Below are 55,714 nucleotides of genomic sequence, written 5' to 3' on the forward strand. Positions count from 1 at the left end.
GCTTGGTATCGCAAATATGGTCCCAATCGCCTTTTCGGCAGCAGGAAATCAAAAAGGGACGTCGTCCGGGGTGGCACTCAGCATGGTAACGCTCATGGGCTATTCGGGTATTCTTGTCGCTCCATCGGCCATAGGTTTTGTCGGCGGCAGAACCGGATTCGGGCCAGTCTATATGGTACTCGCCGGGTTGCTCATCGTCGTGTTTCTGATGTCCAATTTGGCAAAGAGCGCAGATGTAGACCGATCCTAAAAACCGGTTTTCCGTCCGGAATTGCGTAAAAACAAAGAGTTAGAGCAATTCTGTGATTCGACGAAAAGCGGAATTGTTCGAGAGACGACTAAGCGCGGCGGGCGACAATGGCGGGCTTTTTGCGTTGCATGAGAAAATCGCTCACGCGTTTGCCCGGCTTGTGAGACTTCAGACCGACGCTCATTTCCGGCGTCAATTCGCCGGTCAGATCGAGCGTAGCGTGTTCGCCGACAGCATCGAAATTTTCCTCCAGCCAATCGCCTGCGGCTGCTCGGCCAAGATCGCGCAAATATTCAAGGAACGCCCATTCGGCGTTGATCTTGGACGACGAAGACAGGCCCTCCAGCGCTTCGTCGGCGTCGATGCGGTGCATTCGAATGTTGCGGTATTCGCCATGCTCCAGCCTCCCGGCTTTAATTAGCGAGTTGACGAATGCAATCGAACGGAACTCGCGTAGAAGGGCAGCGTTGAAGGTAATCTCATCGATACGGTCGGTTATTTCGCGTGCCGTCTTGGGGGTGCCGCGTCTTTCGATTGGATTGATCTGGATCAAGAGGACGTCTTCACTCTCGCTCGAATAGAAGAACGGGTATAGCGCCGGATTGCCGCCATAGCCGCCATCCCAATAGGGTTCGCCATCAATTTCCACTGCCTGAAAAATATAGGGAAGGCAGGCTGAGGCCATGACCACGTCTGCATTGAGTTCCGATTGCGAGAAGACACGCAGGCGCCCGCTTTCTACATTGGTCGCGGAAACGAAGAGCTTGAACTGAGAACAGGCCCGTACCCGTTTGAAATCGATTTCCTTTTCGACCACGTCCCGTAGGGGGTTGAGATTGAACGGATTGAACTCGTAGGGGGAAAATAGTCGCGAAAACTGTTCAAACAAGTTGTAGCCGAGGCCATGTTCAACTGACCAGTTACCGAAGAACCGATCCCATGGCGTGCGCTGGACCGGGCTGAACTGGCCTGTTCGCCCCACGGCGCGCCAGAACTCGTGCAACTTCGCCCGCGCGCCTTCAGCGCCATTGTGTGACCACCCGTCGGCGAGGGCTACGGCATTCATTGCACCTGCACTGGTGCCGGATATGCCTTCGATTGTCAGTCGGCCATCCTCGAGGATACGGTCGAGAACACCCCAAGTGAAGGCACCGTGCGAACCACCGCCTTGCAGGGCGATGTTGATTGTCTTCGATTTTACGTTCATCACTGCGCTGTCCAGCCACCATCGACGGATATGGAGGTTCCGGTGATCTGCGCGGCGGCGTCGCTGGCGAGGAACACGACGGTTGCGCCAATCTGGTCCACAGTCGCAAACTCCTTGGTCGCCTGTTTGTCGAGCATGACCTCGCGGATAACGGTCTCACGATCCATATCATGCGCTTTCATCTGATCGGGAATCTGCGCCTCGACGAGGGGCGTCAGGACGTAGCCGGGGCAGATAGCATTGCTCGTGATGTGTTTTTCCGCAACTTCGAGCGCTACAGTCTTGGTAAAGCCAAGCACGCCATGCTTAGCCGCGACATAGGCTGATTTGAATGGCGAAGCCCTCAGCCCGTGAGCTGACGCGATGTTGATGATGCGCCCCCAACCAGCCCGTTTCATGTGGGGAAGGGCAGCAGCAGTCGTATGAAATACTGATGTCAGATTGATGGCGATGATAGCGTCCCACTTTTCCGTTGGGAACTCATCCACAGGCGCAACGAACTGAATTCCGGCATTGTTGACCAGGACATCGACACTGCCAAAGGTTTGGGCGGCCTTTTCAATCAGGGTCCGGCACTCGGTACCGTTCGACATGTCTGCCTTGATATAGGCTACCTCTACGCCGTACTTCTCGGCAATTTCCCTGGCAAGTGCATGATCTTCGGGCCGGTCAGTGAATGAGTTGATCACAACATTGTATCCTGCTGCAGCAAGAGCATGCGCGGAACCGAGCCCGATGCCGGAATTCGAGCCTGTAACGACTGCGGTCTTTTTGGCCATGGTTATTTCCTTTGATTGATCAACCGTGCGTGCAGAAGGCCGACAGAATATATTGCATTGCAGCAAAATTGCTAGATGTGCAGTATGAACACTTTGTCATACAAGCTCTGCAGTGCAGGCGTAGCCCCTCCTTGGTAAGTACGGAGTTGACAAATGGCGATAGCTGCGCCACCTGAACAGCATATCTGGAGCTTGCCGATGTCAGACTACTACTCGCAACCTTTTGGCCGTCGCTCGTCAGTCGGTGTCGATGTGGGCGGCGTCATGGTGGGTGGCGGCGCGCCGGTTGTCGTTCAATCGATGACCAATACTGATACCGCCGATGTGGATGGTACTGTGGCGCAGGTGGCCGCTCTGTCCAGGGCGGGTTCGCAGATCGTCCGCATTACAGTTGACCGTGATGAATCGGCTGCAGCCGTACCGAAGATTCGTGAACGTCTCGACCGGCTGGGTCTCTCGGTCCCGCTGGTGGGTGATTTCCACTACATCGGCCACAAACTTCTTGCCGACCATCCGGCTTGCGCTGAAGCGCTGGCAAAATACCGTATCAATCCTGGCAATGTTGGATTCAAGGACAAAAAGGATGCACAGTTCGGCGCCATCATCGAAATGGCAATCCGCCATGACAAGCCGGTTCGCATCGGTGTAAACTGGGGCTCGCTCGATCAGGAATTGCTGACTGCCCTGATGGACCAGAATCATGCTGCTGGCGCACCCCTGACGGCGGAGGCCGTAACGCGGGAAGCGATTGTGCAGTCTGCACTCATTTCATCGCAACTTGCTGAAGAGATTGGCCTGCCGCGTTCGAAAATCATTCTCTCCGCAAAAGTAAGCCAGGTTCAGGACCTGATTGCGGTTTATGCCGAACTTGCGCGACGCTGTGACCACGCGTTGCATCTTGGGCTGACCGAAGCTGGCATGGGCACCAAGGGCATCGTGGCTTCTTCGGCTGCAATGGGCATCCTGCTGCAGCAAGGAATAGGAGACACGATTCGCATTTCTCTTACGCCTGAACCGGGCGGCGATCGCACTCGCGAAGTCCAGGTGGCGCAGGAACTCTTGCAAACCATGGGCTTTCGGCAATTTATCCCGATAGTCGCCGCATGTCCTGGATGCGGCCGCACGACGTCGACAGTATTCCAGGAATTGGCGCAATCGATTCAGAGCGATATCCGCACCAACATGCCGATCTGGCGTGAGAAATATCCGGGCGTTGAAGCGCTGAACGTTGCTGTCATGGGCTGCATCGTCAATGGACCGGGCGAGTCCAAAATGGCCGATATAGGCATTTCGTTGCCGGGAACCGGTGAAACACCGTCCGCACCCGTATTTGTTGACGGCAAGAAAGTTGCTACCTTGCGCGGCGCCGGTATCGCTCAGGAATTCCAGAAAATGGTGGCAGATTACATCGAGAACCGCTTCGGCCTCGGCGCGGGTTCGCACGCGGCAGAATAGTTCCTAGCTCTGCCTTTCGGCAATAAAGCGCGCCGCGTCCTTAAGCAGTGCTGCTTTCTCACCAAAGGGGGCAAGAAGCTCTTCCGCCTGCGCGACCAGACCGACCAACTGGCGCTGGGTCCACTCAATGCCATGCATGGAGACAAGTGTGGCCTTGCCGGCGGCCGCATCCTTCCCGGTCGCTTTGCCCATATGGGCGGCATCGGCGGTGACATCGAGCAGATCATCGGCAAGCTGGTAGGCAAGGCCAATGGCCGAGCCATACTCCGCCAGTCGCTCGCGGTCCTCGGAGTTGGAGCGGCCAACGATAGCACCGGCCTCGCAGGCAAAACGGATCAGTGCCCCGGTCTTCATTGCCTGCAAGCGGATAATGCCCTGCTCGTCTGGTTTGACCTTTTCCGCCTCAAGATCGAGCGCCTGGCCACCTACCATGCCGCCAACTCCTGCTGCGCGGGCGAGCGTAGCGACGAGCGCTACTCTAGCTTCAGCATCAAGCTCGGTTTCCTCGCTGGCAATCAATTCGAACGCGTAGGTCAGGAGGCCATCTCCAGCAAGGATGGCAGTTGCTTCATCAAATTTCCGATGCACTGTCGGTTGACCGCGCCGCAAATCATCATTGTCCATGGCCGGCAGATCGTCGTGGACGAGAGAATAGCTGTGAATGCATTCGAGCGCCGCAGCAACGCGCAAAGCGGCAAGATTATCCGCTTTAAAAAGGGCGGCGCTTTCCATGACCAGAAACGGTCGAAGGCGCTTGCCGCCATTCAACACGCTGTGGCGTATCGCGGCCATCAATCGGGACGGCCGGCTGATCTCGCCGGTTTGCGGGCTATCCGACAGCAAATTGCCAAGCAGCGCTTCAACCGAAGCTGCGCGCTGCTGTAAGGTAATCTGGAACAATGAGAAATCCCGATCAGTCATCATACTCAGCCAATTGCCGATAAATCGACTTCCGGTCAATGGCCTCTTGGCAAGCGCGGTTGCATTTCTGCAGTGGTCCCAGTGTCCGGCTCAGAAAATCGTAGAAAGAATTCCCTTCTGGTGCTCTTTGCTTTATGTCCGACAGGAATATTCAAATGGAAGATATGTGTGGCAAGGCTTCTCGTCAGAAACAAGCGGGGCAGAGGTTATCTGGTCAATCCTGGACGTTCGCCCGTCGGGCGCGCCATGCGTTACCTGATTCTGGCGGGAATCATATTGATCATGTTGCCGATTATCCTGCTCAGTCTCTACCGATTGCCCTTCATTCATCCGATTTCTACATTGATGATGAAAGATATCGTGACGTTCTCTGGTTATGATCGACGCTGGGTGCCACTCGACCAGATATCTCCATCTCTCGTCAATTCGGTGATGATGTCCGAGGATGCGAGGTTTTGTTTTCACAACGGCGTGGACTGGGATGCATTGAATTCCGTCGTTTCGGATACGATTGACGGCGAACAGACGCGTGGCGCATCGACGATTCCGATGCAGACAGCCAAAAACCTGTTCCTGTGGACAAGTCGCTCATTCATCCGCAAAGGACTGGAAGTACCTCTGGCCGTGCTGACAGATCTTATTCTGCCCAAGCAGCGGTTGCTGGAAATCTACCTGAACATCGCTGAATGGGGGCCCGGCATTTATGGTATTGAAGCCGCGGCTCAATATCATTTCAAGACAAGCGCAGCAAAGCTTTCACCGCGTCAGGCCGCCTATCTGGCGGTGACGTTGCCTAATCCGATCGTGCGCAACCCTGCGCGGCCCGGCCGCGGCATGCAAACATTAGCACGAGTCAACGAACGCAGAGCGCGTGGGGCCGGAGCCTATGTCGGATGCGTGAACTAGACGAATCTGCCAATAAAAGCTTCGGCGACAAAAAATATGCGAGTCCTGCTGGTCAAAAGCCCTCAGGACGTGTATAGCCCCACCGAACTTTCCGGAATTTTGTCCATTGCGACAGGCTCAATCGGGCCAGTGCCGGATTTTGACTGATTACTGGAGCTGGAACAATGGCTGTACCTAAACGAAAAACTTCTCCGTCGAAGCGCGGCATGCGCCGTTCCGCCGACGCGCTGAAGGCACCGACTTACGTCGAAGACAAGAATTCAGGCGAACTGCGCCGTCCGCATCACGTCGATCTGAAGACCGGCATGTACCGTGGCCGTCAGGTTCTGACACCGAAGGAAGGCTAATTCTCTTCCGAATTCGCACTAAAAAGACCGGCCGCTGTGCCGGTCTTTTTGTTTGTGCGCAGCACTTGTGCTATTTCAGCTCGATCTCGATAAAAGCATATTCGCCATCATTGGCGTTAACGACATCGTGCTCGACGCCCTCAGTCCGGAAATAGGGAACGCCCTTTTTCATTTCCGCAAATGATTCACCGGCCTTCGTCACCAGCTTGACCCGTCCGTCCATCAGCGGGACGACGACATAATCACGCGCGTGCCTGTGCCAACCCGTGTTCTCTCCGACAGCAAAACGATATTCCGTAACGACGACGCGCTCATTGTCGATGAATACCGTTGCTTTGGCCGCTCCCATACCGAGTACTCCGCCGTTAATGTTAGCTCTATCCCCAGCGATTATTTATCAAGGGAGTCGAGTTTGCGCTGCATAGCGGCAATCTGCTCCTTCAACTCATCGAGCCCCGTATCTTTTGCGGGCTTCTCGGGCGCGGGCGCATCATCGGGCTCAGAAGGAGCGGTGGTCTTGTTCAAGGGAAAAGGTGTGAACATGCGCATGGCATGCTGCAGCATTTCCGTGTTGCGACGCACCTGCTCTTCGACCAGTTTGAGTGGGGCGCTAACATTCATCATGTCCATCGGCGTCTTGCCGAATGCCGCCGTCAGTTGCTCGCGCATGCGCTCCTGCTCCTTTGCAAAGGCTGACATGGACTGTTCAAGGAACGTTGGAAGCACAACCTGCATCTGATCGCCATAATAGGCAATCAATTGGCGCAAGAACGGGATAGGCAGCATGTTCTGCCCGTCCTTGTTTTCGAGCTCGAAAATAATCTGGGTCAGAACCGAGTGAGTAATGTCCTCGCCAGTCTTTGCATCCTGAACCGTAAAGTCCTCGTTGCGCTTTACCATCTCGGCCAGGTCTTCCAACGTCACGTAAGTACTTGTTCCGGTGTTGTAGAGACGCCGGTTGGCGTATTTTTTTATGACGATGTCCCCGGTTTTCGCTGCCATTACTCAACTCCCCAAAACTTCGTTTCCTCCGCCGAATTTGCGTGCCGGCTTACGGATAGACTTGAGAGGATAGGGGCAAAGCGCGTCAATTCAAAGCGATTTGTGCATTGCATTCAACGCAGTGCATTGTATCCAATGCTGCAGTGCGACGAGCGATATTTGCGTCTGATACTTAAATGGGCCTTGTCAAACTGTTGAAGGCAGCTAATTCTGACCGATATATGCTTTATGAATTCAGAATGACAAATATGAGGAAACGTTATGACCCAATCCATCGTCATCGCAAGTGCCGCCCGTACCCCTGTTGGATCGTTCAACGGTGCATTTGCCAATGTTCCGGCACATGAACTGGGCGCTGCCGTCATCAAGGAAGTTCTGAGCCGCGCTGGGGTCGACGGGGCGGACGTCGATGAGGTGATCATGGGGCAGGTGCTCGGTGCTGGCGAAGGCCAAAACCCGGCGAGACAGGCAGCGATGGCCGCCGGTATTCCGCAGGAAGCGACTGCCTGGGGCCTGAACCAGGTTTGCGGTTCCGGATTGCGCGCGGTTGCTCTGGGTATGCAACAGATTGCCATGGGTGATGCCACTATCGTCGTTGCCGGAGGTCAGGAATCAATGTCCTTGTCACCGCATTGCGCGCATCTTCGCAGTGGTACCAAGATGGGCGACATGAAGCTGATCGATACGATGATCAAGGATGGTTTGACAGATGCCTTCCACGGTTATCACATGGGTATTACAGCCGAAAACATCGCCACCAAGTGGCAGTTGACCCGCGAGGAACAGGACAAGTTCGCGCTTGGTTCACAGAACAAAGCCGAGGCAGCTCAAAAGGCTGGCAAGTTCAAGGATGAAATCGTGCCGTTTACGGTCAAAACGCGCAAAGGCGACGTGGTGGTTGCCGACGATGAATATATCCGCCATGGAGCAACACTAGACTCACTGGCGAAATTGCGTCCGGCTTTCGACAAGGACGGGACTGTGACTGCAGGCAATGCATCGGGTCTCAATGATGGGGCCGCCGCGGTTGTGCTGATGAGCGAGGAAGAAGCCAAGCGTCGCGGCATCAAGCCTCTGGCAAGAATCGCGTCCTGGGCAACTGCTGGTGTCGATCCATCCATCATGGGAACGGGACCGATCCCGGCCTCGCGCAAAGCCCTTGAAAAGGCGGGTTGGACAGCCGAAGACCTTGATCTTGTTGAGGCAAACGAAGCTTTTGCGGCGCAGGCGTGCGCCGTCAACAAGGATCTCGGATTCAACCCCGACATAGTCAACGTGAATGGTGGCGCAATTGCCATCGGCCATCCAATTGGCGCCTCCGGTGCTCGTGTTCTCAACACATTGCTGTTCGAGTTGAAGCGTCGCAACGGCACAAAGGGCCTCGCTACGCTTTGCATCGGCGGCGGCATGGGTGTCGCGCTTTGTGTAGAGCGCATCAAGGACTAACAAGGCTTCAACCGGCTCAATATTATTGGGCCGGCTTTTATATCGATGGCCGCTGTTGCAGCCAACAACCCGTTTCATGTTTTCATTGTCGCACTGCGTTATACGAGATCAGTTTCAGGGAGGGATGGATAAATGACAAAAACAGCAATCGTAACAGGTGGAACGCGCGGCATAGGCGCAGCAATATGCGTCGCCTTGAAAGCCGCAGGCTACAAGGTGGCGGCTAACTACGCTGGCAATGATGAGGCCGCCAAAGAATTCGGAAAAAAAACCGGAATCGCAACCTATAAGTGGGATGTTTCCAATTATGAGGAATGCGCAGCAGGTATTGCAAGGATCGAAGCAGAACTCGGTCCCGTCGCGGTGCTGGTGAACAACGCCGGCATCACGCGTGATGCGATGTTCCATAAGATGACGCCGGGCCAATGGAGCGACGTAATCAATACCAATCTTACTGGCCTGTTCAACATGACCCATCCAGTGTGGAGCGGTATGCGCGACCGCAAATTCGGCCGGGTGATCAACATTTCTTCGATCAACGGACAAAAGGGCCAGGCGGGCCAAGCCAACTACTCGGCTTCAAAGGCGGGGGATATCGGCTTCACAAAGGCTTTGGCTCAAGAGGGGGCGCGCGCCGGCATTACGGTCAATGCCATCTGCCCTGGCTACATAGGCACTGAGATGGTGCGGGCAATTGATGAGAAGGTGCTCAATGAGCGGATAATTCCGCAAATTCCCGTCGGACGCCTTGGCGAACCGGAAGAAGTAGCGCGCTGCGTGGTGTTCCTGGCATCTGACGATGCGGGTTTCATCACCGGGTCTACAATCACGGCCAATGGTGGACAATATTCGACCTGAACATAATGGAAGATGCGTAGCGCCAACATGGTGTTCTTCCGCCGGATGGGTGCCCTGAATCTTGTCCTATAAAGCTCGTGAATCGTTCCGAGTTGTGCGGTTTCTGTTGCAGCAGCATCAAATATGTGTGGTGAACAAAACGGAAATCTCGCGAGGCGCCGATTCCATTTGGCTTGACCGGTATGGCAACGATAGTTGTCGGAGCAAACTTGCATGGATCAGCTAACCATAAGAAATCATTGGTCTTTAGTGCTGATAAACTCGGTCACAATTATGAGTTGACATGCGCCGCTGTCAGAAATGCAACCTGGCGAGGCCTATTTTCAATGATTCAGCATGTAGTGCGATTTAGTGCCGGAGAAGCTAGATATGGCCGTGAACAAATCAGGAATCACATCCTAGAGCCGTTTCGTAGCTGATTCGTTCGCCTCGCGTTCTATTTCGTTACGGTACACTCCGTGAATCGGTTCGCGATTGTTTATCTGGATTGCCCCGCCTACCTTTCTGTCGGACGCTTAAAATGCTAATCGAAAATGCATGCCCGGCTTTCACTGTCTTGGTGGCCGGTATTGGATTGTAATTGATGAACCTCATGCCCAACCTCGAACTTCCCCTGGTCTTAACCGGCCGCGATGTTACAGCCGTTCTGGGGCCTACGAACACAGGGAAGACCCATCTAGCGATCGAGCGGATGCTTGCCCATCACACCGGAATGATCGGCTTGCCACTTCGTCTGCTTGCCCGGGAGGTTTATCATCGCGTGGCAGACAGGGTCGGGCTGGCAAATGTCGCGCTGATTACCGGTGAGGAAAAGATCAATCCACCTGGGGCCCGTTATTCGGTCTGCACGGTTGAAGCGATGCCCCGTCAAACCGATGTGGATTTTGTCGCCATCGATGAAGTGCAGCTCGCCAACGATCTTGAACGCGGCCATATTTTCACCGATCGCATTCTACATCTGCGTGGTCGACAGGAAACGTTGTTGCTTGGCGCAGCAACGATGCGCGGAATACTGGAGAAGCTCTTGCGCGGCGTTTCTGTTGTCACTAGGCCGCGGCTTTCAAATCTCGCCTATGCAGGTTCCAAGAAAATAACCCGCCTGCCGCCCCGATCCGCGATAGTGGCCTTCGCCGCCGAGGAGGTTTACTCCATCGCAGAATTGATACGGCGTCAAAGTGGTGGCGCCGCGGTGGTCATGGGTGCTCTCAGCCCGCGCACGCGTAACGCGCAGGTCGATCTCTATCAGTCCGGTGATGTCGATTATTTGGTCGCTACAGACGCAATTGGCATGGGCCTCAATCTCGATGTCGATCATGTGGCCTTCGCTCAGGACCGCAAATTCGATGGGTACCAATTTCGTAACCTCTCACCCGGCGAGATCGGGCAGATAGCTGGCCGCGCCGGCAGGCATTTGCGCGACGGTACGTTTGGAGTGACGGGCCAGGTGTCAGGGTTCTCGGAGGAACTGGTACAGAGAGTGGAATCCCATTCCTTCGACGCTATCAAGATTCTGCAGTGGCGCACGGCTCGCTTTGACTATTCCAGCCTGGACGCGCTGAAGAGATCCATCGATACGCCCGCTCCTATCGAAGGATTGACGCGAGCTCTCCCCGCAGTGGACCAGCAGGCGCTGGAATATTTGTCCAACGATCCGGATGTCGCGCCACTGGCCAACACACCTGAACGTGTGGCTCTTTTGTGGGATGCTTGCGCTCTGCCCGACTATCGCAAGATCGCGCCAGCGCAGCATGCCGACATTATCGCATCGATCTATACCGACCTCGCGGATAAGGGCCATGTGAACGAAAATTACATGGCCGAAGAGGTTCGCCGCGCCGATTCCACGGATGGCGATATCGATGCGCTTTCACGGCGGATCGCCCAGATCAGAACCTGGACTTTTGTGTCTCACAGGCCTGGATGGCTTGCAGATCAGGCACATTGGCAAGAAAAGACGCGTGAAATTGAGGACAGACTATCAGATGCACTGCATGAAAGGTTGACGAAACGCTTCGTAGACCGCAGGACAAGCGTGCTTATGAGGCGCCTGAGAGAGAATACAATGCTAGAAGCCGAAATTAGCCCTGCCGGGGACGTTGTTGTCGAGGGGCATCATGTTGGACGTTTGGATGGGTTCCGTTTCACTACGGACGCCCAAGTTGATGGAACGGACGCGAAGGCCGTCAAGGCTGCAGCGCAAAAAGCGCTTGCGACTGAATTCGAAAATCGCGTCGAGCGGTTCTCCGCTTCGGCCAATGGCGATTTCGCCCTCGGCTCGGACGGGACCTTGCGATGGATCGGCGCGCCGGTTGCCTCGGTTGTCTCAGGTGAGCAAGCGCTGAAGCCTCGTGCTGTTCTGCTTGCCGACGAGCAATTGACAGGTCCCGCGCGCGACAAAGTCGCGGCGCGCGTCGATCGCTTTCTCGCTCATCACATCGACACGATCCTCAAGCCACTTGTTGACCTTGCCAATGCCGATGCGCTTGTTGGTATCACCAAGGGCCTTGCTTTCCAGCTTGTCGAGAATTTCGGCGTCCTTCAGCGCCGTGATGTGGCGGAAGACGTCCGTGGTCTCGATCAGGATTCACGGGCTGCTCTCCGCCGTCTTGGGGTCCGCTTTGGCGCTTACAATGTATTCCTGCCGGCACTGCTCAAGCCTGCACCGGCCGGTCTGCTGACACTTTTGTGGGCACTTAAGGAAGACGCCAAGGATCGCCCCGGCTACGGAGATGTGGTGCAGGTCCTATCTGCTGGACGCACATCTGTGGTTACAGACCCGAGCTTTGATCCAGCCTTCTATCGACTTGGAGGCTACCGACTCCTGGGCCGGCGCGCAGTGCGAATCGACATTCTTGAGCGCCTCGCCGATCTTATCCGACCTGCACTTGGCTGGAAGCCAGGAACCGGCACACGGCCGGATGGCGCGTATGATGGAACTCGCTTTGTGGTGACTCCGTCAATGATGTCGATCCTCGGCGCTACCGCCGACGATATGGAGGAAATTCTCAAAAGCCTCGGCTATCGTCCTGAATCGGTCGAAGCAGCAATTGTTGCTGCCAAGCTGACAGAACTTGATACCGTGCCAGTGCCTGCCGACCTAGTGGCCGTAGTTGCTGCTACGTCGGGCCCAGCGGTTGCTGAAGACGAGAACGTTACATCCACGGAAGCAGCCGTTGATTCCACCGAACCGTCTGCCACCGTAGAGGCTCAGCCGGAACCGGTCGCAGAAGTCAGCGCGTCCGCTGACGAACCTGCCCCGACTATTGCGCAAACTGTGGCGGAGGAAGCACCGAAGCCCATTCTGCTTTGGCGCCAGGCGCGTTTTGACAGCCGCAACAATCGCGGGCACCAGGAGAAACGCGAACATCATCGCGGAGGGCAGGCGCGCAGTGTCCGAGGCGAACAACGTCCCGCTCAGAATGAACGCGATGCAAATCAGCAGAACGAACAGGGTGCGCGCAAGGAACAATTCCGCGGCAAAGGCAAGTCCAACGGCAAGGATCGCTTTAAGCAAGGCGATAATGGAAAGTCCGCTGGCAAGCCACCGCTCCACAAGCGCCCGGAACGTGAAGAGCGTCCGGTCAAGATCGACATGGATTCTCCCTTTGCCAAGCTGCTGGCACTGAAGGAACAAATGAAGAAATAGGGATGGTGGGCACGTCCTCAAATCACGACAGCGCAAGGCAGCGCATTGACAAATGGCTGTTCTTCGCCCGAGTGGTCAAATCCCGTGCCCTCGCGGCCAAGCTCGTCTCTGGCGGAAGTGTTCGGTCCAACAAAGACAAGATCGATCAGCCATCGCACGGCGTGAAACCCGGGGATGTGCTTACGATCACTCTCGATCGGCGTATTCTCATTTACAAGGTGGTCTCTGGTGGAACGCGCCGAGGCCCGGCCGAAGAAGCGCGAACATTGTACGAGGACATCTCGCCGCCACCTCCACCCAAGGACGGCATCACTGCTCTCGACGGATTACCCAAGCGCGATGCGGGCAGCGGACGCCCGACAAAACGCGAACGCCGGCAGGTTGACCGGTTGATGCAGAGCGACGACGACAATTCAGGGGAATGATGTTAAATTTCGAATATTGGCCATCGTGTCGAAATACTCTCTACCAGAGGCTCGTAAGCTAAAATATTATTCCACGAAGCGCGTCAGTATGGGATAGGCGTTGCTTGTCGATTGCGTGTCGCAGTGCCATGAATGGCGCCGTGAACGCCGATGTCCCTAGCTTTAAGGGAATCCCGACCGCGTTCTGGTGCCGCAGCCGTTTTTCCCCTCTTGTCAGCCCGGCATCGAATCGTTACCTCAACGGCTGACACGTGGTGTCTTCAGGAGCCAGTAAATGACTTATGTTGTGACCGACAATTGCATCCGCTGCAAATATATGGATTGCGTTGAGGTCTGTCCTGTCGATTGTTTCTACGAAGGCGATAACATGCTCGTCATACATCCGGACGAGTGCATCGATTGTGGCGTTTGCGAACCTGAATGCCCTGCGGAAGCTATCAAACCCGATACCGAGCCGGGCCTGGACAACTGGCTGCAGATCAATGCTGAATACGCCGAGAAATGGCCTAATATCTCGCAGAAACGCGATGCTCCTGCCGATGCCAAGGATATGGATGGTATCGAAGGCAAGTTTGAGAAATTCTTTTCGCCAGAGCCTGGCGAGGGCGACTGATATTTTATTCGAGTTTAGAAATAAATAACCGATTTTTATCGCAGGGCGTATCTTGAAATATCGCGCCTTTTGCGCAGGCGCAGCAAAAAGTTGATTCTAATCACTTTTCGTGATAGTGTAACGGCATATGTTGATCATTGGACGTCAAATTTCGTGGCGCTAAAGCATAAATCACCAATCGGCTAGATTTATTTCGGACTCTGCAGTTCAGGGCGTGTTGTTTGTTTGCCCATCAATCTGTTTTGTCCGGATTGCTTTTGCGTGACAATTGGCGGCCGACAAACCGGGTTCCGGTTTCCAGTGATTGGTTTGACCGGTGCGTTTTGCCGGGCGCAGCAAGGAGTAGTTAAGCGCATGACAGCAGTTCAGCAGAAAAAGACCGCCCAGCGTATCGGATTTAAGACGGGCGAGTTTATTGTATATCCGGCCCACGGCGTAGGACAAATTGTCAATATCGAGGAACAGGAAGTTGCGGGCCACAAGCTTGAGCTGTTCGTTATTGATTTTCAGAAAGACAAAATGCGCTTGAAGGTACCGGTCGCCAAGGCAACAGCTATCGGTATGCGTAAACTTTCAGAGACAGACTATGTGGATCGTGCGTTGAAGGTTGTCCAGGGGCGCGCTCGCATCAAGCGGACCATGTGGTCTCGCCGTGCCCAGGAATATGATGCGAAGATCAATTCCGGCGACCTGATTTCGATTTCGGAAGTCGTGCGGGACCTTTTCCGGGCTGACAACCAGCCGGAACAGTCATATTCAGAACGTCAGCTTTATGAAGCAGCGCTCGATCGCATGGCTCGCGAGATCTCCGCCGTCAACAAGATGTCGGAAACAGAAGCTGTGCGTCTTATCGAGGTTAATCTCGCCAAGGGACCGAAGCGTGGTGCCAAGGCTGAAGAGACCGAGGTTGAAGCAGACGTCGTTGTTGAAGACGAGCAGGAAGAAGCCGCATAAAGATGGTTTCATCCGACGCATAAGAGAAAAGCCCGGCATTTGCCGGGCTTTTTTATTCGCTGATGATCTTGACCTTGTCGCCGGCGGACACCGCGCCGCCGGGCGGCAGTGCATTGATCAGGCGGAAGAGGTCGAGCTTTCGATCGGTGCCCATGATCTGGTTGGAGAGGCTGACCAGCGTATCGCCGGGCTTGACTGTGACGACCCGGATGCGCAGGGGCTTGGTATTTGCTTTCTCCTCCGGTGTAAGCAGGTGGAAGCTCCGGATGACCGTCTGCGAAGCCGGCATCAGCGTGGTGCTTCCCGTTGGAGCAGCTGTCAGAAAGCGGTAAATCCGATTGCCGGCATTGACGACGAATATATCGAACTCCCAACGATCCGCTCGGGCTTTCGCGCTCGCCGCGGGCATTCCGTTGAACGTCACTGCCTGAACGCTGGCATCGTCAAGACCCGTAACCCAGCCGCTGCGCATGTAATCCGTCATCGACGGATTGCCTGAAACCTGCGTTCCGTCGAAGCGTATTGCCACCTCGCCCGGTCCCGTCGCCATGACCGCGTCTGCGCTGTTGTCGATAGTGAAACCCTCGGGAACGGTGAAGCTTACACCGAGCAGCGGATGAACGAAGTTGCGTCCACGAACGTAACCTTCCTCGGGGGTGTCGCCATAGAGGATGCCGTCGATGCCCTGTAGGAACGAGTCGCGGTCTGTCGTGCCTACACCCGGTGCGCCGATACGACGGGCATGCCCGCGCGCGAGTTCGATGCGCTGCGGCGCTGAAGGGTGGCTTGCAAGAAAGTCGAGGCTCGCATCGGTCGCGCCCGAGACACTGCGGAAATCCGCATAGGACGCCATGGATTGCAGGAAGCGGGCCGCTGCGAAGGGATCATAGCCAGCTTCACCAATCATCTTGATGCCAATGGCATCCGCCTGAAGTTCCTGATTGCGCGAAAATTGCGCCATGCGCAGCTTTCCGCGGATCAGCGCTTCGCGTCCAGCACTATCGTCTTGCAAGACTTCCGAAACAACGCGACCGGCAATCTGTGCTTCCTGCTCGCGCTGCTGGCGTTCAATACCATGATTGGCGATCACATGACCCATCTCATGGGCGATGACTGCTGCGAGTTCCGCACTGTCATTGGCTAAAGCAAGAAGGCCGCGCGTTACATAGAGATATCCGCCGGGAAGGGCGAACGCATTGATGTTGGGCGAGTTGAGGATGGTGATGCGGTAGGTGTGCGTCGGATTGTCGGAAACCGTAGTCAGGTTGCCGACGACTTTGGCGACCATGCGTTCAAGCTTGGCATCCTTGTATTCACCGCCATAGGTCGCAAGAATGCGAGGATGTTGCTCGGCGCTGAGCTTTGCCAGCCTGTCGTTCTTGGTGACATTGTCGACTGTCACCGGATTTGACGAAGGCCCTAACGCGTCGTCCTTGGTGACATTGAGAACCTGGCACCCCGACAGGAAGGCAAGCAGCAGCGTTGCCGACGCGAGATTCCTGCGGCGAGCGGCTGGAAGCCATCCGTTGTAGTTGGGGGAATCGTGCGAAGCCAGAATCATGTCCTCATTGTCGTCGCGCGCGGGCAGACGCGTGTTTTCGTGCCCTTGCTAGCCCGACAAGCAGCTGTGAGCAAGAATTTCATTGTGTTCTTGAATGTGGCAACGCGTCGAAAATATGTCAAAGCGCAGAGTCTTCTGCACCGAGATATTTCCGCAACAGCGTTGGCGCCTTGGTTGAGAGCAGGTCTGCCGCCGGTCCCGAAGCAACGACTTTCCCGTTGTCGAGGAAAACCAGCAAAGATTGCAGACGCAAAGCATCGCCGGGATGATGCGTCACCATGACCACGGTCATACCGGTTTCTTCCTGCAGATCACCGACAAGGTCGAGCATCGCATGTCGCAAAGCGGGACCAAGAGAGGCGAAAGCCTCATCGAGCAAGAGTACCGGCCGGTTCCGTACCAGCGCTCGCGCTATCGCCACCCGCTGGCGCTCGCCGCCGGATAAGGCTTCCGGCTTTCGATGCTCCTTGCCTGAGAGACCAACCTTAGCGATTGCCTCCGCAACAGCCACCCTGTCAGTTTCGTCCAATCTGAGGTTGGGCTTTCGGCCCAGCCCGACATTGGCGGTGACGTCAAGATGCGCGAAGAGATTATTGTCCTGGAAGACCATCGAAACGGGCCGTTCGGATGGCGCGGCATGGGTTACGTCCGCACCCGCAATTACAATCCGACCGGATTTAGCCGTTTCAAATCCAGCGATGAGATTGAGCAGGGTGGATTTTCCCGCACCGCTTGGACCTATGATCGCAGTGATGGTCGACGGTTCGATGATGAGGTCGAAATGCATCGCCATGTCATCATAGTCGAAGTCGACCGCATCGAGGCGGATCGCCGCGCCATCCGTGGTTGGGGCCTCGGTTCGGGAACGCTCAGCCAATGTTTGCGACCTCTCTTTTTGCCAGAGTGCCTGCACCTCTGTCAGCTGCGATCATCAGGAGCAAACACAGCACACCGAGGATCAATGCCAGGCCCGCCGCGTCCTGTGTACGATAGCTCCCCATGCGTTGCAGCAGCAAATAGGGCAGAGTCTGGGTGGAATTGTTGCCAAAGAGAGCGATCGTTCCAAGGTCGCCGAGCGACAGGGCCATCGCAAAAGCGAAAGCGACGCTCGACGGCCGCTTCAGAACAGGCCAGTCGATAAGACGAAGCCGGCTCCATCCGGTAATGCCCAATTGCGCGCACAGCCGGTTGTGGCGGCTAGCCGCTGTATCCCATGTCGGGCGCAGTATGCGAAATGCAAAAGGGATAGCCATCGCCCCGTTGACGCTCACGACCATAAAGGGTGCAAGACTGAAGGGATCGACAAAATGGCGTGAGAGAATAAACCAGCCGGAGCCGATAACGATCGGCGGGATGACCATGATAAGACTTGCACCGCGATCGAGCGAGCGCTCAAACAGTTTTGGCGAGGCGTAGCCACGCCGGCTTGCAAGATACTCGCGGGCCACCACCAACGCTAGTGAAATGATCAGTGACAGCGCAGCCGCACTTGCTCCGAGCACGATGCTCGTCAAGATTGCGCGCCAAACAAGGCTCTCACCCAGAAGCCGGAGAAGATCGGCCGCCAGCCCCGAAACGACTGTTCCGGCTATCGGCAGCGCGACGAAAAGCAGACCGACGATTATCGTGGCTCCGTCCAGAAGGCGTGTCCCCAACGTTGTCTGGTCAAAACGGCGCGTCGTCGTGCGTAGGCTGAACCCTTCCTCGGTCGGGCGGCCGCTTAGGCTAAGAACCGATAGAACTGCAATGGTCAGGCATAATTGCAAAAGCGTTAGCGAAACCGCGCGGGCAATATCGAAATCGAAATGCAGCGATTGATAGATCGCAACCTCAAGCGTCGTCGCACGCGGTCCGCCGCCGAGCGTCAGGACGATGGTGAACGATGTAATACAGAGCATGAAAATCAGCCCCGCGATTCCGGAAATGTTCCGCAGGATCACCGGCCATTCGATCAACCGGAACCGCGCCCATTTGCCCATGCCGAGTTGGGAAGAGAGTTTCCAATAGTCTTCCGGAATAGAGTCCATGTTTGACAGGAGGAGTCGTGTTGCCAGGGGCAAATTGAAAAACACGTGTGCGAGGAGGATGCCGGTTAGACCGTAAATATTGGGAATGACGTCCAGCCCCAGCCAGCTGAACAATGCAGCAAGCAGACCATTGCGCCCATAAATACTGGTGATACCGAGCACGGCGACAAGGGCCGGCAGCGCGAGCGGTAAAGCGAAGAGCCGCAAGATCAATGTACGTCCCGGGAAGTCAGGATGCGCGTGCAGGGCGCGAGCGAGCGGGATGGCAAGCCCCACCGAGAGCAGCATGGAGAGCAGCGCCTGCAGCAGTGTGAAGCGGGCAATGCGCCACAGATAGCTGTCGAAGGCCGCAAAGCCTTCCGCGCTGCCACGCAGTGCCTCGACTGCGAGGCTTATGCATGCGCCGCCCGCAAGCACCGCAAGGAAGGCGAGGGCGAGAGCCCCCGCCAATGGCTTCAACGAGATCAACGTGTTACAGGCTCATGGCCGACAGCCACTCATCGATCCAGGCTTTGCGGTTCTTGGCGACTTCCTCCGGTGAAAAGATCAATGTTTTCGCCGGCTTTACCAGGGCATCAAAGGCAGCGTTGAGCGGTCCGCTCGTCTTCGCCGCGGGAAACATCCAGTTGCTTTCTGGAATGGTATCCTGGAATGCCGTGCTTGTCATGAAAGTCAGAAACTGTGCCGAAAGCGGGTTTTTTGCGCCATTCACAGTTTGCGCGGCCACTTCGACCTGCAGGTAATGGCCCTCTTCGAATGCAGCGGCCTTGTAACGATCGGTCTTTTCGGCAATGACGTGATAAGCAGGCGAGGTCGTATAGGAAAGCACTAGCGGTGCTTCACCCTTGATGAACAGGCCATAGGCTTCGGACCAGCCCGGCGTCACGGTCAACACCCGATCCTTCAGTTTGGCCCAGGCTTCGCCGGCCTTGTCGCCATAGACGGACTTCACCCAGAGCAACAGGCCGAGCCCGGGTGTGGACGTCCGGGGGTCCTCGATGACGATTTTCTGGCTTGCATCACCCTCGACCAGTTGCTTGAGGCTGGTAGGCGGATTCTTGAGCTTTTCCGTATCGTAGATCACTGCAAAATAGCCGTAGTCGTAGGGAACGAAAGTATCGTCCTTGTAGCCACCCGGAATGTTGATCGAACTTGTGTCGATTGCGTGCGGGGCGAAGAGGCCTGTTTCCTTCGCCTCATAGGTCAGATTTGTGTCGAGGCCAAGCACGACATCGGCTTTGGTTGAAGCACCTTCAAGTCTCAGACGGTTGAGCAGAGCGACGCCGTCCGTAACCGCGACGAAGTCCACAGTGCAATTGCATTGCTTTTGGAAGGCTTCCTTGACTTTCGGCCCCGGACCCCATTCGGCAGTGAAGCTTTCATAGGTATAGACCGTCAGTTTGCCATCGGCTTTCGCCGGTCCGGCAAGGGCAAGGGCGAAAATGCCCGCGACAGTTGCAGATTTAAGAATAATCTCGAATGGCCGCATCGGCGCCTCCTAGAGTTGAAATTCAAAAGGATTGGTGCGCCGGCTTTATTGCCGCGTCTAATCCCTCCGCCGGTACAAGCCGGATCAGGTTCCGCGGGTTGGCAGGATTTCTCCTTGAGCCTCTCAGCCGATCCTTTTCGGATTGGCACCCCGTTAGAGCATTGCAAAGATTAGAGATAAAGCTTTTGCCGTGCAAGCAATATGCCTTGGCCGTTCAGGGGTATGGTTCCCCCTTGCCACGCCCTCATCCCGAGTCTGGCTATTGTTTGCATGCTGGGAAGACGGGCGGTCGTCGAAGCGCGTCTTTGTAGAATAATAATGCGATCCGAAGACCGCCCGTCCGGCGTCTTTTGATCCCGTCCGTTCCGCTTGGGAGGCTTGACGTTGGGTGAATTGCTTCGCCCGCTGCCGAAAGCCCCTTTCGAAGTGCTCGTCCAGCACACGCCAGTCGTAGTACCGGCAGGGGAACCCTTGGACAGAACTTCCCCGGACAGCGGGTCCGTTACCCGCCATCGGAGGCGCCGATCCTCTCCCCACTTCGAACGGCTCCGGAAGCAGTTCCCCGTGGAGAGGACGGGGATAGAATAAGTCAGGTTTGGAGGTGTTGGATAAACAGCCATGATTATTTTTTGGAATAACGGAAGTTATAAGAAGAACCCCTCCCTGCTGCTACGCAGCTTCCCTCCCACAAGGGGGAGGGTAACAGCGCCTTATTCTGCAGCTCCGCCTATTTGCCGTATGCAGCGGATGACAGTTGCGACGGTCTTACCCTCCCCCTTGTGGGAGGGACGGAGCGAAGCAGCAGGGAGGGGTCTTTCTTAGCCAAGTACAGCTATCCCCCCACCTGCCCGCATGCTATGGGCGATCCATGAGCAAATTTGTTATCCTTCTTGGTGGAGCCGTTCATGTTACCAATCGTCTCCTGCGTCTTGTAGCCGGGGCGCGGGTGCTCGCTGCCGATGGAGGAATCGCCCATGCAGCGCCGCTCGGGCTCGAACCGGAACTTTGGCTTGGCGATTTCGATTCGACCTCGGCGGAGCTCGCAGCACAGTATGCCAAGGTTCCGCGAATGGAATTTCCGTCGGAAAAGGACATGACCGACGGCGAACTCGCCCTGAACGAAGCCTACCGGCTGGGTGCGACTGAAGTTATTCTCTGCGGGGCTTTTGGCGGCGAGCGTACCGATCACGCACTGCTGCATTTGACCATGGCAACGCGGTATGCAGCCGAAGGGAGGAAGCTTGTTCTCTCTAGCGGATATGAAGAGGCACATCCTCTGGTGGCAGGCTCGTATGACTTCGATTTTGTCGATGGAACCCTTTTCAGCATTGTTGCATTTTCGCAATTAAGCGGGCTTTTTATCCATGGTGCGCGCTGGCCGCTTGAAAATGTGGAACTTTTTTTCGGTTCATCGCTTACAGTGTCGAATGCCGTGCGTGGGAATCTCCACGTGTCACTTCATTCGGGTAAAGCGATCCTTATCGCTGCGCCGCAAATCGCCTGACGCTTGTCAAATAAAAGCGGAAAGTGTAATTGTCGGCAGCCAGCATTGGGGACGCAAGCTGATGAGTTTGGTTTTAAAACGGAGAGGTCTTCCATGTTGAAAAGTTTATCCACGATTGCAGTCGCAGGGCTTTTGGCGCTCTCGGTTGCCGGTTGTACGACCAGTGATCAGCGCGTCGCCGGTTATGGCCTTGGCGGTGCCGCAATAGGCGCATTGGCAGGTGGTGCAATAAATGGTGGAAAAGGCGCTCTCGCAGGTGCCGCGATCGGTGGTGCCGGTGGTGCTCTGGTAGGTGCTGCAACGAATAACAACAACGGTAGCCGCTATTGCACGTACGAAAATCGCTATGGCGAACGCTATCGCGCGCCGTGCCGCCGCTATTAATTTGCATTAAGCTAGAAAAGAGACAGGCCGGAAATTCCGGCCTGTTTGTTTTCGAGACCAACAATCTTCGGCCAACGCTCAGCGATCTTTCTTCTGCCGCATTATCTACGCAGAGTCTGGCTCGTATTATTTCGATGTGAGAGGATTTTAAGATGACAATTCGTTTAACTGCAATTGCGGTTTCGGCCCTTCTGGCTTTGTCTGTGGCCGGTTGCGCGACGAGTGAGCAAAATCAACGTGCCGGGACGGGCGCTTTGATCGGCGGTGGCGTTGGTGCGCTGGCTGGCCAGGCACTTGGACATGATACGAAGAGCACCGTCGTTGGTGCAGCAGGCGGCGCACTTCTTGGTGCAGCCATCGGAACCGCAACGACCCCGAGAGGACAAAGCGGCAACTATTGCCGTTACCAGCGGCGTGACGGATCCATCTACGAGGCCCCCTGCGAAGGCAATGGCGGTGGTGGTTACTGATCGTAACCGCTCGACCTAGAGCTTTTGTGTAGGTACAACAGGCCGGAAATTCCGGCCTGTTGTGCTTTATGGCATTTGACAGCGGCAAAAATCTCGCCGACAAGCACGGCGACCTTCGATCGTGGCTTCATTTTCCAGAACTGTAAACTTGTATGGCTCCCCCTCTTCTCCGTCTTGACCAGATAGCGCTGACTTTTGGTGGCACGCCGCTTTTGAGCGACGCGGCCATTTCCGTCAGCGAAAACGATCGCATTGCGCTGGTCGGCCGCAATGGATCGGGTAAATCGACGCTGCTGAAAATTGCCGCCGGATTTATTGCGCCGACCGACGGTGAAGTGTTCAAGCATCCGGGCGTCACCGTGCGCTATCTGGCGCAGGCTCCCGACATGGAAGGCTTTGCCACCGTACGCGCCTATGTCGAAGCGGGCCTTGGGCCGGCTGACGATCTTTACCGCGTCAGCTATCTGCTCGAACATCTTGGCCTCACTGGCGAGGAAGAGCCGGACAATCTTTCCGGTGGCGAAACACGCCGTGCTGCGCTGGCCAAGGTGCTGGCGCCGCAACCCGACATTCTATTGCTCGACGAGCCGACCAACCATCTGGATCTCACAACCATCGAGTGGCTGGAAGACGAGTTGCGCCAGATACGTTCCGCGATCGTGGTTATTTCCCATGACAGGCGCTTTTTGGAAAATGTCAGCCGTTCGACCATCTGGCTGGATCGCGGCGTGACAAAGCGTCTTGACCAGGGCTTCGGCTCTTTCGAGGAATGGCGTGACAAGGTTCTCGAAGAGGAAGAGCGCGACCTGCACAAGCTCGGGCGGCAGATCGTGCGGGAAGAGCATTGGCTGCGCTATGGCGTGACGGCCCGGCGCAAGCGCAATATGCGGCGGCTTGGCGATCTGCAATCCATGCGCAGCGAATTCCGTAATCATCGCGGCGCGCAAGGCAAGGCCGTGCTGAAAGCCAGCGATGCAAGAGAGTCCGGCAAGCTTGTCATAGAGGCGGAACATCTCGTCAAGGCCTATGGCGACCGGGTGCTGGTCAATGATTTTTCAACGCGGATACAGCGCGGAAATTGTGTGGGATTCGTCGGGCCCAACGGTGCAGGCAAGACGACACTGCTGTCGATGCTGACCGGGGTGCTTGCCCCGGATATCGGCTTCGTCAAGCTAGGCACCAATCTTGAGATCGCCATCCTCGACCAGAAGCGCGACAGTCTCAATCTTGAGCAGACGCTGTCGGACTACCTGACCGACGGGCGCGGCGAGAATGTCATCGTCAACGGCGAGCAACGTCACGTCGCATCCTATATGAAGGACTTTCTGTTCCAGCCAGAGCAGTTGCGCACGCCCATTCGCGAGCTCTCCGGTGGTGAGAGAGCGCGGCTCATGCTGGCGCGGGTTCTGGCACGCCCTGCCAATCTTCTGGTGCTCGATGAGCCAACCAATGATCTCGACATGGAAACGCTCGATCTGTTGCAGGAACTGGTAGCCGGCTTCGCGGGTACCGTCCTCCTTGTCAGCCATGATCGCGATTTTCTCGACCGGACGGTGACGTCGGTGATCGCTCCGGAGGGCAATGGCCGCTGGCTCGAATATGCCGGCGGCTATACGGACATGCTGGCGCAGCGCAAGGAAGCTGCGTTGGCGACGCGCAAGGAATTGAAAGCTGCAAAGCCCGCCGCTGGTTCGGTAGAAAAGGCGCTACCGGCGCAGCGCGAAGAAAAGCGCAAGCTTTCCTACAAGCAGAAGTTCGCGCTGGAAACTTTACCGGGAAAGATTGAAGCGCTGCACGTTGATATTGCAACGCTGGAGAAAAAGCTGGCAGATCCGCAACTTTTCGCCAAGGATGCGGCGCTGTTCAACAAGACCGTCGATGAAATCGGAAAGAAGCGCCACAGCCTCGAAACGTACGAGCACGAATGGCTGGAGCTCGAAATGCTGCGGGAAGAAATCGAAGGCTAATTCGCTTTTGGCGCGAGCTTGGTTGCAAGCGTCTCGATACGGGTCGTGACCTCGGACAACACGCCGGTGATTGCAGCGTCGTTATCGTCCGCCTTGGCCAGGGCCTCGTCGCGGCTCTTGCGCAGCGCTTCCGCCTCGTTTTCGAGACCCTTGACCCGCATCTGCAATTCGCTGAGCTCATCCATGACCATGATGCCGGCCATGACAGTCAAGCGCAGATCTCCAATTTCGCCAAAAGACGATTTGAGATGGGTGACGTAGCGGTCAAAGCGCTCGGCAAGACCTGTCAGGTGCTGTTCCTGGCCTTCGTCGCAGGCCATTCTGTAGGCTTTGCCGTCGATCGTAACTGTTACCGTGGCCATGGTATGTTCTTCCCGGGTTAACTCTTTGTTTTGTCGCATTTCCCGACGGAAAACCGTTTCACACTTTTCCTGGAAATGCTTAGCGATCAAGGACGGTGCGGATGGACTCCATCGCAGCCACGAGACGGCGCGAAACTTCCTTGTTTGCCGCTTCCAGGCGCTCGGCCCGCCCTTCCGACGCATCGAGTTCCTGGGCCAGCTTGCGCCGGTCCATGTTCATGCGCTGCACTTCTTCTTCAGCCTCGGCAAAATCGCCTTCATGCTCCAGACGTGCGTCGACCGCATCCTCAAGGGACGCCAAAGCTTTTGCCAGTCTATCAAGAACCTGTTTGAGGGTGGCTTCCGATGCCATTTCAACGCTTCCCCATGTGTCAATCTTTTTAAACGAATCGCAAAAAGAAGAACAGCTTATCTTGGAGAGTCTAAGGGTTACATCAACGCCACGTCAATCAATCCGCGCCGTCATGGCCCAGTCATGCACCGATAATAATCTCGTGCGACGAATGACCCGTTTGTCGGCGAGGCCATTTTGCCTTAGGTTTAATTGACTCCCTGAAGACACCTGCTATTTGTCGCGTGCCTTTTGGATATTGTCTTTCCGGCATCCAGAGACGGCACTCCTTTCCTCTTCGAAAGACGGTGAACATGACCAATTCTGAGAAATCCAACCAAATGGCCAATGCAATCCGCTTCCTTTCAGCGGACGCGGTGGAAAAAGCCAATTCCGGCCATCCCGGCCTTCCCATGGGCGCAGCCGATATTGCGACCGTGCTTTTCACCCGCTTCCTCAAGTTCGATCCGAAAGCGCCGCATTGGCCCGACCGTGATCGTTTCGTGCTTTCGGCCGGCCATGGCTCGATGCTGCTCTATTCGCTTCTGTATCTGACGGGCTACGAAGACATTACCATCGAGCAGATCGAGAACTTCCGCCAGCTCGGATCGCGTACGGCCGGTCATCCGGAATATGGCCATGCCGCCGGTATTGAAACCACGACAGGTCCTCTTGGACAAGGTTTGGGCAACTCCGTGGGCATGGCGCTTTCCGAACGCATCATGAATGCGCATTTCGGCGACGATCTGGTCGACCACCATACCTATGTCATCGTTGGCGATGGCTGTTTGATGGAAGGCATCAGCCAGGAGGCGATCGCGCTTGCCGGCCATCTCAAGCTGAACAAGTTGATCGTTTTCTGGGATCACAACAATATTTCGATCGACGGCCCGGTTACCCTCGCCGACAACACCGATCAATGTGCCCGCGTCGAAGCTTCTGGCTGGAATTCCATCAGCGTCGACGGTCACGATCAGGATGCGATTGCTGCTGCAATCGAGAAGGCACACAAGTCCGATAAGCCGACATTCATTGCATGCAAGACGACCATCGGTTTTGGTGCGCCGACGAAGGCTGGTACCAATAAGGTTCATGGGTCGCCGCTTGGCGCCGAGGAACTTGCCGGCGCGCGCAAGGCGCTGGGCTGGACGGCGGAGCCTTTTGTCGTCCCTGCCGACATTCTCAATGATTGGCGTGCCGCGGGTCAGCGTTCTGCGAAGGAACACAAGGCTTGGGATGAGCGCTTGGCCAAAGTCGATTCGACTATCCGTTCCGAGTGGGATCGCCGTTTGAGTGGTGATTTGCCGGATAATTTCGAAGCAACTATTTCGGCCTACAAAAAGAAGCTTTCCGAAGACAAGCCCAAGGTTGCGACCCGCAAGGCTTCCGAGATGGCCCTCGAAGTCATCAACGGGATTGTGCCGGAAACAATTGGCGGTTCCGCAGATCTGACAGGCTCCAACAATACCAAGACCAGCCAGACCAGCAACATCACCCCTGAAGATTACGGTCAGCGCTATGTGCATTATGGCATTCGCGAGCATGGGATGGCTGCAGCGATGAACGGTATCTCGTTGCACGGCGGCCTCATTCCCTATTCGGGTACGTTCCTGACGTTCTCCGATTACGCGCGCGGCGCCATGCGACTTTCCAGTCTGATGGGCATTCGCGTCGTCTACGTGATGACACATGATTCAATTGGTCTTGGTGAAGACGGGCCGACACACCAGCCGGTCGAGCATCTTGCCGCACTGCGTGCCATTCCCAATAATTACGTTTTCCGCCCGGCCGACGTCGTCGAAACGGCGGAATGCTGGGAATTGGCACTCAAGTCACGCAAGACACCCTCGACAATCGCTTTGACCCGCCAGAATCTTCCGACGGTGCGGACCGAATATATCGCGGAGAATATGTGCGCCTATGGTGCCTATGAGCTCGCAGCGGCAAGCGGCAAGGCCGAAGTCACCATCTTTGCGACAGGTTCGGAAGTCGAAATAGCTCTCAATGCCCGCACGCAGCTGGAAAAAGACGGCCATCCGACGCGTGTCGTTTCCGTTCCCTGCTTTGAACTTTTTGAACAGACGAGCGACGAGTACAAGCGCAAAATCCTCGGCGATGCGCCGGTAAAGATTGCTGTCGAAGCTGCCATCCGCATGGGCTGGGACAGGTTCATCGGTATCGATGGCATCTTTGTCGGGATGACCGGCTTTGGTGCCAGCGGCCCGATCGAAGCACTGTACGAGCATTTCGGTATCACCGCGGACCAAATCGTCGCAGCGGCGGAAGCGAAGTTGAAATAATCCAGACCATTCCTGCATAATCCATTCAAGGGCCCCAAAACCCAGGGAGACATACAAATGACAGTTCGCGTTGCAATCAACGGATTTGGCCGCATCGGCCGCAACGTTCTTCGCGCCATTGTGGAATCCGGCCGCACCGATATCGAGGTCGTTGCGATCAATGATCTCGGCCCGGTCGAGACCAATGCCCATCTGATGCGCTATGACAGCGTCCACGGCCGTTTCCCCGGAACCGTGACGGTCGATGGCGACACGATCGATGTGGGCCGCGGACCGATCAAGGTTACTGCCGTACGCAATCCTGTCGAATTGCCGTGGAAAGAGCTCGACGTTGATATCGCGCTCGAATGCACCGGTATCTTCACCGCGCGCGACAAGGCCGCTGCTCATCTTGAAGCCGGTGCAAAGCGGGTCATCGTTTCGGCGCCTGCCGATGGTGCCGACCTGACCGTCGTCTTCGGCGTCAATGACCACAAACTGACGAAAGACCATATGGTCATTTCGAATGCGTCCTGCACGACGAATTGCCTTGCGCCGGTAGCCTATGTTCTCAACGAAGCCGTCGGCATCGATCATGGATTCATGACCACGATCCACAGCTACACCGGCGACCAGCCGACGCTCGATACGATGCACAAGGATCTCTATCGCGGCCGTGCTGCAGCCCTGTCGATGATCCCGACCTCAACCGGTGCGGCCAAGGCCGTGGGCCTCGTTCTTCCAGAACTCAATGGCAAGCTGGACGGTACTTCAATACGCGTTCCGACCCCGAATGTTTCGGTTGTGGATTTCAAGTTCGTCGCCAAGAAGCCGACGACGGTTGCGGAGATCAATGATGCCGTCAAATCGGCTGCCAATGGCAAGCTCAAGGGTATCCTTGGCTATACAGACGAGCCGAATGTTTCGATCGACTTCAATCACGACCCGCATTCTTCTGTGTTCCACATAAGCCAGACCAAGGTGCTGGAGGGCACATTCGTGCGCGTGCTCTCTTGGTACGACAACGAGTGGGGCTTCTCGAACCGGATGGCTGATACGGCTGTGGCTTTCGGCAAGGTCATCTGAGACCTTCGTAAATCCATCCTGATGGCCATCTGATGCGATTTTCTGCGCTTCCGGTGCTCATGGACCTAAATGTCCACTGCGCTCCGGTTCTCGCAAACCGCACCAGCTGACCCATCAGGTTGAATTTCTCACGAGGTCTCCCGGAGATCCAATTTCGGTGGCGGGGCGTGATAGGCTGTTGTCCATCTGGCCTGCTAACCATGCGTACCATTTCAAATGAGGGTAGGACGATGACTGTTTTCAAGACGCTAGATGATGCCGATGCCTCTGGAAAACGCGTGCTTGTGCGCGTTGATCTGAATGTCCCCGTAGCAAATGGCGAAGTAACCGATGCCACCCGCATCGAGCGGGTTGCGCCGACCATTCTTGAACTGTCGAAAAAGGGCGCGAAAGTCATCCTGCTGGCTCATTTCGGCCGCCCGAAGGATGGTCCTACGCCGGAATTCTCGCTGAAGCCAATAGCGTTGGCGGTGTCGAAGGTCATTGGTCACAGCGTTCAATTTGCCGAAGACAGCGTTGGCGACAAGGCTGCGGAAGCGGTTGCCACCCTCAAAAATGGTGACATTCTGCTCCTGGAAAACACCCGCTTCCACAAGGGCGAGGAAAAGAACGATCAGGCTTATGTGGAAGCGCTGGCCGCGCTCGGCGATATCTACGTGAATGACGCATTCTCGGCTGCCCACCGTGCCCATGCATCAACTGAGGGGCTTGCGCGCGCGCTTCCCGCCTATGCGGGACGCACGATGGAGGCAGAACTTCGGGCGCTGGAGAAGGGCTTGGGCAATCCAAAACGCCCGGTCGTTGCCATTGTCGGCGGCGCCAAGGTATCTTCCAAGCTCGACCTTCTCGGCAACCTCGTTCAAAAGGTCGATGCACTGGTAATTGGTGGCGGCATGGCCAACACGTTTCTCGCTGCGCAGGGCGTGAATGTGGGGAAATCCCTGTGCGAGCACGATCTAGCCGCGACAGCGCGGGAAATCATGGCCAAGGCGAATGCCGCCAATTGCACCATCATCCTGCCTGTCGATGCCATCGTCGCATGGCATTTTGAGGCTAATGCACCGTTCCATGCCTATGGTCTCGACGCCATTCCAGATGACGGCATGATTCTCGACGTCGGCCCGCAGTCGATCGAGCGCATCAAGGGCGCCATCGACGATGCTTCCACACTGGTGTGGAATGGGCCACTCGGCGCCTTCGAACTGCATCCGTTCGATCATGCAACGGTTGCCGCTGCACGTCATGTGGCCGCGCGGACGAAGGCAGGGCACCTCGTGTCAGTCGCCGGCGGAGGTGATACCGTCGCTGCTCTCAATCATGCTGGCGTCGCAGACCATTTCAGCTATGTTTCGACTGCGGGAGGGGCATTTCTCGAATGGATGGAGGGCAAACCTCTGCCTGGTGTGGATGCTCTGAAAAAACACTAGATATCTATCCTTCTCGAGGATCCGTCGCCCGCTACGATTAATGAACAACAGAAAATGTTATCTCTCTAAATCGGTTGAAAAAATTTCAATCGTTTCAATAAGTTGGTGTATAGTTCCGTTTGTCATTTGCTTCTGCTATGGCCCACGATGTGGGAAAATGGAGTGATATAACTGATGAGCGAACGCCTGGAAGATATCGCGATTGCAATGGTTGCCGACGGCAAGGGTCTGCTTGCTGCTGATGAAAGTACAGGAACAATCAAGAAGCGGTTCGACACGATCGGGCTGGAATCGACTGCCGATAGCCGGCGGGATTATCGCGAAATGCTGTTTCGTTCCAATGAAGCGATGAAGGATTATATCTCCGGGGTCATTCTTTACGACGAGACCATTCGGCAAAGTGCCAAGGACGGAACGCCGTTCGTCAAACTTCTTCAAGCTGATGGCTGCATTCCCGGCATCAAGGTCGATGCGGGTGCGAAGCCACTTGCCGGTTTCACCGATGAGACGATCACTGAAGGTCTCGACGGACTGCGCGAACGGCTTGGCGAATATTACAAGCTTGGTGCGCGTTTCGCCAAATGGCGCGGTGTGATCGGTATCGCCGACGGTATCCCAACCTGGGGCGCGGTCAAACAGAACGCACAGGCACTGGCGCGCTATGCCGCGCTTTGCCAGGAGGCCGGTATCGTGCCGATCGTCGAGCCGGAAGTGCTGATGGATGGCAAGCCTGCCACGCATTCCATCGAACGCTGCTATGAAGTCACGGAATGGGTTCTGAAGACGGTTTTCGATGAGCTCTATGATGCGCGCGTTGTGCTGGAAGGCATGATCCTGAAGCCAAACATGGTCATCGACGGCAAGAATGCCCGCAAGGCTTCGGTCGAGCAGGTAGCCGAACAAACCGTGCGGCTGTTGAAATCAACCGTCCCGGCGGCAGTTCCAGGCATCACATTCCTTTCTGGTGGCCAGAATGACGAGGAAGCCACCGCGCATCTTTCGGCGATGAATGCCAATTACACGCTGCCATGGAAGCTCTCATTCTCCTATGGCCGCGCACTGCAGGCAGCTGCCTTGAGCGCCTGGAATGGTAAACCCGAGAACGTTGCAGCGGGCCAGCGCGCCTTTACCCACCGCGCGAAGATGAACAGTCTTGCCGCAACGGGCGGCTGGAAAAAAGACCTCGAGAAAGCAGCTTAAGCGTTTTTTATCCAAAAACGTATCTGATGGAGCCCGGGCTGGACAATCAGCCCGGGTTTTTTGCGCACCATTTGCCGGCCGGGATTTATAACGGAAACATTTATGCGTGGAAATCCAATGTGTTATTGTAGCATTTATGCATTCAGGCGAATGCATAAATGGCAAGGGAGGTATTTGCCTGCTAATGAAACCTTCGCCGTTCCATCCGCTGGTCAGCTGGCTGCTCTACCCTGTTTACGCTTGGCAGGGCACGAGCGTGCGGCGGAAAACAGAGCGTATGCTGCCGCCAAGCAACCTGCCCATAGGTGAGATAGCTGGCAAGGACCCGGCAATCAGGCTGCTCGTGATTGGCGATTCGTCCGCAGCCGGTGTTGGTGTAACCGATGCATGGCAGGGCCTTTGCGTGCGGCTTGCGGTGCATCTGCAGGGGCGAACCGGGCGCAAGATCATCTGGCGCACCGCGGGCTTCAATTCGGCGACGTCCGGCCAATTGCGCGATCACGTCGTGCCCAATCTCGAGCGTGGCATGTGGACCCATATCGTGCTGACGACCGGCACCAACGACGCCAAGAATTTCCATTCACTGCCGCGCTTCAAGCGCGAGTTTGGCGGACTGCTCTACGCGCTCAAGGCGAAGTGGCCGGAAGCGCATATCGTCTGGTCGAAGGTCATCGATTTTCGCGATGTTCCGGCCATGCCGCCTCTGCTCGGCCGCATCCTTGAAGCAAGGGCGAGTGCAATCAACAGACTGGGAGAACGGCTTTGCCGCGAGCGCATGGCAATACCTGCGGCGCGTCTGCCGATAGAGGGACCGGAAGGCTTTTCCAGCGACGGCTTCCATGCATCGGCGCTTGGATATGATGCCTGGGCGAAACATCTCGTGCCCTATATTCTCAACCTGCCAGGCATGGAAAGCGATCCGGTGGATAATCAATAGCCTGCATGTCCGAGCAGGACGAGCGCGAACATCGCAAGAATGGCACCGGCGGCTATCTTCCAGAAATCACCGCGTTTTTTCAATCCCGGCCAGCCCAACGGTTTGATGATGTGCAACGCCATCATCAGGATCAGCACCAGAGGCAGGATTTTGGTCATGGAGGCATTTTACCCGCGCGGATGATCGGTGGGCCGAGGAGTGGGCGATCCATGTGCGATTGTCAATTCCACCTTTGACTCTGCGTGGCACATTAGGGATGCTCTGAGCCGGGAGGATACGCATGACATCGCGATACAAAGAAATCTATCAGGAATGGCAGTCTGACCCGGAGGCATTTTGGGCTCATGCCGCCGTGGCGATCGATTGGATCCGGCCATGGGAAAAGGTGTTCGATGCCGATGACGGGCCCTATGGCCGCTGGTATGTGGGTGCTGAGTGCAACACTTGCTACAACGCCGTAGATCGCCATGTGGCGCAGGGGCGCGGCGATCAGCTTGCACTCATCCACGACAGCGCAGTGACCGGGACCCAGCGCAAGATCACCTATGCGGAGCTTTTGAGCGATATCAATGCGCTGGCAGCAGTTCTGACAGACAAGGGAGTCAAAAAGGGCGACCGCGTCATCATCTACATGGCCATGGTGCCGGAGGCCGTTGTCGCGATGCTTGCCTGCGCTCGCATTGGGGCTGTGCATTCCGTGGTCTTTGGTGGCTTCGCCGCGCATGAGCTTGCTACGCGCATCGAGGACGCTAAACCGGTGATGATCATAGCGACTTCCTGCGGCCTCGAACCGGGGCGGGTCGTCGCCTATAAGCCCATGCTCGACAAGGCTATGGAGCAGGCTAAACATAAGGTCAGCGCCTGCCTGATCCTCGTTCGCCCGCAGCAGCCGCACGAGATGGTCGAGGGACGCGATTTCGATTATGCGAAGGCGGTTGACGCTGCAGCGGGACGTGAAGTGCCATGCGCCGCGCTGAAGGCGACGGACCCGCTATATATTCTGTACACTTCCGGTACGACCGGCCAGCCCAAGGGCGTCGTGCGCGACAATGGCGGGCATCTGGTGGCGCTTGCCTGGTCCATGGGCGCGATCTATGACACAAGGCCGGGCGACGTGTTCTGGGCGGCTTCAGACATAGGCTGGGCCGTGGGCCATTCCTATATCGCGTATGCGCCTCTGTTCATCGGGGCAACGAGCATCGTCTATGAGGGCAAGCCGGTTGGAACGCCGGATGCGGGTACGTTCTGGCGCATTATCTCCGAGCACAAAGTCAGGGTGCTGTTCACGGCGCCGACGGCCTTTCGGGCCATCAAGAAGGAAGATCCTAAAGGCGAGTTCATCGGCAAGCATGATATCTCGTCGCTGAAATACTTGTTCCTGGCCGGGGAGCGCGCCGACACGGACACGATCAAATGGGCGGAGGAAAAACTCGGCGTTCCAGTCATCGATCATTGGTGGCAGACAGAGAGCGGCTGGCCGATGGCCGCCAATCCAGCCGGGCTCGGAATGCTGCCGGTCAAATACGGTTCGCCGACAGTGCCGATGCCGGGATATGACGTGCAGGTGCTTGACGATGCAGGGCATCCGGTGAAACGCGGCGAACTCGGTAATATCGTTGTCAAGCTGCCGTTGCCGCCCGCATGCCTGCCGACGTTGTGGAATGCCGACCAGCGTTTTCGCGAGGCTTACACCACCGAATTTCCCGGTTACTACAAGACTGCCGACGCCGGGATCATCGATGAAGAGGGCTATGTCTACATCATGAGCCGTACCGACGACATCATCAATGTTGCCGGGCATCGCCTTTCCACCGGCGCGATGGAGGAGGTGCTTTCAAGCCACCCGGACGTCGCCGAATGTGCTGTGATCGGCATTGCCGATCATTTGAAAGGGCAGGTGCCTTGCGGCTTCATCGTGCTCAAATCCGGTGTGACGCGGGACGAGACCGAGATCGAACAGGATTGCGTCGCACTGATTCGGGACAAGATCGGTCCGATAGCGGCTTTCAAGACGGCACTGACGGCAAAGCGCCTGCCTAAAACGCGCTCCGGCAAGATTTTGCGGGGCACGATGCAGAAGATTGCCGATCAGGAGTCGTGGAATATGCCGGCCACGATCGATGATCCCGCGATCCTTGAGGAGATCAAGTTGGTGCTCAATGCACGCGGGATCGGTGTCAAAAATTAATCCGCACTCATGACACCCTACTGACAGAAGGTTGTCAGGAGGGGTGTGCGATAGTGTCTCCGTAGTCAAAAGGAGACAGGGATATGACTTACGTTGATTTTGGCATTACCCGCACAGTAAAGCGTCTGCTTTCGGATTTCACTGCGTATCGTGAAGAAATGCGTACGGAGCGTCATATCAGTACGCTTCCCGAGCATATCCTGAAGGATATTGGCTGGCCGGATGCCTATGCCGAACGTCTCGCACGTCGAGGCTCCATGAAAGAAAAGGAGGCTGGCACGGAAAGTGCCAGCTCCGACCTCGCTCCATGGCAGCTTGGATGGCCGAAGGCTCGCCGGCCGAGAAAAGTCAGCAAATCGGGTTATTTCGGACTAGAATGCTGAGATAATCGGCAAAATGGGAGCGAAAGATATGGAGCAGAAAAAGACGATCGGGTTCGTTTTCGTCGATAAATTCGCCGATTGGGAATTTGGATTGCTTTCAGGATCGGCGGTCGACTGGTTTAGCGCACGTACCGTAGCGCTGTCACCGTCGACCGGTCCGGTCAAATCCATTGGCGGCCTCAGACTGGTGCCGGATCGCGGTGTCGCGCCCGAAGAAAATGCCGACCTCGATGCGGTTGCAGTCATCGGTGCAGAGACCTGGCCGAGCGAGGATGCTCCTGACATTGCGCCGTTATTGAGCGCCACACTGGCACGCGGCGGCATCGTTGGCGGCATTTGCGGCGGGACGTTGGCTTTGGCTCGCGCTGGGCTTTTTGAAGGGCGAAAACATACGAGCAATGGCGCCGGCTGGATACAGTCAAAGATAAGCGACTACTCGGGATCTTCGCTTTACCAGGATGTTCCCCATGCGGTGCGGGACGCGCACATTGTCAGCGCTCCAGGATCTGCACCCGGCACATTCACGACCAATTTCCTCGAAGCTCTTTACCCTGAAAAGGCCGGGCAGGTTGCGGAGATGCGCGAATTCATCGCCAGAGAGTATAGGACCGACAATGCGCAGGGCTGACCGCCTTTTCCAGATTGTGCAGAAGCTGCGCGGCGGGCGCCTGGTAACCGCACGTCAGCTTGCCGAAAAGCTCGAGGTATCCGAGCGCACGATCTACCGTGACATCGCTGATCTGCAATCGACCGGCGTGCCGATTGATGGCGAGGCCGGCGTCGGCTACATCCTGCGCGAGGGTTTCGATCTGCCGCCACTGATGTTTACGCGCGATGAAGTTGTGGCGCTCGTTGCTGGTGCGCGGTTGATTACGGCCTGGGGTGGTGCATCCATGGCCCGCGCCGCGGAGGAAGCCATTATCAAGATAGGCGCCGTTCTGCCCAAAGAAGAGCGCCCGCGCATTACGAATACCCATGTTCATTCGACCAGCTATAACATCAGTGACAACGACCGGGCACTCATCGACCTTGCGGAGAACGCCGCTGAACAATGCCGTATCCTTTCGATCACTTATACTGATCTCGACGGCAACGAGAGTGCCCGTGACATCCGGCCGCTCGGTCTATGGTTCTGGGGCAAAGTGTGGACACTGATCAGCTGGTGCGAACTGCGCAATGATTTTCGTACGTTCCGCATTGACCGGATCGCCAAGGTCGAGAAGATCGACAGAATTTTCCGCCAGGAGCGCGGCAAGACGCTGGCGGATTTCTACCGCCGTGTAGAGCTGAGCGAAACACCCGATACCAAGGCTCGTGTTTCATGAAAAAAGCCCGGCAATGCCGGGCTTTTTCAATTGTTTTGCTTTTGTGAAGTCTATTCTTCGTCGTCGTTTTCCTGGTGGCCCTTGAGGGACGACAGCTTGGCGAATACCTTGTCGGCGTCGAGCTCCTGGTCCTCTTCGCGGACCGTTGGCTGAATGTCGAGGTTTTCGGTTGCCGATGCAGGGAGCAGCGTATCGCCACCCTCGCCTGGCTGCTGTACCGGCCGTCCGCGGGATGAACGTTCCACCTCGATGTCGAGATCGATCTGCGAGGACAGGCCGAGGGTGACCGGATCCATCGGCTGAAGGTTGTTTGAATTCCAGTGCGTACGGTTGCGGATCTGTTCGATGGTGGATTTCGTCGTACCGATCAGGCGCGAAATCTGCGCGTCCTTCAATTCCGGGTGGTTGCGAACCAGCCAGAGAATGGCATTCGGGCGATCCTGGCGCTTCGATAGCGGTGTATAGCGCGGACCCTTGCGCTTGGTTTCCGGAACGCGAACCTTCGGCTCGAGAATTTTCAGCTTGTAGTTGGGATCAGCCTCGCCCTTGGCAATTTCCTCGCGCGACAACTGACCAGTGATCAATGGATCAAGACCCTTGATGCCCTGGGCGGATTCGCCATCCGCAATTGCCTTCACTTCGAGCGGATGCAGCTTGCAGAATGCAGCGATCTGATCGAAGGACAGCGCAGTATTGTCGACAAGCCAGACGGCCGTTGCCTTTGGCATTAGAAGCTGGGTGGCCATAGATATAGTCCTCTCGTTCGTCCGCTCCGGGGGCGCGGGACGTGGGTTCAACCACAATTTCCGGGAATTCGGCGCCTATATAGCGTTATTTTGTTCGATGAGCAAGAATCGGTTTCGATCACAAACGGGTACAACCGGGCGTTTCATCAAACTGTCACGAAACTGTCATTCCGTTGCAATGCGGCTAGGCGAACCATCCCCCAACAAAAACAGGAGGTTTACCAAACATGTCGCGCAAATCGCTCTATCTTGGTCTCTGGACTGCCCTGGCGGCGTCCGTTGCCATTCCCGCCGCTGCCGAACCGATTTTCAATCGAATCGCGAGTTTCCCGGTGGCGGACAATCTGCCGAAGGATGCAGACAAGTCGAAGCCGACATCGTCGGAAATCATCACTGCATCGGAAGATGGTAAGACGCTGATCTATTCCGACAGCCCCTATGGCGCTATCGGCTTCGTTGACATCACCGATCCGGCCAAGCCGCAGGCGGGTGGGATCATCAAGGTCGAGGGTGAGCCAACTTCGGTTGCGACTGTTGGCGGAAATGTTCTGGCCGCTGTCAATACGTCCGAAAGCAAAGCCAAACCTTCAGGCCGGCTCGACGTCATTGATATTGCCAAACGCAAGGTCAACGCGACCTGCGACCTCGGCGGACAGCCGGATTCGGTTGCCATCTCCCCTGACAAGACCTTTGCCGCCGTAGTCATCGAGAATGAACGCGACGAAGAATTGAACGATGGCGAAATACCGCAGATGCCCTCGGGCAACCTCAAGATATTCTCGCTGAAAGACGGCGCCCCGGACTGCGCAACCATGAAAACGGTGGACTTGACGGGTCTTTCGGAGATTGCACCAACGGACGCGGAACCGGAATTCGTTTCCATCAACAGTCAGAATCAGATTGCGGTGACACTACAGGAGAACAATCACATTGCCGTTGTCGACGCGGCGACCGGCAAGATCGTCAGCCATTTCTCCGCTGGTACTGTCGATCTGGACAAGATCGATGTGAAGAATGACGGGGCTTTCAAGTTTGACGGCAGCATGAAGGGTGTGCTCCGCGAGCCGGACACCGTCAAGTGGCTTGACAATGATCGCTTCGTTGTCGCCAATGAAGGCGATTACAAAGGTGGTTCGCGCAGTTTCACCATCTTCACGAAGGACGGCAAGGTAGCCTACGAGTCCGGCCCTTCGCTCGAATACAAGATTGCGGAAGCCGGACATTATCCGGACAAGCGCAACAAAAAGGGTGTTGAGCTCGAAGGAGCCGAATTCGCCAAGTTTGGCGATACGCCCTATCTCTTCGTCGCGAGCGAACGCGCATCCATGGTCGGCGTTTACAAGGACACGGGCGCTGATCCGGAATTCGTTCAACTTCTGCCCTCGGGCATTGGGCCGGAAGGCGTTCTGGCGATCCCGTCGCGCAATCTCCTGATTACGGCGAATGAATCGGACCTCGTCGAAGATGGCGGCGCCCGCTCGCACGTCATGATCTATGAGCTCAAGGATCAGAAGCCCAATTATCCGCTGATCGTCTCTACAGCGAAAGATGATGGGACGCCTGTTGGCTGGGGCGCGCTATCTGGTCTCGTCGGTGACCTGAAGGAATCCGGCAAGCTATATGCCGTGTCGGATTCGATTTATTATTCCGCGCCGACAATCTACACGATCGATGCCAAGCAGACCCCGGCAAAAATCACCAACGCACTGGTGGTCAAACGTGGTGGCCAGGCTGCCCAGAAGCTCGATCTTGAAGGTATTACCACGGATGGCGATGGCGGTTTCTGGCTCGCCAACGAGGGTGATCAGGCGAAGCTTGTCCCGCATGCAATCCTCAATGTGAACGACAAGGGCGAAATCAAGAAAGAAATCGCGCTGCCGGACGACCTGCTGCCAAACCAGATCCGCTACGGTCTCGAAGGAATCACCCGTGTTGGCGAAGGCGATGACGCTGTGCTCTGGATGCCGATCCAGCGCGAATGGAAGGACGACGCGAAGGGTTTCGTCAAGCTCCTGCGCTACGACATCAAAAAGAAGGAATGGAGCGCCGTTTCCTATCCACTCGACAAGACTGAAAAGGGCTGGGTAGGACTGTCCGAAATCACTGCGCATGATGGCCAGCTTTACATCATCGAACGCGACAATCAGGTCGGTGCAAACGCCGTCAACAAGCATTTGTATCGCGTGGCGCTCGACGGGCTGAAGCCTGCCAAGATCGGCGAAAAGCTTCCAGTGGTGGAGAAGACGCTGGCGCATGACTTCATGGGTGACCTCAAGGCCAGCAATGGCTATGTCGCCGAGAAGCTTGAGGGCTTTACCGTCGACATCGACGGCAATGGTTATGCGGTGACCGACAATGACGGCGTCGACGGTTCTTCCGGCGAAACCATCTTCTTCAACATAGGTAAGGTTCAGGCAACAAACTGAGCCAGTTTACCGGCTTGCGTCCATCCTCCCGAATAGGAGGGTGGACGTTTTTCATTTCAATCAGCTCACATCGAGCACGATCTTGCCGATATGGTGCCCGTCCTCGATGCGTTCATGGGCCCGCCAGGCTTCATGCAGCGGGTAGATCATGTCGATCACCGGCGCCACACGGCGCTCGACCAGCAGGGGCCATACTTTGAGCTCGAGTTCGCGTGCGATCCCCGCCTTGAACTCGACCGGACGGTTGCGAAGGGTGGACCCTGTATGGGTCAGACGCTTGACCATAAGCTTCGATATATCAGTTGTGACTTTGGCGCCGTTCAGGAAGGCAATCTGCACAATACGGCCATCAAGCGCTGCGGCCTCATAATTGCGCTCCGTATAATCGCCACCCACCATATCGAGAGTGAGGTTGACACCCTTGCCGCCAGTCGCCTCCTTGACCGCCTCGACGAAGTCTTCACTGCGATAATTGATAGCGCGGTCAGCCCCGAGTTTCCGGCAGGCTTCGCATTTCTCGTCCGAACCCGCAGTGGTGATTACTGTGGCCCCGAAGGCCTTGGCCAGCTGGATTGCCGTGGTGCCTATTCCGGACGATCCGCCATGCACGAGAAAGGTTTCGCCGCTCTGCAAGCCGCCGCGCTCGAACACATTGTGCCAGACGGTGAAATAGGTTTCCGGAATTGCGGCGGCTTCAATGAAGCCGTAACCCGCTGGGATCGGCAATGCGTTGGTTTCATGTACCACGCAATATTGAGCGTAGCCCCCGCCTGCAACGAGCGCCGTGACACGTTCGCCAACGCGAAATCGCGTTACACCTTCGCCAACCGCGACAACATCGCCGGCGATTTCCAAACCAGGAATGTCGGAAGCGCCCGCCGGCGGCGGATAAAACCCTTGCCGCTGCAGCACATCAGGCCGGTTGACCCCGGCGGCGCGTACTTTGACGAGAAGCTCACCGGCTTTCGGCTCCGGAACGCTGCGCTCGCCCGGCTTCAGGACCAAGGGGCCGCCCGGCGCGGTGATTTCGACCGCCGTCATCGTCGTCGGAATTGTTTCGGCCATGGTGATCTCCCTCTGGATTGATTCGCCGGAATGGTTTGCAATTCCAAGCAGTTGGGCTGTATCCTCGAACACTAGGACGACAAGTGGAGGAAATAATGTCACTTTTCGACGAAGAACCAAGGCGCAAGATTGTCCACGACATCGGGCAGGACTTGTCGCTGTTATCGGTTGCCGAACTTGACGAGCGGATTGTCCTGCTGCGTTCCGAGATCACACGTCTTGAGGAAGAGCGGTCACGCAAGGGTGATAGCAAGGTCGCTGCTGAGGCCCTGTTCCGCTGAGGCCTACAAAGTTTTGCGGGTGACCTAAAATCTCCGCATTGCTGATTGAGACGAAGTCATCACCAGCCTGCTCCAGGCTGGCTCCATTCCCCATTCGCTTGAAGGGTTTGCCGTGTTCCGTTCGTTCATTCAGGTCTTCGCGCTCCTCTGCGGCACCTCCTTCCTCGTTATGGCATCCGGTCTCCACGGGTTGCTGTTGCCCTTGCGCGGTGGCGCGGAAGGTTTTTCGACGACGTCTCTCGGTCTTTTGGGAACAGCTTGGGCGGGCGGGTTCATCACGTCCTGCCTGCTAGCGCCGCGGCTTGTGCGCCGTGTCGGGCACGTCCGTGCCTTCAGCGCCTTTGCATCGATCGCCGCGATTGTGGCGCTGCTTACGGGAATTCTGGTCGATTCGACCGCCTGGATCGTCCTTCGCGCTTTGACCGGTTTTGCCATGGCGGGCTCCTACATGGTGATCGAGAGCTGGCTGAACGAGCGCGCGACCAATGCCAATCGCGGGCAAATTTTCGGTCTCTACATGGTGGTGAATTTTGGTTCTATCACTGTCGGGCAGATGATGATCGGCTTCGGCGACGTGCATACGGGCACGTTCTTCATGATGTCCGGCATTCTCTTCTGTCTAGCACTTATCCCGACCGCGATTTCTACGGCCAGCAGCCCGAAGCCACTGACCGAAGTGCAGCTTGATCTGAAGGCACTTTATCGCAATTCACCGGTGGCTTTCCTCGGCTGTATTCTGATCGGCATCGCCAATGGTGCGTTTGGAACGCTCGGCGCCGTTTATGGCGCGGCGACGGGCATATCGACCACCGAGATCGCTCTGATGATGAGCGCTTCGGTCATGGGCGGTGCGCTCATGCAGATCCCGGTCGGCCGCATGTCGGATCGCACCGACAGGCGGTACGTACTGGCCTTCGTCGGCGGTGCTGCGGCGCTGATCGGCCTGTTGATCTTCCTGATCGCACCCAGGCATGCCACGACCATTCTGATCATGACCGCGATCTATGGCGGCCTCGCCTATACGCTCTACCCGGTGGCTGTTGCCCATGCGAATGATTTTTCCGATCAGCAAAGCTTCATCAAGGTCACAAGCGGATTGTTGCTGCTCTATGGTTTTGGCACCATGATTGGGCCGATACTTGGCGCGTGGGCGATGGAGAGCGTTGCACCTGAAGGCCTGTTTGCCATCACGGCGCTGGCGCATATTTCGATCATGGCTCACGCGATCATACGATCCAGAATGCGTGCACCTGTGCCGATTGAACTGCGCGATAACTTCCAGACTGTTCATTCCGAACGTGTGACGCCCGAAGGGGTGAGGCTGGATCCTCGTGCAGAGACATTACCCGAATAGTTTTCAATTCGGTCGAAATCCGTTGACATTGCCGCTGGTTTAAAATGACTATTCCGGATGGTCGAAACGGATGCCTTTGCAGCAATTTCTGATCCAAACCGCCGCTATCTGCTCGAGGAGCTCAGACGCGGACCAAAAACCGTGAATGAATTGGCGACCGGCCTGCCGATTTCCCGTCCCGCCGTCTCCCAACACCTCAAGGCGCTTCTGGACGCGCGGCTGGTATCAGTCAAAGCCGAAGGCACGCGGCGGATCTATGCTGTCGATGACAACGGGTTCCTTTATCTGAACCTGTGGCTCGACCAGTTCTGGAACGAGTAAGTCCTTTTGATTTTTCCACCCTGACGGACCTTTGATGCGATCTTCTGCACTTCGGTGCCCATCGACGAGAAAAACCCGGCTCACCGCCTTTGCGGGAACCGGGTTTTTTCTAACTGCCAGTATGACGCTTCTTCAAGCTATCGACTGGAATTCTGCGGTCCTTCCGGATCGTTAGTGGTGAGTGACGGCTGCTTTCAGTCTTTCAATCTGCTCTTTGAGCACCAGCTTGCGTCGTTTCATATTGCTGATCGTCAGGTCGTCGGAGGCGGGACTTAACAGCGCGTCGGAAATTTCCTTTTCGAGCGCTCCATGCTTACGTTCAAGCGTTTCAAGATGAGACTCAATGGCCATCCGGCTTCTCCCTTGGTTGGTTTCGTCACGTATGCATGCTCTACTTGCCAAGCAGCAAGTTTATGACAGAGCCGTGACACTGTGCCATCACTTTAAGCAATTGTCGAATTTGTTTCGTAGGATTTTCTTGTTCCTTGAAATATGATATGGCGACGTGCTGGCCAGGACAGGTTGTCCACAACCAGAGACGCGATTCTTTTTATAGCGAAATACCGGGAATCACTGCATGTCCGACCAGGATCAGGCTGACGTTCGATTGGCAGTCGCAAGATTGAAACAGGAGCATCTGGACTTCGATGCCGCCATACAAGCAATGATCCAGGTTGGGTGTGACCAGCTTCGTATCCAGCGAATGAAGAAGAAGAAGCTCATCATCAAAGACAAGCTCATCGAGCTTGAAGACAAGATCACTCCCGACATTATCGCCTGACCTTAAACCTGAATATTGCGGTTTCGTCGCCAGCTTGCGGCGGTCCGTCTTTTCCGTTAATTCCTCCCGACAGATTTACAGGATGCTCAATGGCTGACAAACGCGCCGATGTTGCAATCATCATGGGAAGCCAGTCGGATTGGGCAACCATGCGTCACACTGCCGAAACGCTGGACAGTCTCGGCGTCTCTCATGACGACCGCATTGTTTCCGCGCACAGAACCCCTGACAGACTTGTAAGCTTCGCCAAGGGCGCGCGCGAAGCCGGTTTCAAGGTGATTATCGCGGGCGCGGGTGGGGCTGCTCACCTGCCGGGAATGGCCGCATCGATGACGGCGTTGCCGGTGTTTGGCGTGCCGGTGGAATCCAAGGCGCTTTCCGGGCAGGATTCACTCCTGTCGATCGTGCAGATGCCGGCCGGTATCCCCGTTGGCACTTTGGCGATCGGCCGAGCCGGTGCGGTCAATGCCGCTCTGCTGGCCGCTGCGGTTCTGAGCTTGAACGATGCCCCGCTGGCAAAGCGACTGGATGATTTCCGCAAGGCACAGAGCGACAAGGTCGCGTTGAGACCTTCTGACGAGGCGTAAGAATGATTTCCCCAGGATCAACGATTGGTATCATCGGTGGCGGTCAGCTTGGCCGTATGCTTGCCATGGCGGCGGCTCGACTCGGTTACAAAACTGTCATTCTAGAACCGCAGGAAAATTGTCCGGCGGCGCAAGTCGCAAACGAACATATCGTTGCGGCCTATGACGATCGGAATGCGCTTGAACAACTTGCCGAACTCTGTGACGTCATCACCTATGAATTCGAAAATGTTCCTGTCGATTCGGCCGAAATACTCAGTGAAATCAAACCTGTGTTTCCATCGCCGGGGGCCTTGAAAGTCTCACAGGACCGCGTCAGCGAAAAGCGCTTTCTAAACAATGCGGGGATCCAGACGACACAATGGCTCAGTGTCGAGAACGAGGGCGACCTTGAAGCGGCTCTGCTGGCGTTCGGTGGCAAAGGCATCCTCAAGTCACGTCGTTTCGGCTATGACGGCAAGGGGCAGGTCAAGTTTTCCGGTAAAAAAGGTGAGGACGCCAAAAAAGGATTCGCTGCCATTGGCAGTGTCCCCTCCATCCTGGAAGCGCTGGTCGATTTTGTCTGTGAAATTTCCGTCATCGCGGCTCGGGACGAAGCCGGCAATATAAAGACTTATGACATCACCGAGAACGTCCACAAGAATGGCATTCTTGCGACCTCGACAGTGCCGGTCTCGGTATCATCGACCGTTGCGGGCCTTGCCGCCGATGCAGCACGTAAACTGTTGGAGGGCCTGACGTATGTGGGCATTGCCGGCATGGAATTCTTCGTGCTCGCCAATGGGACTGTACTGGCGAACGAGTTTGCCCCGCGCGTGCATAATTCCGGTCACTGGACTGAAGCGGCCTGCGCCGTATCGCAATTCGAACAGCATATCAGGGCAATCACGGGCCTTCCGCTCGGCGATACGAGGCGGCATTCCGATTGTGTCATGGAGAACCTGATCGGTGACGATATCGCAAAAGTTCCAGAAATCCTCAAGGAGGCCGGCGCAGTCGTGCAACTCTATGGCAAGGCGGAAGCACGTCCGGGTCGCAAGATGGGCCATGTGACGCGGATCACGAAACGCCTTTAGCGATAAATAAATGCGTGATTCTCCGATGAATCATGCCATGAATCGTGAGCCGGGTGTTGACAATACAGGTAATCCTTGGCTATTTCCCCGCAACGTGTTTACGGCGCGCTTTTAAGGCGCGCTTTTTATTGGTGCCCGGTTTCGGGCGAAAGATACCGGTGCTGAAATGAAGATCAAGAACTCCCTTAAAGCCCTGAAGGGCCGTCATCGTGACAATCAGCTGGTCCGTCGCAAGGGCCGCATGTATATCATCAACAAGACTGCTCCGCGTTTCAAAGCGCGCCAGGGCTGATATTACCCGTCTCACGGTTATTTGCATTTGACGTTTCGCTGATACGGATTACCATTCGTGTCATGCGGAACGTTGTTGTATTTTCGGCTATTTTTCTACTTGGCTTGCCGGCAATTGCCACCGCGCAGGATCCACTGCCGCCGCCGCAGCGGGCCGCCTTGCCCAACCAGACATTGGCTGAAAAGCGCGCGGCGAGATTGGACGATCTGTTTGCCTCGCTGAAGCGTGAAAGCAACGAAGTCAAAGCGGCGCGTATTGCCTCATTGATACAGGCGCAATGGCAGAACTCCGGTAGTCCCACGATCGACCTGATGATGGGCTGGGCCGCTAAGGCCATGGAAGAAAAGAAGTATTCGGTCGCGCTGGATTTTCTGGACCAGGTCGTCGTGATGAAGCCGGACTATGCCGAGGGCTGGAACAGACGCGCAACCCTGAATTTTCTGGTGAACGATTACGGGCGTTCAATGGCGGATATCCAGAAGACACTAGCGCTTGAACCACGGCATTTCGGGGCCATGGCCGGTATGGCGGCGATCCTCAAGGATACCGGCCGCAAGGAGGCCGCATTGCAGGCTTTCGAGCGCGTTCTGACGGTCTATCCGATGATGCGCGAGGCGCAGAAGCAGGCGGGTGAACTGGCCGACGAACTGACCGGCCAGCGGACGTAACGCACGTCGCCACAACCAATTTTCCCGTATAGATGGAAAAACTTGCGTCAGAATCGACGTTTAACGCATGGGAATCGGTGGTTCTTGCGTAGGAATCGGATCATTGCGTTCCATTTGTCCATTGGAACGCAATCAAACTCTACTGCGGCGGGCATCTGCCCCGATTTTCTGCGCTTCCGGTGCTCACGTACGATGTGTACGCTGCGCTCCGGTTCTCGAAAACCACGCCATATGCCTCACCGCAGCGACTTTCAAGACCGACAAGTTAGATGCCCGTCAGCCCGTCCGATCCGATATAGGCGATGCGCAACATATTGGTCGAACCGGGCGTACGCAGCGGTACGCCGGCCGAGATGATGATGCGATCACCTGGATTGCCGAACTCTTCCTGGTAGGCGATGTGACAGGCACGATCGACCATGTCGTCGAGGTCGCTGGCATCTTCAGTTACAACGCAGTGCAATCCCCAGACAAGAGAGAGCTTGCGCGCCGTTTCGACAACGGGCGACAGCGCGATGATCGGCAATAGAGGCCGCTCACGTGCCGCGCGTAGTCCGGTTGTGCCGGATGCGGTGTAGGTGACGATCGCCGAGAGGTTGAGCGTTTCGGCGATCTGGCGAGCGGCCAGCGAAATCGCATCGGCGCCCGTCGCGTTCGGCTCGGGACGCTGGGCGTGAATGATGCCCGGGTAGTTCGGATCGCGCTCGACCTCCTCGGCGATGCGCGCCATGGTCGATACGGCTTCGACCGGATAGGCGCCGGCGGCGGATTCGGCCGAGAGCATGACCGCATCGGCGCCTTCGAATACGGCTGTCGCAACGTCCGAAACCTCGGCTCGTGTCGGAACCGCTGCCGTGATCATCGATTCCAGCATCTGCGTGGCGACGACGACGGGCTTGCCGGCTCTGCGGCAGGCACGGATGATCTGCTTCTGGATGCCGGGAACCGTCTCCAGCGGCATTTCAACACCGAGATCGCCGCGGGCAACCATGAGCGCGTCGGAGAGCTCGATGATCTCCTCGAGGCGGGTGACGGCCTGCGGCTTTTCAATCTTCGACAGCAAGGCAACGCGGCCGCGCGAGATCTTGCGTACTTCGGCAAGATCCTCCGGCCGCTGGATAAACGACAGGGCAACCCAGTCGACTTCCTCCTGCAGGACTGCATCGAGGTCGCGCCGGTCCTTTTCGGTGAGGGCGCTGACGCCGAGCGTCGTATCGGGCAGGCTGACGCCCTTCTTGTCGGAAATCGTCGTTCCGGAAACGACACGGCAGCGAATGTGCTTGCCGTCGGAAGCTTCCGCCACCAGCGCGAGCTTGCCATCGTCGATCAAAAGGCGGTGCCCCGGCTCAACGGCTTCGAGAATTTCCGGATGGGGCAGGAATACGCGGGTATTGTCGCCCGGCGTGTCATTGTCGTCGAGCGTGAAGGTCTGCCCGGCAACGAGGTCGGCCTTGCCGTCCTTGAACTTGCCAACGCGCAACTTCGGCCCCTGCAAGTCGGCGAGAATGCCGATCGGCCGCCCCAGTTCCTTTTCGACATTGCGCAGGCGGCGCACGAGTTCGCGCATCAGGTCATGGCTGGCATGGCTCATGTTGATGCGGAATACGTCCGCGCCGGCTTCGAACAGCTTGCGGATCATGGCTTCGTCGGAGGAAGCGGGACCCAGTGTGGCTAGAATTTTGACCTTGCGGCGGCGTCTCATGGAGCGGGGGTATCCGTTACGATTGGAGAGGAGGGGGGATTTTCTTCCGTAAGCTGGACCATCCAGCTTGTTTGCTCGCCGGTATCGTACTCCTGAAATCCGGAGCGCTGGAAACCGCGCGCGAAACAGTCATTGATACCGGTAATCTTGAATTGGTTTTCGGCGACGCACATGTTCACCCTGCCATCCCAGCGCCCGCCGCTCTGCGCATCTTCGGCGTAGAGATAATAATAGCGCGAAGTCAGCGGTCCGACCACAAGCGTTGTGCAGGAGGACGCATTGACGTGCCACCAACCTTCAGTAACCCAGCCGGATTTGGCCCGGTAACCGAGCGCAACGCCGACAAGGTTTTGCGTTGTGTTGCAGACGCGGAAATCGGCATGGGCTTTGTCAGGTGCAAAAAAACTGCCCGCAATGAAAATGAATAAAAAAGCCGCTAGAGCATTTCCGTTCTTCTTCGAAATACCGAACTGCATTAGCCGTTTGTTGTTACGCAATTCCGGACGCAAAACCACTGCACACTTTTGCTGGAATTGCTTTAGAAAGCCGCCCAATCGCGTCCGCTGATGCTGCTGTTCAGCGTGGAATATAGACCACTTGCGCAATATTGCCTCCGTACGTCATGGTCACCCTTTTCGGTAGTTTCGCGAGCATTGTCAACGCAACCACGTAGAGTTCCTGCAACACTAAGACAAAAGAATGATGCCTGAATTACCAACCAGGCTATGAATGATGGAAAACAAGCCCAATTCATTTTGAAAGACCTTCGTTGATTGCTAATTTTTCGTTGCCTCTAATCAGCAAATAGCCCCTATTCTTGACGCAATGAATCGCAACTCCAATATGTACGGGGCCACAGTCAGGACCCGTTAATCTGGCCGAACCAGACCCGATCGAGGACGTTTAAATGAGCAATCTTACTGACGACCAGCGCATTGCGCTTGAAGCTGCCGTTTTTCGCCGGCTTGTGGAGCATTTGCGGACCCGCAGCGACGTGCAGAATATCGATCTGATGAATCTGGCGGGGTTCTGCCGCAACTGCCTGTCGAACTGGTATCGCGAAGCGGCTGAAGCGTCCGGCGAAGAGCTTTCCAAGGAAGAATCACGCGAAATCATCTATGGCGAACCCTATGCGGAATGGCAGGCCAAGCATCAGCGTGAAGCCAGCGATGCGCAGAAAGCGGCTTTTGAGTCGAACAAGCCTGCGCATTGATCGCTCCTGACTCTACCCTCTTGTTTTACACAATTCCGGACGCAAAACCGGCTCCCACTTTTGCTGGAATTGCTCAATTGTCTTGACTCATCATGCACTGGTCGGGCATCGGAACCCCTCGCGCGGCCGGTCTTGAGTCGCGAATTGAATTTTTACGGAGCGAGAGATGAGCATGGATGATTTGGCAGCACAGGGCGGCGTCGAAGGTGTAGCTGCGGCAGAGCTTCGGCAGTTCATCGAACGCATCGAGCGTCTGGAAGAGGAAAAGACCACGCTTCAGGACGATATCAAGGAAGTGATGGCCGAAGCCAAGGGCCGTGGTTACGACACCAAGATCATCCGCACGATCGTTCGGCTGCGCAAGAAGGACGCCAACGAGCGCAAGGAAGAAGAAGCGATCCTTGAATTGTATATGAATGCGCTCGGGATGGTATGATTACTCGAGTCTCTGCTGCAAGCAAACGCTCCAGCCTTCGAGGCCGCAATCGCGGGTGCCTTTCTTGGTACGGCTGGGTAGAACCCCATCGGCTATCTATGCAGTTTGATAGCGTGGTGCTGCTGTCAACGCAGTTGTAAGGTGGCTCGTCATCAACAGGGCCGCTTTCTGTTGGTCGCCAACGGATATTGCGTCAAGAATGGTGACATGCTCGTGGCACCAATCCCGAACGCGTCGACGGTTGGTGTACCCGCCAAACTCCAATAGTCGGCGCAACCGGTTCTGTTGCTGTATCGCCTGCAGAAAGAAGATATTGCCGCTGAATTCAGCGACCATTTCGTGAAATTGCGCATCTGTTTCAAAAAGCTGGCGGGGATCTACGGTCGTAATGTCAGGATGCGCTTCAAGGTAGAGATGCTGAAGACGCGATCGTTCGAGGGCGGCAGCATCGAAGCGAAACGTTTTAAGCAAAATCCCTGCCGGCTCGATCGTCTTACGGAAGTCATAGCTGTTACGCAGAGCCACCTGCGTATCAAGGGTAGGAAGAAAGGTCCAACCGCGGCCGCTATTCCTGGCGATCAATCCGTCGTTGACCAGATGCGCAATTGTACGCTGCAAGAGGATCCTGTCGACACCATAGCGGCGACTGATTTCAGTCTGTGTGATCGTTTCGTTGAGCTGGCCAGAAAGCCGGTCTTCTACTATGCGGGTATAAAGATCCTGATCGGCCGTAGACGGAATTTCGACTTCCAACCGGTGAAGCTCTTCGGGCGGGGCTTTGAGGAAAAATCCCTGATTCTTGATTGCCTCAACCGCGCCACGCTCGGCAAGTAAGGTGAGTGCGGACCTTATCGGCGTCCTCGAGACGCCGAGCAGGTCACCAAGCTGCTGTTCGCGCAGGTGATGGCCAGGTTCGAAGCGCGCTTCGCGCGCAACATCAAGAATTTGATTGGCGAGCCGATATCGGCTCTGACGCGCATTGTTCGCCATTCCAGGCTCCACTTAGTACGAGTAGTGCCGAGCTTATACAATTGTATTGATAGAATTCACAAGCGGATCGCGTGTCGACCGTCCCAGTTGGCATAGGAAAAATGCGTTATTTCCGCCTGACAACCCGATATGATCAAGCGGAAATGTATATTTTAGGGCAAAAAGGTGCATTCTTGCCCAAATATTAGGCAAACCCATTGATTGCGCAATTTTACGCACTTCCGACTTGACAGCTCCTGAATGAATTGTATTGTTAGTAACATAAAGTGCAATATTAGTCACGCAGAAAAATGAGGGAAGCCAATGAACAAGACAATGATTGCTGCATTTGCCTTGACGTTATGCGCCGCCACGCCCGTGGCTGCTGCGGACCTGCCTGCAACCGGTTTGGTCGAGAATGGATCATTGACGTATGGCGTTGCTGCTACCTTTGCGCCGTTCGAATTTCAGAAGGGCGGACAGCTTACGGGTTTTGACATCGATATGATTCAGGCGCTGGCCAAGAAACTCAATGGCCAGGCCAAGGCGATGAACATGGAGTTCAAAGGTCTGATACCCGCGCTCAGCGGCGGCCGGATCGATCTCATCAACTCGGCGATGTATATGAATGCCAAGCGCGCTGAGCAGGTCGACTTCATTCCGTATCTCAAAATCGGCAATCAGGTCATTGTTCAGGCGGGTAATCCGGCAAAAATAACAGGGCGTGATGACTCTCTCTGTGGCAAGACGATTTCGGTGACGCTCGGCGGGATTCAGGAGAACCAGGCTCGCGCCGACGATGAGCGCTGCAAGACAAAGGGCCTCGACGGCGTCAAGGTCCTGACATTCCCGACCGCACAGGATTCCGCGCTTACGCTGCGGCAGGGTCGGGCGGATGCCACCTTCGACTCCACACCCGGTGCCGTTGTCCTGCAAAGCGAGGTGCCGGGCGTCTATGAAACGGTCGGAGCCGAGTTCGAATCGGACACCAGCATCGGCATGGCAACACGCAAAGGCGATACAGCGGTACAGGGCGCAATAAAGGCGGCGCTTGAGGAGATCGTGGCTGACGGAACCTACAAGCAGCTGATCGAAAAATGGAAACTTCCGGCCTCCGTATCGATCTTCAACTGACATGCATTAGAGAAGGAGAGCGGGATGTCACTCGAACTCGTCTTCGACTATCTGGTTTCGCCCGCTTTCTTTCACGGTGCGATGCTTACGCTCCTGATTACAGCGACATCGCTTTTATTTGGAATTATCGTCGGCCTCGTCGTGGCGCTCCTGCAGGAATCGCGCTTCCGCTTTCTGCAGGGGTCGACGCTCGTCTATCTCTGGCTCTTCCGCGGCACGCCCGTCCTGTTCCAGATCATATTCATTTACAATGTCCTGCCCACCTTCGGGATCCGGCTTTCGGCTTTCGTCAGTGCCGTCATCGCGCTCTCGCTGAATGAAGGCGCCTACATGGCCGAAATCATTCGGTCCGGGCTACAGGCAGTGAAGAAAGGCCAGCGGACAGCCGGTCTTGCGCTCGGTATGACGCGGGCTGCCGTCATGCGCTATATCGTGATCCCGCAGGCTGCACGTATCATCCTTCCACCAATTGGCAATCAGATGATCGGCATGCTCAAGACGAGCGCTCTCGTTTCTGTCGTCGCGGTTGAGGAACTGCTGCTCGTTGCCAACCAGACGGCGAGCTCGAATTTCCGCTATTTCGAAGCATTGACTGCGGCGGGTATCTACTATCTGGCGCTGACAACTCTGTTCATGGTGTTTCAATACTTCCTCGAACGATCGCTTGACCCCAAGCGAGCCCGTCGAAGCCAAAAGTCAGTCCCCCTTCTTGATCGGCTGACGCTCATCACCCAGCAAACCGAATCCCGGTGAAGGAGAAAGCCATGCCAACGTCTGTTCAGCCGCCACTCCTCGAATTGATGGGCGTCCATAAGAGCTTCGGGCACTACGAGGTGCTCAAGGCATGCAGCCTCGGCGTAAAGAGCCGGGAAACCGTCGTCATAATCGGGCCTTCGGGATCCGGGAAGTCCACGCTCTTGCGCTGCGTCAATCTTCTTGAGCCACCTGATAGCGGTAATATCTTCTTCGATGGCGCAGATATTACCTCTGATTTGCGCAACGCTACTGAAATTCGCCGCCATATCGGGATGGTTTTCCAAAATTTCGAACTGTTCCAGCATTTGTCGGCAGTCGAGAATATCATGCTTGCGCCGATGAAGGTGTCGGGTATCAGCAGATCGGACGCCCACGACATCGCGACCGATCTGCTGCGCAAGGTCCACATTCCCGAAAAAGCCGATTTCTTTCCTGACGAGCTGTCGGGCGGCCAGCAGCAACGCATTGCAATTGCCCGCGCACTCGCCATGAAGCCCAAGCTCATGCTCTACGACGAGCCAACCTCCGCCCTCGACCCGGAAATGATCCGCGAAGTTCTGGACGTAATGGCGGAACTCAGCAGCGAGGGCATGACGAGTATTGTCGTCACACATGAAATGGGTTTTGCCAAACGCGCTGCCGATCAAATCGTCTTCATGGAGAACGGCGAAGTCATCGAGAACGCGTCCAGCGAAGAGTTCTTCGGCGGCACCGTGAACGAGCGCGCGCGGCGGTTTCTCGATCAGATACTGCACTAACCGGAAGAATATACATGTCTCAGATGCCCGACACCGCGCGCATGAAGCGCGAACTCGCCGAAATCATCAGTATTCGCACGGAAAACCCGCCTGGCCGGGAAGCCGATGCCGCGGTCTACGTCCAGAACCTCCTCGTGGCGGCTGGCTTTGAAGTTTCGCTCACGGAATACAAACCCGGCCGTTTCAACGTCGAGGCGCGGCTTGAAAACGGCCTCGGCCCGGTCTTCGCCTTTAATACCCACATGGATACCGTGCCGGCAGGAGAGGGGTGGAGTTCCGACCCTTTCCAGCTTCGCGAGGCCGATGGCAACCTCTTCGGCCGCGGCGCATGCGATTGCAAGGGACCCCTGATCGCGATGGTGGAAGCCCTGCGGATGCTGGCTTCCGAGCGTCAGTCCTGGTCCGGCACGCTGCTCGGCGTCTTCGTCGGTGACGAGGAGATCGCGAGTGAGGGGGCAAAATTCTATGCAGCGGGCAAGCCGAAGATTGACTTCGCTGTTGTCGGCGAGCCGACGTCAAACACGACATTCTCCGCCCACAAGGGAAGTTTGCGCCCGGTTGTCCGCGTGTACGGCGTGTCCGCTCATTCTGGCACGCCTCATCTTGGAGAGAACGCTATTTATCGGGCGGCTCAGCTCCTCGGAATGATCGAGACCCACCACGATAAAGTAGTGCGTCTCCGCGCTCATCCGCTGGTCGGGGAAGCCAGTCTCACAGTAACCCGCATTTGGGGCGGCCATGCAGACAATGTGCTGCCGGGCGCTTGCGATCTGCTGCTTGACCGCCGGATGGTCCCGGGCGAGGACGAAGAGGCTGTAAAAAAGGAGATCGCCGATCTGCTGCTGGCGGCCAATCGGCGATTTGGCTTGCGCGCCGAGATCGTCGATTACAGGGCGACCACTGGCAGCGCGACCGAAACGGCAGGCGATGCCACAATAGTGCAGGCAAGCCTCGCGGCGTGCAGGGCCCATGGGATCTCGACGCCAGGCCCGTTCGGGTTTCAGGGAGGCTGCGATCTCGTCCACTTCCGGGAACTCGGTGCACAGGGAACGGTGATAGGGCCAGGCACTCTATCTGTCGCTCACAAGCCGGATGAATTCGTGCCGGTTGATGAATTCGTCACGGCGGCCCTCATCTATCGTGACGTCGCGAAGTCAATGCTCTCGGCCTAGATGATGCGCGCCTCACTTTATCGCACCTCGCTTCGCTACGGCGGCGGTCTTATGCTTCACACGGCCTCGTCGGGTCCTGTTGACGGCCTGGATACCCTACACCTGCGATTGCAGGACAAGGTAATCACGGCGGTGGGCGAGGTTCGCATCAACATCGCCTACCTGAACGGAATGGCGGCCGAAACTGTCGAGAGTGAGGCAGTAGGGCTGTTGGAGTGTGTTGACTGGACGAAGGATGCCGAACGCCTTCTGACAGACCTCTCGATAACCGACGGCGTGAGTGCACCGGTGCGTATGCTTGTTGATATCGCGCTCCACGATTTTTTGGCAAGGCGGGACGGTATTCCGCTTGCCGCATGGCTCGGCGCTGATTGCAGCGGAGTGGTCTCATATCCCACCAACCAGACGCTTTTCATTTCATCAGCCGGGCGCTTCCTGTCGCAGGCAGAGAGTTACGTGTCGCGCGGGTTCTGCGATCTGAAGGTGCGCGTCGGCTCTGCCGGATTTGATGATGACGTTGCGCGCCTGGTTGCACTGCGCGAGCGGTTCGGCGCGGACATCAAGCTCGCCATCGATGCGAATGGAGCGTGGAGCGCTGACGAGGCTGCGGAAAATCTGTCAGCGCTGGCGGGATTCGAATTGGCCTATGTCGAGCAGCCGGTGGCCGCCGGGGACTGGGATGTGCTGAACAGGCTCGCCGAGACGAGCCCCATCCCTCTGATGCTGGACGAGAGCGTTGCAGGCCAGGCTGATGTTGACACCTTAATCAGGTCGAACGGCAGACTTTGGGCCCATCTCAAGCTTGTAAAGCTGGGCGGGATAGCCCCGACGCGGGCGGCTGCGGATCGGCTGCGTGCGGCCGGCATTCCGTTCATGATCGGTCAGATGAACGAAGGGGGCATAGCGACGGCTGCTGCCCTGCATCTTGCCTGTGCCGTTGGTCCGCATTTTGCCGAACTCTATGGCGCAGACGGCCTGGAGAACGATCCGGCGAGTGGTCTCATCTACGCGCAAGGCCGGGTGGGCAGTAGTGCCGCGCCGGGCTTGGGATTGACATTCGACCCATCAAAGACGCGTCTCATCAGGGAGTTTTCAGCATGAACATATCCAGCGGTGTTGTGCAGGGACAGGAATCTGCCTTTCCCAAGGAGGAATATGAGCGCCGGCAGGCGCGGGCGCGCGAAAACCTTGCCGCTGCAGATATCGACGCGCTCGTTGTCACGGGTCCGGAGAACATCTTCTATCTGACAGGTCAACAGACCCCCGGATACTACACGTTTCAGGCGCTGGTGCTTCCTGCCGCCGGAGATCCGGTCTTCGTCATCCGCCAACTCGAATATTTCAATTTCATCGCCAACACTTTCATTCCGGATGCGGAGGTTTATCAGGATGGCGACGAGCCCGTCTCGTTCCTGGTGGCGGTCATCGAAAAACGCGGGCTTGCCTCAAAGCGGGTCGCGATCGATAAGCGTGGCTGGTTCCTTCCGATAGCCGTCTACGAAACGCTGCAGACCCGATTGGGAGCGATTCATGACGGTGCCGGGTTGATCGAGAGCCTTCGCGCCGTCAAGTCTTCCCTCGAGGTAGAAAAGCTCGAGCGTGCCGCCAGCTATGTCGATAAGGGAATGCGGGCGGGGCTTGCCGCAGTCCGGATAGGAGCCAGCGAAAACGATCTCGTCGCGGCAATGATGGGGGCGGCAATCAGTGCCGGTTCTGAATATCTCGGTATGGAGCCGCTCGTTTCCGTCGGCCCGCGCACGGGAGTCCCCCATGGTACATGGCGCCGGCGCGAGATCGAAGCGGGCGATCCCGCCTTCCTCGAGATGGCGGCTTGCCATGACCGCTATCACGCTGCCCTCATGCGCTCCGCCTGGATCGGCTCTCCTCCAAAGGAAGCCGCCGACATGATGAAGACTTGCCAGGAGGCGCTGCAGGTTGCACTCGATGCTATTCGCCCGGGCGTACCGTGCGAGGTTCCGCATATCGCCTGCCAGAATGTGATCGACGCGGCCGGCTATACCGACAATTTCCGCAAGCGCCTTGGCTACAGTGTCGGAATCTCGTTTGCACCTGACTGGGGCGAGGGTGCCATCCTCAGCCTCAACGCTGGCGTGAAGACCGAGTTGCAGCCGGGAATGACATTTCACCTCCCTCCGGCGCTTCGCATCTATGGGCGCTTCACAGTCGGTGTCAGCGAAACCATCGTCGTCACTGAAACCGGATATCGCGCGCTCGGCAGCATCGGCCG

At 56.5% G+C, this 55,714-nt stretch carries 58 protein-coding genes and 1 riboswitch (2 of these 59 only partly in view); of the genes, 40 read left to right on the plus strand and 18 right to left on the minus strand.

Annotation, left to right across the window (positions count from 1 at the left end):
• Positions 1–250 carry the final stretch of an MFS transporter gene (locus tag PHA01_RS14945; protein WP_271896772.1) on the plus strand. It extends 917 nt beyond the left edge of the window, so 250 of the gene's 1,167 nt are visible here — the last part of the coding sequence; the start codon falls outside the window, past its left edge; its stop codon occupies positions 248–250.
• Positions 251–338: 88 nt separating this feature from the next.
• Here the strand turns inward: PHA01_RS14945 and PHA01_RS14950 are convergent, their stop codons facing one another.
• Positions 339–1,457, minus strand: a complete 1,119-nt coding sequence (locus PHA01_RS14950; RefSeq protein ID WP_271896774.1) for a patatin-like phospholipase family protein — start codon at positions 1,455–1,457, stop codon at positions 339–341.
• Entirely contained in the window at positions 1,457–2,236 is a 780-nt protein-coding gene (locus tag PHA01_RS14955; protein ID WP_271896776.1) for a 3-hydroxybutyrate dehydrogenase, read from the minus strand. Before PHA01_RS14955 ends, PHA01_RS14950 begins: the two co-directional genes overlap by 1 nt.
• 198 nt (positions 2,237–2,434) lie before the next feature.
• Here PHA01_RS14955 and ispG point away from each other — a divergent pair, with 198 nt between their 5' ends.
• Complete coding sequence (gene ispG, locus PHA01_RS14960; protein ID WP_271897367.1) at positions 2,435–3,691, plus strand: flavodoxin-dependent (E)-4-hydroxy-3-methylbut-2-enyl-diphosphate synthase; 1,257 nt, start codon at positions 2,435–2,437, stop codon at positions 3,689–3,691.
• A 3-nt stretch (positions 3,692–3,694) separates the two neighbouring features.
• Here the strand turns inward: ispG and PHA01_RS14965 are convergent, their stop codons facing one another.
• A complete protein-coding gene (locus tag PHA01_RS14965) occupies positions 3,695–4,612 on the minus strand; it encodes a polyprenyl synthetase family protein (RefSeq protein ID WP_271897369.1) in 918 nt (305 codons plus the stop codon).
• A gap of 246 nt (positions 4,613–4,858) precedes the next feature.
• Between PHA01_RS14965 and mtgA the strand changes: the two genes are divergently transcribed.
• Entirely contained in the window at positions 4,859–5,518 is a 660-nt protein-coding gene (gene mtgA / locus PHA01_RS14970; protein ID WP_271897372.1) for a monofunctional biosynthetic peptidoglycan transglycosylase, read from the plus strand.
• Positions 5,519–5,682: 164 nt separating this feature from the next.
• On the plus strand, positions 5,683–5,865 hold the full coding sequence (gene rpmF, locus PHA01_RS14975) for a 50S ribosomal protein L32 (RefSeq protein ID WP_008121851.1): 183 nt from the start codon (positions 5,683–5,685) through the stop codon (positions 5,863–5,865).
• Positions 5,866–5,935: 70 nt separating this feature from the next.
• Here the strand turns inward: rpmF and PHA01_RS14980 are convergent, their stop codons facing one another.
• Positions 5,936–6,214: a cupin domain-containing protein gene (locus PHA01_RS14980; protein ID WP_271896781.1), complete on the minus strand. Its 279-nt coding sequence runs from the start codon at positions 6,212–6,214 to the stop codon at positions 5,936–5,938.
• 41 nt (positions 6,215–6,255) lie between these two features.
• Positions 6,256–6,867 (minus strand): polyhydroxyalkanoate synthesis repressor PhaR, encoded by a 612-nt coding sequence (gene phaR, locus PHA01_RS14985; RefSeq protein WP_271896783.1) that lies wholly within the window; start codon positions 6,865–6,867, stop codon positions 6,256–6,258.
• 261 nt (positions 6,868–7,128) lie between these two features.
• Between phaR and PHA01_RS14990 the strand changes: the two genes are divergently transcribed.
• The 6 genes from PHA01_RS14990 (at position 7,129) to PHA01_RS15015 (ending at position 14,809) form a co-directional block, all read left to right on the plus strand.
• Complete coding sequence (locus tag PHA01_RS14990; RefSeq protein WP_112531011.1) at positions 7,129–8,313, plus strand: acetyl-CoA C-acetyltransferase; 1,185 nt, start codon at positions 7,129–7,131, stop codon at positions 8,311–8,313.
• Positions 8,314–8,445: 132 nt separating this feature from the next.
• On the plus strand, positions 8,446–9,171 hold the full coding sequence (phbB, locus tag PHA01_RS14995) for a beta-ketoacyl-ACP reductase (RefSeq protein ID WP_271896786.1): 726 nt from the start codon (positions 8,446–8,448) through the stop codon (positions 9,169–9,171).
• A 583-nt stretch (positions 9,172–9,754) separates the two neighbouring features.
• Positions 9,755–12,817 (plus strand): helicase-related protein, encoded by a 3,063-nt coding sequence (locus PHA01_RS15000; RefSeq protein ID WP_271896788.1) that lies wholly within the window; start codon positions 9,755–9,757, stop codon positions 12,815–12,817.
• A gap of 2 nt (positions 12,818–12,819) precedes the next feature.
• Complete coding sequence (locus PHA01_RS15005; protein WP_271896790.1) at positions 12,820–13,242, plus strand: RNA-binding S4 domain-containing protein; 423 nt, start codon at positions 12,820–12,822, stop codon at positions 13,240–13,242.
• A gap of 274 nt (positions 13,243–13,516) precedes the next feature.
• Positions 13,517–13,855 carry a ferredoxin FdxA gene (gene fdxA / locus PHA01_RS15010; RefSeq protein ID WP_112531007.1) on the plus strand — a complete coding sequence of 113 codons (339 nt, stop codon included), beginning with the start codon at positions 13,517–13,519 and terminating at the stop codon, positions 13,853–13,855.
• A gap of 354 nt (positions 13,856–14,209) precedes the next feature.
• Entirely contained in the window at positions 14,210–14,809 is a 600-nt protein-coding gene (locus PHA01_RS15015) for a CarD family transcriptional regulator (RefSeq protein ID WP_112531006.1), read from the plus strand.
• A gap of 52 nt (positions 14,810–14,861) precedes the next feature.
• On the opposite strand, the gene PHA01_RS15020 is transcribed toward PHA01_RS15015, so the two are convergent.
• The 4 genes from PHA01_RS15020 to thiB all read right to left on the minus strand — a co-directional run bounded on the left by PHA01_RS15020 (position 14,862) and on the right by thiB (position 19,886).
• Positions 14,862–16,370, minus strand: coding sequence for a M48 family metalloprotease (locus PHA01_RS15020; protein WP_417020973.1), 1,509 nt, complete (start codon positions 16,368–16,370; stop codon positions 14,862–14,864).
• Between the two features lie 118 nt (positions 16,371–16,488).
• Complete coding sequence (locus tag PHA01_RS15025) at positions 16,489–17,163, minus strand: thiamine ABC transporter ATP-binding protein (protein ID WP_271897377.1); 675 nt, start codon at positions 17,161–17,163, stop codon at positions 16,489–16,491.
• 76 nt (positions 17,164–17,239) lie between these two features.
• The gene (gene thiP, locus PHA01_RS15030) at positions 17,240–18,865 is read right to left on the minus strand and encodes a thiamine/thiamine pyrophosphate ABC transporter permease (RefSeq protein WP_271896793.1); all 1,626 of its coding nucleotides are present in this window, start codon (positions 18,863–18,865) and stop codon (positions 17,240–17,242) included.
• Positions 18,866–18,869: 4 nt separating this feature from the next.
• Positions 18,870–19,886, minus strand: coding sequence for a thiamine ABC transporter substrate binding subunit (thiB, locus tag PHA01_RS15035; protein ID WP_271896795.1), 1,017 nt, complete (start codon positions 19,884–19,886; stop codon positions 18,870–18,872).
• Between the two features lie 44 nt (positions 19,887–19,930).
• A riboswitch (TPP riboswitch) is annotated at positions 19,931–20,049 on the minus strand.
• A gap of 705 nt (positions 20,050–20,754) precedes the next feature.
• On the opposite strand from thiB, the gene PHA01_RS15040 reads away from it, so the two are divergent.
• From PHA01_RS15040 to PHA01_RS15055, 4 genes are all read left to right on the plus strand, one after another.
• The gene (locus PHA01_RS15040) at positions 20,755–21,390 is read left to right on the plus strand and encodes a thiamine diphosphokinase (RefSeq protein ID WP_271896797.1); all 636 of its coding nucleotides are present in this window, start codon (positions 20,755–20,757) and stop codon (positions 21,388–21,390) included.
• Positions 21,391–21,483: 93 nt separating this feature from the next.
• Positions 21,484–21,774, plus strand: coding sequence for a hypothetical protein (locus PHA01_RS15045; RefSeq protein ID WP_209999163.1), 291 nt, complete (start codon positions 21,484–21,486; stop codon positions 21,772–21,774).
• 152 nt (positions 21,775–21,926) lie between these two features.
• Positions 21,927–22,244 (plus strand): YMGG-like glycine zipper-containing protein, encoded by a 318-nt coding sequence (locus tag PHA01_RS15050; protein WP_114431218.1) that lies wholly within the window; start codon positions 21,927–21,929, stop codon positions 22,242–22,244.
• Positions 22,245–22,396: 152 nt separating this feature from the next.
• A complete protein-coding gene (locus PHA01_RS15055) occupies positions 22,397–24,211 on the plus strand; it encodes an ABC-F family ATP-binding cassette domain-containing protein (protein WP_271896802.1) in 1,815 nt (604 codons plus the stop codon).
• Here the strand turns inward: PHA01_RS15055 and PHA01_RS15060 are convergent.
• Both PHA01_RS15060 and PHA01_RS15065 read right to left on the minus strand, forming a co-directional pair.
• Positions 24,208–24,573, minus strand: coding sequence for a cell division protein ZapA (locus tag PHA01_RS15060; RefSeq protein ID WP_271896804.1), 366 nt, complete (start codon positions 24,571–24,573; stop codon positions 24,208–24,210). The genes PHA01_RS15055 and PHA01_RS15060 overlap by 4 nt on opposite strands.
• A 79-nt stretch (positions 24,574–24,652) precedes the next feature.
• On the minus strand, positions 24,653–24,925 hold the full coding sequence (locus PHA01_RS15065) for a DUF4164 domain-containing protein (RefSeq protein ID WP_112524605.1): 273 nt from the start codon (positions 24,923–24,925) through the stop codon (positions 24,653–24,655).
• Positions 24,926–25,218: 293 nt separating this feature from the next.
• Here PHA01_RS15065 and tkt point away from each other — a divergent pair, with 293 nt between their 5' ends.
• The 5 genes from tkt (at position 25,219) to PHA01_RS15090 (ending at position 31,833) form a co-directional block, all read left to right on the plus strand.
• Positions 25,219–27,204 (plus strand): transketolase, encoded by a 1,986-nt coding sequence (gene tkt / locus PHA01_RS15070; protein WP_271896808.1) that lies wholly within the window; start codon positions 25,219–25,221, stop codon positions 27,202–27,204.
• Between the two features lie 57 nt (positions 27,205–27,261).
• The gene (gap, locus tag PHA01_RS15075) at positions 27,262–28,269 is read left to right on the plus strand and encodes a type I glyceraldehyde-3-phosphate dehydrogenase (protein ID WP_271896809.1); all 1,008 of its coding nucleotides are present in this window, start codon (positions 27,262–27,264) and stop codon (positions 28,267–28,269) included.
• A gap of 230 nt (positions 28,270–28,499) precedes the next feature.
• The gene (locus tag PHA01_RS15080; protein WP_271896810.1) at positions 28,500–29,696 is read left to right on the plus strand and encodes a phosphoglycerate kinase; all 1,197 of its coding nucleotides are present in this window, start codon (positions 28,500–28,502) and stop codon (positions 29,694–29,696) included.
• Between the two features lie 174 nt (positions 29,697–29,870).
• A complete protein-coding gene (locus PHA01_RS15085) occupies positions 29,871–30,896 on the plus strand; it encodes a class I fructose-bisphosphate aldolase (RefSeq protein ID WP_271896812.1) in 1,026 nt (341 codons plus the stop codon).
• Positions 30,897–31,080: 184 nt separating this feature from the next.
• Positions 31,081–31,833: an SGNH/GDSL hydrolase family protein gene (locus PHA01_RS15090; RefSeq protein ID WP_271896814.1), complete on the plus strand. Its 753-nt coding sequence runs from the start codon at positions 31,081–31,083 to the stop codon at positions 31,831–31,833.
• Here the strand turns inward: PHA01_RS15090 and PHA01_RS15095 are convergent.
• Positions 31,827–31,991, minus strand: coding sequence for a hypothetical protein (locus tag PHA01_RS15095; RefSeq protein WP_183665176.1), 165 nt, complete (start codon positions 31,989–31,991; stop codon positions 31,827–31,829). The two genes, PHA01_RS15090 and PHA01_RS15095, sit on opposite strands and share 7 nt — an antisense overlap.
• A 122-nt stretch (positions 31,992–32,113) precedes the next feature.
• On the opposite strand from PHA01_RS15095, the gene PHA01_RS15100 reads away from it, so the two are divergent.
• From PHA01_RS15100 to PHA01_RS15115, 4 genes are all read left to right on the plus strand, one after another.
• Complete coding sequence (locus PHA01_RS15100; RefSeq protein ID WP_271896815.1) at positions 32,114–34,021, plus strand: propionyl-CoA synthetase; 1,908 nt, start codon at positions 32,114–32,116, stop codon at positions 34,019–34,021.
• Between the two features lie 83 nt (positions 34,022–34,104).
• Complete coding sequence (locus tag PHA01_RS15105) at positions 34,105–34,404, plus strand: DUF1127 domain-containing protein (protein WP_271897409.1); 300 nt, start codon at positions 34,105–34,107, stop codon at positions 34,402–34,404.
• 28 nt (positions 34,405–34,432) lie between these two features.
• Complete coding sequence (locus PHA01_RS15110; RefSeq protein WP_271896817.1) at positions 34,433–35,032, plus strand: DJ-1/PfpI family protein; 600 nt, start codon at positions 34,433–34,435, stop codon at positions 35,030–35,032.
• A complete protein-coding gene (locus PHA01_RS15115) occupies positions 35,019–35,729 on the plus strand; it encodes a helix-turn-helix transcriptional regulator (protein WP_271896818.1) in 711 nt (236 codons plus the stop codon). The genes PHA01_RS15110 and PHA01_RS15115 overlap by 14 nt, the downstream gene beginning before the upstream one ends.
• Positions 35,730–35,779: 50 nt before the next feature.
• Here PHA01_RS15115 and PHA01_RS15120 read toward each other — a convergent pair whose 3' ends face one another.
• Positions 35,780–36,475 (minus strand): DUF1013 domain-containing protein, encoded by a 696-nt coding sequence (locus tag PHA01_RS15120; protein WP_271896820.1) that lies wholly within the window; start codon positions 36,473–36,475, stop codon positions 35,780–35,782.
• A 227-nt stretch (positions 36,476–36,702) separates the two neighbouring features.
• On the opposite strand from PHA01_RS15120, the gene PHA01_RS15125 reads away from it, so the two are divergent.
• Positions 36,703–38,901 (plus strand): esterase-like activity of phytase family protein, encoded by a 2,199-nt coding sequence (locus tag PHA01_RS15125; protein ID WP_271896822.1) that lies wholly within the window; start codon positions 36,703–36,705, stop codon positions 38,899–38,901.
• Positions 38,902–38,961: 60 nt separating this feature from the next.
• Here PHA01_RS15125 and PHA01_RS15130 read toward each other — a convergent pair whose 3' ends face one another.
• Positions 38,962–39,966: an NAD(P)H-quinone oxidoreductase gene (locus PHA01_RS15130; RefSeq protein WP_271896824.1), complete on the minus strand. Its 1,005-nt coding sequence runs from the start codon at positions 39,964–39,966 to the stop codon at positions 38,962–38,964.
• A 95-nt stretch (positions 39,967–40,061) separates the two neighbouring features.
• Between PHA01_RS15130 and PHA01_RS15135 the strand changes: the two genes are divergently transcribed.
• The 3 genes from PHA01_RS15135 (at position 40,062) to PHA01_RS15145 (ending at position 41,922) form a co-directional block, all read left to right on the plus strand.
• Positions 40,062–40,247, plus strand: a complete 186-nt coding sequence (locus tag PHA01_RS15135) for a DUF1192 domain-containing protein (RefSeq protein ID WP_112524575.1) — start codon at positions 40,062–40,064, stop codon at positions 40,245–40,247.
• Between the two features lie 112 nt (positions 40,248–40,359).
• A complete protein-coding gene (locus tag PHA01_RS15140; RefSeq protein ID WP_271896826.1) occupies positions 40,360–41,601 on the plus strand; it encodes an MFS transporter in 1,242 nt (413 codons plus the stop codon).
• A 57-nt stretch (positions 41,602–41,658) separates the two neighbouring features.
• On the plus strand, positions 41,659–41,922 hold the full coding sequence (locus tag PHA01_RS15145; RefSeq protein ID WP_271896828.1) for an ArsR/SmtB family transcription factor: 264 nt from the start codon (positions 41,659–41,661) through the stop codon (positions 41,920–41,922).
• 171 nt (positions 41,923–42,093) lie between these two features.
• Here the strand turns inward: PHA01_RS15145 and PHA01_RS15150 are convergent, their stop codons facing one another.
• Positions 42,094–42,273: a YdcH family protein gene (locus PHA01_RS15150; RefSeq protein ID WP_114431205.1), complete on the minus strand. Its 180-nt coding sequence runs from the start codon at positions 42,271–42,273 to the stop codon at positions 42,094–42,096.
• A 226-nt stretch (positions 42,274–42,499) separates the two neighbouring features.
• Here PHA01_RS15150 and PHA01_RS15155 point away from each other — a divergent pair, with 226 nt between their 5' ends.
• The 5 genes from PHA01_RS15155 (at position 42,500) to PHA01_RS15175 (ending at position 45,326) form a co-directional block, all read left to right on the plus strand.
• Positions 42,500–42,703, plus strand: coding sequence for a YdcH family protein (locus tag PHA01_RS15155; RefSeq protein ID WP_271896831.1), 204 nt, complete (start codon positions 42,500–42,502; stop codon positions 42,701–42,703).
• An 89-nt stretch (positions 42,704–42,792) separates the two neighbouring features.
• Positions 42,793–43,290: a 5-(carboxyamino)imidazole ribonucleotide mutase gene (gene purE / locus PHA01_RS15160; RefSeq protein ID WP_271896833.1), complete on the plus strand. Its 498-nt coding sequence runs from the start codon at positions 42,793–42,795 to the stop codon at positions 43,288–43,290.
• A 2-nt stretch (positions 43,291–43,292) separates the two neighbouring features.
• A complete protein-coding gene (locus PHA01_RS15165; RefSeq protein ID WP_271896835.1) occupies positions 43,293–44,366 on the plus strand; it encodes a 5-(carboxyamino)imidazole ribonucleotide synthase in 1,074 nt (357 codons plus the stop codon).
• A 166-nt stretch (positions 44,367–44,532) separates the two neighbouring features.
• Complete coding sequence (ykgO, locus tag PHA01_RS15170) at positions 44,533–44,658, plus strand: type B 50S ribosomal protein L36 (protein WP_100000962.1); 126 nt, start codon at positions 44,533–44,535, stop codon at positions 44,656–44,658.
• A 62-nt stretch (positions 44,659–44,720) separates the two neighbouring features.
• Complete coding sequence (locus PHA01_RS15175; RefSeq protein ID WP_271896839.1) at positions 44,721–45,326, plus strand: tetratricopeptide repeat protein; 606 nt, start codon at positions 44,721–44,723, stop codon at positions 45,324–45,326.
• A gap of 265 nt (positions 45,327–45,591) precedes the next feature.
• Here PHA01_RS15175 and pyk read toward each other — a convergent pair whose 3' ends face one another.
• Together pyk and PHA01_RS15185 are read right to left on the minus strand one after the other, a co-directional pair.
• Positions 45,592–47,028 (minus strand): pyruvate kinase, encoded by a 1,437-nt coding sequence (gene pyk / locus PHA01_RS15180; protein ID WP_271896841.1) that lies wholly within the window; start codon positions 47,026–47,028, stop codon positions 45,592–45,594.
• Entirely contained in the window at positions 47,025–47,504 is a 480-nt protein-coding gene (locus tag PHA01_RS15185) for a DUF1036 domain-containing protein (protein WP_271897380.1), read from the minus strand. Before PHA01_RS15185 ends, pyk begins: the two co-directional genes overlap by 4 nt.
• Before the next feature lie 431 nt (positions 47,505–47,935).
• Here PHA01_RS15185 and PHA01_RS15190 point away from each other — a divergent pair, with 431 nt between their 5' ends.
• Complete coding sequence (locus PHA01_RS15190) at positions 47,936–48,241, plus strand: DUF1244 domain-containing protein (RefSeq protein WP_271896842.1); 306 nt, start codon at positions 47,936–47,938, stop codon at positions 48,239–48,241.
• A 166-nt stretch (positions 48,242–48,407) separates the two neighbouring features.
• Entirely contained in the window at positions 48,408–48,677 is a 270-nt protein-coding gene (locus tag PHA01_RS15195) for a DUF2312 domain-containing protein (protein ID WP_370637210.1), read from the plus strand.
• A 96-nt stretch (positions 48,678–48,773) separates the two neighbouring features.
• Here the strand turns inward: PHA01_RS15195 and PHA01_RS15200 are convergent, their stop codons facing one another.
• The gene (locus PHA01_RS15200; RefSeq protein ID WP_271896844.1) at positions 48,774–49,667 is read right to left on the minus strand and encodes a GntR family transcriptional regulator; all 894 of its coding nucleotides are present in this window, start codon (positions 49,665–49,667) and stop codon (positions 48,774–48,776) included.
• A 303-nt stretch (positions 49,668–49,970) separates the two neighbouring features.
• Between PHA01_RS15200 and PHA01_RS15205 the strand changes: the two genes are divergently transcribed.
• The 6 genes in view from PHA01_RS15205 to PHA01_RS15230 are tightly spaced (at most 24 nt apart) and all read left to right on the plus strand, a layout consistent with a single transcriptional unit that may run on beyond the window.
• Positions 49,971–50,780: an ABC transporter substrate-binding protein gene (locus tag PHA01_RS15205; RefSeq protein ID WP_271896846.1), complete on the plus strand. Its 810-nt coding sequence runs from the start codon at positions 49,971–49,973 to the stop codon at positions 50,778–50,780.
• A 24-nt stretch (positions 50,781–50,804) separates the two neighbouring features.
• Complete coding sequence (locus PHA01_RS15210) at positions 50,805–51,533, plus strand: amino acid ABC transporter permease (RefSeq protein ID WP_224510598.1); 729 nt, start codon at positions 50,805–50,807, stop codon at positions 51,531–51,533.
• Between the two features lie 11 nt (positions 51,534–51,544).
• Positions 51,545–52,294 (plus strand): amino acid ABC transporter ATP-binding protein, encoded by a 750-nt coding sequence (locus PHA01_RS15215; protein ID WP_271896850.1) that lies wholly within the window; start codon positions 51,545–51,547, stop codon positions 52,292–52,294.
• Between the two features lie 14 nt (positions 52,295–52,308).
• The gene (locus PHA01_RS15220) at positions 52,309–53,466 is read left to right on the plus strand and encodes a M20 family metallopeptidase (RefSeq protein ID WP_271896851.1); all 1,158 of its coding nucleotides are present in this window, start codon (positions 52,309–52,311) and stop codon (positions 53,464–53,466) included.
• Entirely contained in the window at positions 53,467–54,567 is a 1,101-nt protein-coding gene (locus PHA01_RS15225; RefSeq protein ID WP_271896853.1) for a mandelate racemase/muconate lactonizing enzyme family protein, read from the plus strand. It begins immediately after the preceding gene.
• A protein-coding gene (locus PHA01_RS15230; protein ID WP_271896856.1) for a M24 family metallopeptidase crosses the window boundary here: on the plus strand, positions 54,564–55,714 show its 5' portion. Its footprint extends 28 nt past the window's final position; the window shows 1,151 of its 1,179 coding nt (coding positions 1–1,151); it begins with the start codon at positions 54,564–54,566; its stop codon lies off the right edge, out of view. The genes PHA01_RS15225 and PHA01_RS15230 overlap by 4 nt, the downstream gene beginning before the upstream one ends.

The sequence above is a fragment of the Candidatus Phyllobacterium onerii genome (assembly GCF_028331445.1).
Taxonomy (GTDB): domain Bacteria; phylum Pseudomonadota; class Alphaproteobacteria; order Rhizobiales; family Rhizobiaceae; genus Phyllobacterium; species Phyllobacterium onerii.

Bases quoted from the DNA above. Each gene is read 5' to 3' on its own strand.
- PHA01_RS14950 (WP_271896774.1), bottom strand. From the start codon at position 1,457: ATGAACGTAAAATCGAAGACAATCAACATCGCCCTGCAAGGCGGTGGT.
- PHA01_RS14955 (WP_271896776.1), bottom strand. From the start codon at position 2,236: ATGGCCAAAAAGACCGCAGTCGTTACAGGCTCGAATTCCGGCATCGGG.
- ispG (WP_271897367.1), top strand. From the start codon at position 2,435: ATGTCAGACTACTACTCGCAACCTTTTGGCCGTCGCTCGTCAGTCGGT.
- PHA01_RS14965 (WP_271897369.1), bottom strand. From the start codon at position 4,612: ATGACTGATCGGGATTTCTCATTGTTCCAGATTACCTTACAGCAGCGC.
- mtgA (WP_271897372.1), top strand. From the start codon at position 4,859: ATGCGTTACCTGATTCTGGCGGGAATCATATTGATCATGTTGCCGATT.
- rpmF (WP_008121851.1), top strand. From the start codon at position 5,683: ATGGCTGTACCTAAACGAAAAACTTCTCCGTCGAAGCGCGGCATGCGC.
- PHA01_RS14980 (WP_271896781.1), bottom strand. From the start codon at position 6,214: ATGGGAGCGGCCAAAGCAACGGTATTCATCGACAATGAGCGCGTCGTC.
- phaR (WP_271896783.1), bottom strand. From the start codon at position 6,867: ATGGCAGCGAAAACCGGGGACATCGTCATAAAAAAATACGCCAACCGG.
- PHA01_RS14990 (WP_112531011.1), top strand. From the start codon at position 7,129: ATGACCCAATCCATCGTCATCGCAAGTGCCGCCCGTACCCCTGTTGGA.
- phbB (WP_271896786.1), top strand. From the start codon at position 8,446: ATGACAAAAACAGCAATCGTAACAGGTGGAACGCGCGGCATAGGCGCA.
- PHA01_RS15000 (WP_271896788.1), top strand. From the start codon at position 9,755: ATGAACCTCATGCCCAACCTCGAACTTCCCCTGGTCTTAACCGGCCGC.
- PHA01_RS15005 (WP_271896790.1), top strand. From the start codon at position 12,820: ATGGTGGGCACGTCCTCAAATCACGACAGCGCAAGGCAGCGCATTGAC.
- fdxA (WP_112531007.1), top strand. From the start codon at position 13,517: ATGACTTATGTTGTGACCGACAATTGCATCCGCTGCAAATATATGGAT.
- PHA01_RS15015 (WP_112531006.1), top strand. From the start codon at position 14,210: ATGACAGCAGTTCAGCAGAAAAAGACCGCCCAGCGTATCGGATTTAAG.
- PHA01_RS15020 (WP_417020973.1), bottom strand. From the start codon at position 16,370: ATGATTCTGGCTTCGCACGATTCCCCCAACTACAACGGATGGCTTCCA.
- PHA01_RS15025 (WP_271897377.1), bottom strand. From the start codon at position 17,163: ATGGCGATGCATTTCGACCTCATCATCGAACCGTCGACCATCACTGCG.
- thiB (WP_271896795.1), bottom strand. From the start codon at position 19,886: ATGCGGCCATTCGAGATTATTCTTAAATCTGCAACTGTCGCGGGCATT.
- PHA01_RS15040 (WP_271896797.1), top strand. From the start codon at position 20,755: ATGAGCAAATTTGTTATCCTTCTTGGTGGAGCCGTTCATGTTACCAAT.
- PHA01_RS15045 (WP_209999163.1), top strand. From the start codon at position 21,484: ATGTTGAAAAGTTTATCCACGATTGCAGTCGCAGGGCTTTTGGCGCTC.
- PHA01_RS15050 (WP_114431218.1), top strand. From the start codon at position 21,927: ATGACAATTCGTTTAACTGCAATTGCGGTTTCGGCCCTTCTGGCTTTG.
- PHA01_RS15055 (WP_271896802.1), top strand. From the start codon at position 22,397: ATGGCTCCCCCTCTTCTCCGTCTTGACCAGATAGCGCTGACTTTTGGT.
- PHA01_RS15060 (WP_271896804.1), bottom strand. From the start codon at position 24,573: ATGGCCACGGTAACAGTTACGATCGACGGCAAAGCCTACAGAATGGCC.
- PHA01_RS15065 (WP_112524605.1), bottom strand. From the start codon at position 24,925: ATGGCATCGGAAGCCACCCTCAAACAGGTTCTTGATAGACTGGCAAAA.
- tkt (WP_271896808.1), top strand. From the start codon at position 25,219: ATGACCAATTCTGAGAAATCCAACCAAATGGCCAATGCAATCCGCTTC.
- gap (WP_271896809.1), top strand. From the start codon at position 27,262: ATGACAGTTCGCGTTGCAATCAACGGATTTGGCCGCATCGGCCGCAAC.
- PHA01_RS15080 (WP_271896810.1), top strand. From the start codon at position 28,500: ATGACTGTTTTCAAGACGCTAGATGATGCCGATGCCTCTGGAAAACGC.
- PHA01_RS15085 (WP_271896812.1), top strand. From the start codon at position 29,871: ATGAGCGAACGCCTGGAAGATATCGCGATTGCAATGGTTGCCGACGGC.
- PHA01_RS15090 (WP_271896814.1), top strand. From the start codon at position 31,081: ATGAAACCTTCGCCGTTCCATCCGCTGGTCAGCTGGCTGCTCTACCCT.
- PHA01_RS15095 (WP_183665176.1), bottom strand. From the start codon at position 31,991: ATGACCAAAATCCTGCCTCTGGTGCTGATCCTGATGATGGCGTTGCAC.
- PHA01_RS15100 (WP_271896815.1), top strand. From the start codon at position 32,114: ATGACATCGCGATACAAAGAAATCTATCAGGAATGGCAGTCTGACCCG.
- PHA01_RS15105 (WP_271897409.1), top strand. From the start codon at position 34,105: ATGACTTACGTTGATTTTGGCATTACCCGCACAGTAAAGCGTCTGCTT.
- PHA01_RS15110 (WP_271896817.1), top strand. From the start codon at position 34,433: ATGGAGCAGAAAAAGACGATCGGGTTCGTTTTCGTCGATAAATTCGCC.
- PHA01_RS15115 (WP_271896818.1), top strand. From the start codon at position 35,019: ATGCGCAGGGCTGACCGCCTTTTCCAGATTGTGCAGAAGCTGCGCGGC.
- PHA01_RS15120 (WP_271896820.1), bottom strand. From the start codon at position 36,475: ATGGCCACCCAGCTTCTAATGCCAAAGGCAACGGCCGTCTGGCTTGTC.
- PHA01_RS15125 (WP_271896822.1), top strand. From the start codon at position 36,703: ATGTCGCGCAAATCGCTCTATCTTGGTCTCTGGACTGCCCTGGCGGCG.
- PHA01_RS15130 (WP_271896824.1), bottom strand. From the start codon at position 39,966: ATGGCCGAAACAATTCCGACGACGATGACGGCGGTCGAAATCACCGCG.
- PHA01_RS15135 (WP_112524575.1), top strand. From the start codon at position 40,062: ATGTCACTTTTCGACGAAGAACCAAGGCGCAAGATTGTCCACGACATC.
- PHA01_RS15145 (WP_271896828.1), top strand. From the start codon at position 41,659: ATGGTCGAAACGGATGCCTTTGCAGCAATTTCTGATCCAAACCGCCGC.
- PHA01_RS15150 (WP_114431205.1), bottom strand. From the start codon at position 42,273: ATGGCCATTGAGTCTCATCTTGAAACGCTTGAACGTAAGCATGGAGCG.
- PHA01_RS15155 (WP_271896831.1), top strand. From the start codon at position 42,500: ATGTCCGACCAGGATCAGGCTGACGTTCGATTGGCAGTCGCAAGATTG.
- purE (WP_271896833.1), top strand. From the start codon at position 42,793: ATGGCTGACAAACGCGCCGATGTTGCAATCATCATGGGAAGCCAGTCG.
- PHA01_RS15165 (WP_271896835.1), top strand. From the start codon at position 43,293: ATGATTTCCCCAGGATCAACGATTGGTATCATCGGTGGCGGTCAGCTT.
- ykgO (WP_100000962.1), top strand. From the start codon at position 44,533: ATGAAGATCAAGAACTCCCTTAAAGCCCTGAAGGGCCGTCATCGTGAC.
- PHA01_RS15175 (WP_271896839.1), top strand. From the start codon at position 44,721: ATGCGGAACGTTGTTGTATTTTCGGCTATTTTTCTACTTGGCTTGCCG.
- pyk (WP_271896841.1), bottom strand. From the start codon at position 47,028: ATGAGACGCCGCCGCAAGGTCAAAATTCTAGCCACACTGGGTCCCGCT.
- PHA01_RS15185 (WP_271897380.1), bottom strand. From the start codon at position 47,504: ATGCAGTTCGGTATTTCGAAGAAGAACGGAAATGCTCTAGCGGCTTTT.
- PHA01_RS15190 (WP_271896842.1), top strand. From the start codon at position 47,936: ATGAGCAATCTTACTGACGACCAGCGCATTGCGCTTGAAGCTGCCGTT.
- PHA01_RS15195 (WP_370637210.1), top strand. From the start codon at position 48,408: ATGAGCATGGATGATTTGGCAGCACAGGGCGGCGTCGAAGGTGTAGCT.
- PHA01_RS15200 (WP_271896844.1), bottom strand. From the start codon at position 49,667: ATGGCGAACAATGCGCGTCAGAGCCGATATCGGCTCGCCAATCAAATT.
- PHA01_RS15205 (WP_271896846.1), top strand. From the start codon at position 49,971: ATGAACAAGACAATGATTGCTGCATTTGCCTTGACGTTATGCGCCGCC.
- PHA01_RS15210 (WP_224510598.1), top strand. From the start codon at position 50,805: ATGTCACTCGAACTCGTCTTCGACTATCTGGTTTCGCCCGCTTTCTTT.
- PHA01_RS15215 (WP_271896850.1), top strand. From the start codon at position 51,545: ATGCCAACGTCTGTTCAGCCGCCACTCCTCGAATTGATGGGCGTCCAT.
- PHA01_RS15220 (WP_271896851.1), top strand. From the start codon at position 52,309: ATGTCTCAGATGCCCGACACCGCGCGCATGAAGCGCGAACTCGCCGAA.
- PHA01_RS15225 (WP_271896853.1), top strand. From the start codon at position 53,467: ATGATGCGCGCCTCACTTTATCGCACCTCGCTTCGCTACGGCGGCGGT.